This is a genomic window from Paenibacillus sp. FSL M8-0212 (genome assembly GCF_038004645.1).
Taxonomy (GTDB): Bacteria; Bacillota; Bacilli; order Paenibacillales; family Paenibacillaceae; genus Paenibacillus.
In genome coordinates this window covers 2,075,790-2,133,460 of record NZ_JBBORP010000001.1, presented here as the reverse complement: position 1 = coordinate 2,133,460, position 57,671 = coordinate 2,075,790, and the positions used below count along the sequence as shown (strand labels likewise).

The following is a 57,671-nucleotide window of genomic DNA, read 5'->3' as shown; positions in this document are numbered from 1 at the left end:
TTTTTTGTTGCAACAGCGTTTTTCTTGCTGCTTTTTACCAGCTGTTGTTTGGATTTGACTGAACATAGACGTGGTCCCTCGAAACACCCGTTCAAATAAACTTTGCCATCACGACATTGACTAAGCGTACCATACATATGCTTACCGTCTTTCATAACGAGACAAACGGAACGTCCAACGTGCGGAGAAACCGTTTCTTCACATACCCGATTAATTCTGTACATGCAAATCCTCCTCATTAGATGCGGTTGCCGCTTGAATTCAACGGTTTGTATATCATAGTAAAAAGAAGACCAATTGGTATGGACGAGTACCCGGAAAATCGAATAGGGAGGAGCCGTTTTTGAGTTAATTCCATACACTGGGAGGAGTGAGGAGGGGATGTCGCGTGGATTATCATGACATGCTGGCTCGGTTAGGGGAGGGGAGTGCCCATCCCGGAGGATTTTTGGCAACGCTGAAGTTGCTGGAGAGTTTATCTCTGCCTGTGGATAGTCATATCCTTGAGATAGGATGTGGGACTGGGAGGACTGCGTGTTACTTGGCTAAAAGGGGTTATCAAGTAACAGCCATTGATCTTAATCGTCAGATGCTGGATAAGGCCGTTCGGCGAGCAAGACGAGAACGGGTAGATGTTCGATTTGTTCAGGCTGATGTAGCATCGTTGCCTTTCCCGGAAAATCATTTTGATATGGTATTCGTGGAGTCGGTTACGATCTTTACTCCATGGCGGAGTGCACTAACTGAGTATAGAAAAGTGTTGAAGCCCGCTGGACTTTTGGTAGATCGGGAGATGGTTCTATCAGGCCAAAAGACCGAATTGATGTATCGCAGATTAAAGCAATTTTACGGTATACGAACCCTGGTAACGGCGACAGCATGGAGAAAACGCCTGAAACAGTGTGGTTTCACCAAGGTAGAGGTCAAGGAACATTCGCGATCTATGGGAAAATGGGGCGTTGATCATGATCCGCATCGTGAGATCGATATGAATTGGTTTGAGGATGAACGTATGCAGCGAATGAGTCAAACCAATGATCGGTTGCTCGCGAAATACGGCAAAAAGTTGGGGTATGCTGTTTTTGAAGCAAGGGCACCGTTGGAGGTCAAAAAGGAAAAATAGGAAAAAGGCAACTCACACAATCGTGTGGGTTGCCTTTGGTTTGTTTCGACAGAACGTACTACAGCATATCGTTGTCGATAATCCGCCAGTGGTGTTTGAGCAGGGCTTCCAGTTGGCTCTTATCCTTGGCTCGAAAAGCACTTAAAATTTGCCGGTGCTCTTCATTAACTTCGAGCAGTACCTCAGATAGCTTTGGTTTATTATCACTAACATACGACTGCCGGATGAAACTGTTCTTCAATGTGTTTAACATCTCAATGACTGTGGCGTTACCACATCGCTGAATGTACAGATTATGGAATTGATATTGGTTCTTGTTGTAGGCAGCAAGATCAAGTTGGCTGATATCTTCGTCCATTCGGACAACGAGAGTTTCCATCTCCAAAAGTTCAGAGGGTCTGAGTTGGTCTGCTGCAAGTGTGGCAGCGAGTGCCTCCAGCACACCAATCGCTTGGGAGAACTCCAGTTTTTTGCCTGCATCAAAAGGAGTGACAATAAATCCCCTGCGTGGGATGTATTGCAGCAGATTGTCTGAAGCCAGCTGGAAAAGGGCCTCCCGAGTAGGCGTGCGACTGATGTCCAGCTTTTTGCATATTTCGGCCTCGTTGATCTTCTGGTTGGGAAGTAACGTCCCGTCCTGAATCTTCTGGGCAATGTAATCGTATACGTGATCTTTCAAGGACCGGTATTTGGGTACCTCCATACCGAATCCTCCTTTCTATGTATAGTGAATAAATAGTTGGGTGTAAGGCCGTACTGTACGCGCCGTTCAGGCGTTTCAAGTTTTTATCATCTTAACACCGAGGGGGAAGTTGGGCAAGCAAACTTCATGTTTCAGCCGATGTAAATGCCGTGTTATATATAGCACATTTTATGGAATTAGAGCGTATAATTGTTTAAAAAATGATTGTGATAAATCAGAATGTTTGTTAGTATTACTTACATATAAGTCCATATATTGTCTTATGTATATTGTATACAAATCATTCTGTTACTCATTCAAAAAAAGAATAGGGGTATGATGTGTGAAAAAAGTGCTTTTGCCAATGATGCTGTTGTTAGTGGTTGTATTCATGTCCGCATGTGGGCAGGAAAAAACGACAGGATTCGGATCAGACGTTACTTCGTCTTCGGGCAGTAGCTCTGCGGAAAAGGAAGTCATTGTACTTGGAACCAGTGCGGACTATGCACCTTATGAATTTCATAAGAAAATTGATGGTAAAGATACCATTGTAGGTTTTGACATCGAGATTGCCAAAGCAATTGCGGCTGATCTGGGAGCCGAGCTGAAGATTGAGGACATGGACTTTGATGGCCTTCTTATGGCCCTTGGTACAGATAAGGTTGATTTTGTGATATCAGGCTTAACCCCTACCGAAGAACGAAAGAAGAATGTTGATTTTACGGATATCTACTATTATGCAGAGCAGGCTGTACTTGTTAGAGATGGGGAAGGTGCGGCATTAAAGTCCATGGATGATCTGTCAGGTAAACAGGTTGGTGTACAAAAGAGTTCCATTCAGGAAGGGATTGCTCGGGAAATAGAGGGAGCAAAGCTCACTTCTCTGGCCAAAATACCTGAACTGATTCTGGAGTTGCAGACGGGGCGTGTAGACGCACTCATCCTGGAGAAGCCGGTGGCTGAACAGTATGTGAAGAACCAAGAGGGGCTTGTTGTTGCAGGTGTGAAGATTGAACAGGCTGAAGACGAGGGTGGTTCGGCCATCGCGGTGAAGAAAGGTAATCAGAAGCTGCTGGATCAGATCAACACTACATTGGAAAAGCTCAAAACGAACGGAGATATTGAACGGTTCGTCGTTGAAGCGAATGAGATGCTCGGCGAATAAACCGGACGAGTGAGGGATATGCCGTGAATTTAGATTTTTCCTTTCTATTAGAACATTGGCAGGATTATGCACGAAGTGCGTGGGTCACGCTTGAACTTTCCTTCTTCGGTGTATTGTTTGGTACGTTGCTGGGTGTAATCATGGCGCTAATGCGAATATCCCGAATATGGCCAATTAAATTTGTGGCATCGGCGTATATTGAACTCATTCGAGGAACGCCAATGCTCGTACAGATTCTTATTATTCATTATGGTCTGACGGTTGTAGGTGTGAACTTGCCGGCATTTATGTCGGGGGTGGTCGCTCTGACGATGAATAGCTCGGCCTATATGGCGGAGGTGTTCAGGGCCGGGATTCAAGCGATTGATAAAGGACAGACCGAAGCTTCGCGCTCCCTTGGTATGACAAATGGTATGACACTTCGTTATATTATACTGCCGCAGGCTTTTCGTAACATGCTTCCAGCCATCGGTAATGAATTCATTATTATCATTAAAGATTCTTCGCTTGTCTCCATGATCGGCATAGCCGAGATTATATACACGGCCAGAACGATTCAGGGTGTTACGTTCCAGCCGCTTGCTCCGCTGCTTGTTGCCGCTGGCCTCTATTTTATAATTACATTTACACTGGCTAATTTACTCTCTTGGTTGGAACGTAGACTTTCTACTTCTCGCTAACTATGGATAAAGGATTGGATTCGAGAAAGGCTTGGATTAGGCTGGAGTGGAAAAAGAGGGATGTAGTCGTAAATGGCGATGGCATCGCATACATTGTTATTGTATTTTGTATACAATATTTTGGAAAGGTGTTGGGTGTGTATGTCAGATTCCAAAATGTTAATTGATTGGTCGGAGCGTTATGCTGCACCTAATTATCATCCGCTCCCTATTGTTATTGAACAGGCGGAAGGGGTATGGGTGGAAGACCCTGAAGGCCGCCGTTATATGGATATGTTAAGTGCATACTCTGCATTGAATCATGGTCATAGACATCCTGTGATCATACAGGCGCTCAAAAATCAGGCAGATCAGGTTACGCTGACATCACGGGCATTCCATAGCAGCTCCGCTTCTCTTTTTTATCAAAAACTCTCACAATTCACGGGGAAATCGAAGATTCTCGCCATGAATACAGGAGCAGAAGCGGTGGAGACTGCCGTGAAGGCGGTACGCAGGTGGGCTTATCGTCGAAAAGGTGTACCGGAAAATCAAGCCGAAATTATCGTATGCTCTGGTAACTTTCATGGAAGAACTCTGACGGTTACATCCTTTTCTTCCTCAGCGGAGTATAAAAAAGATTTTGGACCGTTCACACCTGGATTCCGGATTATTCCCTATGGAGACATTGAAGCGCTGAAGCAGGCCATTACGCCAAATACGGCTGGTTTTCTTGTAGAGCCTATTCAGGGCGAAGCTGGAATCGTTATCCCGCCTGATGGATATTTGGCTAAAGCCTTTGCTCTGTGTAAGAGCCAGCAGGTGTTGACTGTAGCTGATGAGATCCAGACCGGATTTGGAAGAACGGGTCGCCGTTTTGCCTCCGACTGGGAAGGGGTTGAACCAGATATCTGGATTATGGGCAAAGCGCTGGGGGGAGGAGTCATGCCCATCTCGGCTATCGCTGCTGATGCGGAGATACTTGATTTGTTTGAGCCGGGGTCTCATGGTTCTACGTTTGGGGGTAACCCACTCGCCTGCGCCGTGGCTATAGCAGCTCTGAAAGTTCTTGAAGATGAGAAGCTTGCCGAGCGATCGGAGCGTCTGGGGAACTATTTTATGAAAAGACTTCGAGATATTCGCAGTTCAGCCATACGGGAAGTTCGGGGCAGAGGGTTATTTATTGGTGTTGAGCTGCATGAATCAGCACGTCCCTATTGTGAGCGATTGATGTCTGCTGGTTTGCTATGTAAAGAAACCCATGAAACGATCATTCGGTTTGCTCCACCACTGACGATTAAAGAGTCCGAGATTGACTGGGCACTGGAGAGAATTGAGCAGGTGTTGATCAACAATGAGGGAGCTGACCTAGATGAAAAATGATGATGATGTACATGGTGGAATAAAAGATACTTCTATTGATACAAGTCAACCATCTGTGCGACGTAATATTGCTATCATTAAGGTTCCTTTTGGACTCGGTGGAGCAAGAGGTGGAGCAGAGTTGGGGCCTGATGAATTGATTACAGCTGGACTGAAGCGGGAGATTGCGAGTCTTGGGCTAGTACTTTCCAAAGAAGTGCGGGTAGATTGTCCTTCTGAACCGGCTGCCCCTATTGAGCGAAATCGTGTAAAACATTTAAATGAGGTACGTCAGGTCAGTCAGAAGGTGTGTAGTGAAGTATCAGGCGCAGTGGAGGAGGGTGCTTTCCCACTTGTGCTTGGGGGAGATCATAGTGTAGCGATTGGTACTTTTGCCGGGCTAACAGCGCATTATTCGAATTTGGGTGTGATCTGGTTTGATGCGCATGCAGACTTGAATACGGAAGAACGTAGCTTGTCCGGTAATATGCATGGGATGAGTGTGGCTGCATCCTTGGGGCATACTGCATTCAATCTGTCACACATTGCTGGAGCAGGCGCCTTTATTGATCCGTCCAACTTGGTCTATATTGGTCTGCGTGATTTGGATGAGTATGAGAAAGAGCAGATTAAGAGACTGGGAATCCGAGCATTTACGATGCATGATATTGACCGTATGGGAATACAGCAAGTTATTGAGCAAGCAGTAGCTACAGCGGGAAAAGGGACAGATGGTATTCATGTCAGTTTTGACATGGATTGTCTGGATCCGCGGGAAGCTCCGGGTGTAGGCACCCCAGTACCGGGTGGTTTGAATTACCGAGAGGCACATTACGCATTGGAGATACTTGCTTCCACAAATCAAGTTACGTCGATGGAACTGGTTGAGGTAAATCCGTTGTTTGATCATAATAGACATACGGCAAGGCTTGGCGTGGAACTGATCGCTTCTTTGCTTGGTAAGCGCATATTGTAAGCACTGAGAAGTGAAACGGGAAGTGTAAGCTGTGCCCAAGGAATATACTTTCTTATCTATTATAGAAGGAAAGAAAACTGAGATCCCGATAAACCCGGGGCTAGTCACAAGAAATTGTTCACTGCAATCGCAGTGGAAGTGACTTCCCTGGTTATGTTTAATGGATGTGTATATTTAGAAGCGATGTAATAAGGGTGCTGAGAGTAATTTGTATGTACAGGAGCGTCAGATTACATATGGTACCGATGTTGTGGGTGATTATCATTTTTCAAAAAAAGTCTTGCAAATGAAATCTGTACATGATATATTCTAATTCCGGCCAAGAAAACACGGTTTACACGGTGCGGCAAGCAAATCAAATAAGCTTCGAAAGAAACTTAAAAAAAGAGCTTGCAAAGTTGGTTCGGACATGATATTATATAAGAGTTGCTGAAGAGAACGACATTCGGTAACAAAAACAATTTTGATCTTTGAAAACTGAACAACGAGTGAGTAAACATTCTGCTTGCAGAATGAACGCGAAAGTTTGAGACAAGCCTTGGCTTGAATCGACTGGAGCACAAATGAGATTTTTAATCTCGTCAGATTCAAAATGAGCTTATCGCTCTTTTCAATACTTTATTGGAGAGTTTGATCCTGGCTCAGGACGAACGCTGGCGGCATGCCTAATACATGCAAGTCGAGCGGACTTGAAGAGAAGCTTGCTTCTCTGATGGTTAGCGGCGGACGGGTGAGTAACACGTAGGCAACCTGCCCTCAAGTTTGGGACAACTACCGGAAACGGTAGCTAATACCGAATAGTTGTTTTCTTCGCCTGAAGGAAACTGGAAAGACGGAGCAATCTGTCACTTGGGGATGGGCCTGCGGCGCATTAGCTAGTTGGTGGGGTAACGGCTCACCAAGGCGACGATGCGTAGCCGACCTGAGAGGGTGATCGGCCACACTGGGACTGAGACACGGCCCAGACTCCTACGGGAGGCAGCAGTAGGGAATCTTCCGCAATGGGCGAAAGCCTGACGGAGCAATGCCGCGTGAGTGATGAAGGTTTTCGGATCGTAAAGCTCTGTTGCCAGGGAAGAACGCTTGGGAGAGTAACTGCTCTCAAGGTGACGGTACCTGAGAAGAAAGCCCCGGCTAACTACGTGCCAGCAGCCGCGGTAATACGTAGGGGGCAAGCGTTGTCCGGAATTATTGGGCGTAAAGCGCGCGCAGGCGGTCATTTAAGTCTGGTGTTTAATCCCGGGGCTCAACCCCGGATCGCACTGGAAACTGGGTGACTTGAGTGCAGAAGAGGAGAGTGGAATTCCACGTGTAGCGGTGAAATGCGTAGATATGTGGAGGAACACCAGTGGCGAAGGCGACTCTCTGGGCTGTAACTGACGCTGAGGCGCGAAAGCGTGGGGAGCAAACAGGATTAGATACCCTGGTAGTCCACGCCGTAAACGATGAGTGCTAGGTGTTAGGGGTTTCGATACCCTTGGTGCCGAAGTTAACACATTAAGCACTCCGCCTGGGGAGTACGGTCGCAAGACTGAAACTCAAAGGAATTGACGGGGACCCGCACAAGCAGTGGAGTATGTGGTTTAATTCGAAGCAACGCGAAGAACCTTACCAGGTCTTGACATCTGAATGACCGGTGCAGAGATGTACCTTTTCTTCGGAACATTCAAGACAGGTGGTGCATGGTTGTCGTCAGCTCGTGTCGTGAGATGTTGGGTTAAGTCCCGCAACGAGCGCAACCCTTATATTTAGTTGCCAGCACTTCGGGTGGGCACTCTAGATAGACTGCCGGTGACAAACCGGAGGAAGGTGGGGATGACGTCAAATCATCATGCCCCTTATGACCTGGGCTACACACGTACTACAATGGCCGGTACAACGGGCTGCGAAATCGCGAGATGGAGCCAATCCCAACAAAGCCGGTCTCAGTTCGGATTGCAGGCTGCAACTCGCCTGCATGAAGTCGGAATTGCTAGTAATCGCGGATCAGCATGCCGCGGTGAATACGTTCCCGGGTCTTGTACACACCGCCCGTCACACCACGAGAGTTTATAACACCCGAAGTCGGTGGGGTAACCGCAAGGAGCCAGCCGCCGAAGGTGGGATAGATGATTGGGGTGAAGTCGTAACAAGGTAGCCGTATCGGAAGGTGCGGCTGGATCACCTCCTTTCTATGGAGAATCGTTTCCTGCAACGGAAACATTCAAATATGCAGCTTAGCTGCAAAACACTCACTCGTTGCTCAGTTTTGAGAGCTCAAACTCTCAAACAGCTTGCTTTTGCATGGAGCTTGTTCTTTGAAAACTAGATATCGAAACGAAACAAACGCGAATTAGAACATTCCTTTTTAGCTGAACTTGTGTTAAACAAGTTTCAATAAAAACGGTAGTCAAATTGCTTTTGTGATGGTATTGGATGGGAGCGACTTTTGGCTTTGCGCAAGCAAAACAAGGGAAGCGAGCAGTCAAAACCGGAACAAAATGGTTAAGCTACTAAGAGCACACGGAGGATGCCTAGGCGCTAGGAGCCGATGAAGGACGTGGCGAACAACGAAACTGCCTCGGGGAGCTGTAAGCAAGCTTTGATCCGGGGGTGTCCGAATGGGGAAACCCAGCTGGGGTAATTTCCAGTTACTCACAACTGAATACATAGGTTGTGTAGAGGCATACCAGGGGAACTGAAACATCTAAGTACCCTGAGGAAGAGAAAACAATAGTGATTCCGTCAGTAGCGGCGAGCGAACGCGGAGAAGCCCAAACCAGAGAGCTTGCTCTTTGGGGTTGTGGGACGTCTCACATGGAGTTACAAAGGAACCGGTTAAGTGAAGAGGTCTGGAAAGGCCCGCCAAAGAAGGTAAAAGCCCTGTAGTTGAAAGTTGGTTCCCTCCGAGACGGATCCCGAGTAGTGCGGGGCACGTGAAACCCCGTATGAATCCGGCAGGACCATCTGCCAAGGCTAAATACTTCCTAGCGACCGATAGTGAAGCAGTACCGTGAGGGAAAGGTGAAAAGCACCCCGGAAGGGGAGTGAAATAGAACCTGAAACCGTGTGCTTACAAAAAGTCAGAGCCCGTTTTAGGGGTGATGGCGTGCCTTTTGTAGAATGAACCGGCGAGTTACGTTCCCGTGCAAGGTTAAGGTGAAGAGCCGGAGCCGCAGCGAAAGCGAGTCTGAATAGGGCGACTTAGTACGTGGACGTAGACCCGAAACCGGGTGATCTACCCCTGTCCAGGGTGAAGGTGCGGTAACACGCACTGGAGGCCCGAACCCACGCATGTTGAAAAATGCGGGGATGAGGTGGGGGTAGCGGAGAAATTCCAATCGAACTCGGAGATAGCTGGTTCTCCCCGAAATAGCTTTAGGGCTAGCCTCGGAAAACAGAGTCGTGGAGGTAGAGCACTGATTGGGTGCGGGGCCCGCAAGGGTTACCAAGCTCAGTCAAACTCCGAATGCCATAGACTTACTTCCGGGAGTCAGACAGTGAGTGCTAAGATCCATTGTCAAAAGGGAAACAGCCCAGACCATCAGCTAAGGTCCCCAAGTGTGTGTTAAGTGGGAAAGGATGTGGAGTTGCACAGACAACCAGGATGTTGGCTTAGAAGCAGCCACCATTGAAAGAGTGCGTAATAGCTCACTGGTCGAGTGACTCTGCGCCGAAAATGTAACGGGGCTAAACACACCACCGAAGCTATGGCTTGATGCTTTGCATCAGGGGTAGGGGAGCGTTGTATAAGGGTTGAAGGTGTACCGTAAGGAGCGCTGGACATTATACAAGTGAGAATGCCGGTATGAGTAACGAAAAGATCAGTGAGAATCTGATCCGCCGAAAGCCTAAGGGTTCCTGAGGAAGGCTCGTCCGCTCAGGGTAAGTCGGGACCTAAGGCGAGGCCGAAAGGCGTAGTCGAAGGACAACAGGTCGAAATTCCTGTACCACCGTAAGCCGTTATGAGCAATGGGGGGACGCAGTAGGGTAGTGACGCGGACTGATGGATGTCCGTCTAAGCAGTAAGGCTGATGTGTAGGCAAATCCGCACATTGTAAGGCTGAGCTGTGATGGGGAGCGAAAATTATAGTAGCGAAGGTCATGATCTCACACTGCCAAGAAAAGCCTCTAGCCAGGTGATGGTGCCCGTACCGCAAACCGACACAGGTAGGCGAGAAGAGTATTCTAAGGCGCGCGGAAGAACTCTCGTTAAGGAACTCGGCAAAATGACCCCGTAACTTCGGGAGAAGGGGTGCCCCGGTAGTGTGAATAGCACGAGGGGGCCGCAGTGAAAAGGCCCAAGCGACTGTTTAGCAAAAACACAGGTCTGTGCGAAGCCGTAAGGCGAAGTATACGGGCTGACGCCTGCCCGGTGCTGGAAGGTTAAGGGGAGTGGTTAGGAGCAATCCGAAGCTGTGAACCGAAGCCCCAGTAAACGGCGGCCGTAACTATAACGGTCCTAAGGTAGCGAAATTCCTTGTCAGGTAAATTCTGACCCGCACGAATGGCGTAACGACTTGGGCGCTGTCTCAACGAGAGATCCGGTGAAATTTTAATACCTGTGAAGATGCAGGTTACCCGCGACAAGACGGAAAGACCCCATGGAGCTTTACTGCAGCTTGATATTGAATTTGGGTACGATCTGTACAGGATAGGTGGGAGCCTTTGAAACGTGAGCGCCAGCTTGCGTGGAGGCAACGTTGGGATACCACCCTGATCGTATCTAGGTTCTAACCTGGTACCGTAATCCGGTGCGGGGACAGTGTCAGGTGGGCAGTTTGACTGGGGCGGTCGCCTCCTAAAGAGTAACGGAGGCGCCCAAAGGTTCCCTCAGAATGGTTGGAAATCATTCGAAGAGTGCAAAGGCATAAGGGAGCTTGACTGCGAGACCTACAAGTCGAGCAGGGACGAAAGTCGGGCTTAGTGATCCGGTGGTACCGCATGGAAGGGCCATCGCTCAACGGATAAAAGCTACCCTGGGGATAACAGGCTTATCTCCCCCAAGAGTCCACATCGACGGGGAGGTTTGGCACCTCGATGTCGGCTCATCGCATCCTGGGGCTGAAGTAGGTCCCAAGGGTTGGGCTGTTCGCCCATTAAAGCGGTACGCGAGCTGGGTTCAGAACGTCGTGAGACAGTTCGGTCCCTATCTGTCGTGGGCGTAGGAAATTTGAGAGGAGCTGTCCTTAGTACGAGAGGACCGGGATGGACGTACCGCTGGTGTACCAGTTGTTCCGCCAGGAGCACCGCTGGGTAGCTATGTACGGACGGGATAAACGCTGAAAGCATCTAAGCGTGAAGCCCCCCTCAAGATGAGATTTCCCAGTATGTAAGACCCCTTGAAGACGACGAGGTAGATAGGCTGGGGGTGGAAGTGCAGCAATGCATGGAGCTGACCAGTACTAATCGGTCGAGGGCTTATCCAATAGCAGGTTGTAATTCGCATGTTTCGTTTCGAATCTAGTTTTCAGAGAACAACACTCTGAAATGTAAGCTACGCGTTTGGTGGCGATGGCGGAGGGGTTCCACACGTACCCATCCCGAACACGACCGTTAAGCCCTCTAGCGCCGATGGTACTTGGACCGCAGGGTCCTGGGAGAGTAGGACGCCGCCAAGCGATTTCCCTTTGGGGTATTTTTTTTGCCCCCCTTGCCAAGGAATAAGGGATATATAAGGGCCCTTAGCTCAGTTGGTTAGAGCGCACCTCTGATAAGGGTGAGGCCGGTGGTTCGAGTCCACCAGGGCCCATAGCAAGACCACAACAAAGAAATACACAGTGTATGGGGCCATAGCTCAGCTGGGAGAGCGCCTGCCTTGCAAGCAGGAGGTCAGCGGTTCGATCCCGCTTGGCTCCACCATTCCCTGATAGCTCAGTTGGTAGAGCACTCGACTGTTAATCGAGTTGTCACAGGTTCGAGCCCTGTTCGGGGAGCCATATGGAGAGGTGTCCGAGCTGGCCGAAGGAGCACGATTGGAAATCGTGTAGGCGTCACAAGCGTCTCGAGGGTTCGAATCCCTCTCTCTCCGCCAGATAATTTTTTTTAGCAAGGCCCGTTGGTCAAGGGGTTAAGACACCTCCCTTTCACGGAGGTAACAGGGGTTCGAATCCCCTACGGGTCATATTACGGAGGCTTAGCTCAGCTGGGAGAGCATCTGCCTTACAAGCAGAGGGTCGGGGGTTCGATCCCCTCAGCCTCCACCATATAACTTTATAACGACGCGGGGTGGAGCAGCCCGGTAGCTCGTCGGGCTCATAACCCGAAGGCCGCAGGTTCAAATCCTGCCCCCGCAATTAACTTTCCTTGAGAAAGTACTATGGAACCGTGGTGTAGTTGGCCTAACATGCCTGCCTGTCACGCAGGAGATCGCGGGTTCGAATCCCGTCGGTTCCGCCATTTTTAATTAAATATACACCGTGCCGGTGTAGCTCAACTGGTAGAGCAACTGACTTGTAATCAGTAGGTTGGGGGTTCAAGTCCTCTCGCCGGCACCATTTTTAGTATTTACATCTGAATTTGTGATAGAATGTATATTATAGATGCAGTTGCTAATACTAAGATACTCTTAGTGGATGAATGGCTTACTCTATGGCGATCGTGGCGAAGTGGTTAACGCACCGGTTTGTGGATCCGGCATTCGGGGGTTCAATTCCCCTCGATCGCCCCATGATTTTTTAATGGGGATTAGCCAAGCGGTAAGGCAACGGACTTTGACTCCGTCATGCATAGGTTCAAATCCTATATCCCCAGCCATTTCATTACGAGTCATTAGCTCAGTTGGTAGAGCACCTGACTTTTAATCAGGGTGTCGAAGGTTCGAGCCCTTCATGACTCACCATTATATTTTGCGGTCGTGGCGGAATTGGCAGACGCGCACGGTTCAGGTCCGTGTGGGCTAACCCCCCGTGGAGGTTCGAGTCCTCTCGACCGCACCATATGTTTTGCGGAAGTGGCTCAGCGGTAGAGCATCGCCTTGCCAAGGCGAGGGTCGCGGGTTCGATTCCCGTCTTCCGCTCCAATATTTGCGCCCTTAGCTCAGCTGGATAGAGCGTTTGACTACGAATCAAAAGGCCGGGAGTTCGAATCTCTCAGGGCGCGCCATTATTCTCATAAGTATCGGGATGTAGCTCAGCTTGGTAGAGCACCTGGTTTGGGACCAGGGGGTCGCATGTTCAAATCGTGTCATCCCGATTTTTTTTATTTTGCGGGTGTAGTTCAATGGTAGAACTTTAGCCTTCCAAGCTAATAGCGTGGGTTCGATTCCCATCACCCGCTTCCGAGTAACATACAGAAAAGCCTTTGCTTATAGCAAGGGCTTTTTTTTGCGTTAAAAAGAATAAGTGGATTCCTTTTAAAATAGAGTCAATTGTCATTTGATTAAGGATAGAATCTTTGTTTTAATAAATAGAACAATTCTTATCTGATTTACCGTGTTTATTTATAAAGGAGGACAAACAGTAATGAAAAGAGCTCTGGTCATTGGTGGAAACGGAACGCTAGGTAAAGCTGTTGTTGCGAAACTGAGAGATTATTCCGTTGAGGTTATTACAGCAGGTAGACAATCCGGGGATGTTCAGGTGGATATGACGTCGATAGAGAGTATTACTACCCTCTTTGAAACGGTGAGAAATATTGATTACGTCATTGTGGCGGCAGGTCAGACCCATTATGCGAAACTCGAAGAACTTACACCTGAGAACAATATGATTAGTGTGCAGGGTAAACTGCTTGGACAGGTTAATATCGTGTTGATTGGTCAGCACTATATTAATGACAAAGGGAGTTTCACGTTGGTCAGTGGCATAATACAAGACCACCCTATTGAGAAAGGCGCATCAAGTGCTATGGTCAATGGGGCTATTGATGCGTTTGCCAAAGCGGCAGCGTTTGAGTTACCAAGAGGCATCCGTTTGAACTCAGTTAGTCCTAACTTGTTTGTAGAGTCGGCGGAGAAATATAAGGATTTCTTTATTGGATTTAATCCTGTACCTGTAGAGAAAGTGGCTAATACGTTTATCCAGAGTGCACTTGGGATCGAAACAGCCCAAAACTTTAAAATATATTAAAAGCCTGATGTGAATGAAGAATTACTGGAATGAAGAACTGCTGAATGAGACCATTTGGAATATTAAATATAAAGGAGATCCACCGAAAATCCGGTGAATCTCCTTTTGTTTGTTGTGGATGAAACAGAGGTATGTTTACTATTGTGAAGCAGGTAGTCCAAGAACTTCGAGCATTTCATTACGTTTGAGCGATTCGGCAATGGGGCCGTCAATAAGCCATTTCTTAGCATTGAGGACATAGACATGACCATTTTGAACAGCGGGTAGGCTTTTCCATACTTGGAGTTGCTGGATTTCGTTGAGTTCATCTTTTGTTTTTTGCAAAGCTTCAGCTGATCCATCTGAGCTAATGGACACAATGAACAGATAGTCTGCTTTGATTTCAGGCAAAAGCTCAACCGAGATACTGGCATTCATCCGATCTGGATTCTCAGCCTCGAGTTTGGTAACGAGAGCATCGGGAGTGAATCCAATTTCATAGCCCGCTCCTACATAACTAGAAGCTGGGAATGGCGTAGATGGAATGGACGAGAAGAACAAACGCATATCTTTCTCTTCCAGGCGCAGGAATGCAGCTGTTGGTTTGGTCTTGGTGATATCGGCTGCAAGCTTCTGAGCTTCAGTTACTTGATCTTTATTTTTTTGTAAAAGCTGTTCAGCCCGCTCTTCAATATCCAGTGCAGTAGCTACCTGTACGATAGATTCCTGCCAATTACGGCGATCATAAGTGATCGTAGGCGCGATCTTCTCGAGTTGTTCGAGAATTTTGGCATCCAAACTGGCATTGGCAATAATGAGGTCCGGATTGGCGCTGACGACAGCTTCAAAATTGACACTTTCATTAATGGGTTCGACAGCCACGCCCTGGGCTTCAAGTTGCTCATTCAGGTAATCTTGCCGGCCAATAGGTGTAGCAAGTACCAGTGGTACCTCCAAGGAGAGTAGAATGTCCTCCATATTAATGGACACAATCCGTTCAGGGTGTGCCGGGATTTCTTTGCTGCCACTGGCGCTCTCCACGGTCTTAGTAGCTGATTCAGTGGATGAGTCCCCATCTGTCCCCGCAGCTGAGTTTACGCCATCTGCAGATGGCTGCGAAGTGCTTGCAGGTGTCTGTCCACACGCAACAAGTAACATGGCGAGTATGAACAGGATCCCCGTTATTTTGACATAATGCTGTTTGTACATCATAATCCCCCTGTGTTTCTATTGATATTGATTCTCAGTACACTATATATTGTAGCGGTCTAATGTTGGGGGAGACATAGCCTTCTGTGCTATCCGGTCATGGATTAATGTGCTGAGTACCACCAAAAAGTTTCAGGGTTTCATCGATGATCTGATCATGGGCATATGGTGAATAATCCAACCAAGGCATTTCATCTAGCAGATATACATGCTGGTTCTGCACGGGCATCAATTGTTGCCATAGCTGAGTATGTTGTAGTTTATGCCAACGTTGCTGGGATTCTGAGTCCTGGTCCACAATCAGTAACATGCGATCTCCAACCATTAGAGGCAACTCCTGTTCATCCAATGCACGATAGACTTGCCCTGGAAGCAGATCGTGTGAAGGGGACACGCCGAGGTCGTTATATAGAACAGCGCCTCCATTGCGTCGCCCGTAGATTAACAGATGACCCATCATGATATGAATGATGGAGACCGTATCCTTACCGATTATATGAGCAAGCTGCTTTTTGGCATGGATTACCTTGTCATCATACTGCTCCAACCACTGCTGAGCATCTTGTTGCTGTCCTACAATGGAGGCAACTTGTACGAAGTGTTCGCGCCAGCTCAATCCTTTCCAGGGGATAACGATGGTAGGAGCAATTCGCTGCAGCGTTCTTTTTAACGTATGGGCTTCGTACTCATTACAGAGTATGAGATCCGGGCTCGCTTGCATCAACAACTCAACGTTGGTTTGCCAGATATGAGGATTCATGCGTTTGCTACGTCCCAGATGATACGGGATATTGGAGAAAAACAGATTCCTGTGTTGATCCCGTCGATTATCGATCAATGCCGCATGCGGGATGATCTGTAATGCCAGCAGATGGCCAGTGGTTCCGAAGGAGAGAGCAGCAATTTTACTGCGTTTCTGCCGTTGATAGGTAGAGGGAGACACACCAACATATTTTTTGAATTTACGACTAAAGTAAAACTCGTCCTGAAAACCAACCTGTGAGGCGATATGTTTGATAGTTTGGCCGGGGACGAGCAGCATCTCTTTGGCCCTGTCCATGCGGATGTTATTCACGTACTCCATGGGACTGATGCCAGTGCGGTTTTTAAATACCCGTGAATAGTGCCATACACTCATGCCTGCCACACCGGCAAGAACTTCACGAGAAAGATGCTCAGCATATCCAAGCTCAATAAGTTCAAGCGTTTGATCCAAAGCAGAGGTGTGTTCGGAATCTCCTACTGTACTTTCTTTGGGAGGAGCATACACATGGGTCAACAATTCATGCATCAAAGTCTGAATACGAAATGGACGATTTTCTTGAGGTACAGAGATGCATTCATGGAGCTGTGAGGAAATTCTGGTACATTCCTGAAAAAGTTCATGCGGTAATTCATCGGCATAAGACGAACGAAGTAACCCTTTTTGGTATACCTCCATTACAGTAGAGCCGGAAGTAGCTTTATTGATTTCGGAGAGAGGCTTCAACATATCAAAATATATTGCGATGCCCTGTAAAGGATGAACCTCATCCGGTGTATATTCTATCGCTGTTCCTGGCAGGATCAGATACATTTTGCCGAGTGTGGCATGATTCAGCCTGTGCCCAATACGGATATCGGCCTCACCACCAGTACAGATGAGCAGAAGATGTGAGTCCGTTAATACGAATGGGGGAAGAAAAGACGCTTGATCGAGAACTTCGGATGTCTTGAATCTTGCATATAGGTCACGGGTATGTTCACCGTTAGATATCAGTGGAAAGACTTGCAAAGTCACCAGAATCCCTCCTTAACTTGCAATAGTAACATTACATATGATGTATTTGAGAATCATTATCAATTATCGCATATTGTCATACAAATAAGAAGTCCATATGATAATATGAAATGAAATAGCGAAGAGAATACAAAGGTGGTTTCAGGGCTTCAAGTTTGTTACAGAAGGTAGGCAGATAGATGTTTTGTTAAAGCATGGAATTACACGATATATATAATCCAGGGCATTCATTAATTCACTACGCAAAAAAAGACAAGCCCTCTCCTACGATGTCCGCAGGAAGAGGAACTTGTCTTTTGTGTTAGAGCTAGCGATTAGTATCTTTCCAGAATCGTTTGTGTTTTCAAGCCATCTGCAGGAATCAGCCAGTTGTTGTTCTCCAGCAATTGTAGCAGTTGGGTACGCAGCCCGGATACGGCTACAGCATCATCGGTTTTGAAAGAAACCTCTACGATATTCTCAATACCTGTACCTGCTGCGTCACGGATCGGCCATACTTCGAGTGTAAGCTCTTGACCATTCCATGTACCTTCATATCGTTGGAACGTTATCGGACCATATGCACGGGATTGAGTCAGTTGCTGTTTGCCCCAGTTGGAGGAAGTCCAGTTTTTCAATTTGCCCGGAAGCTTGTCCAGTAACATGTTCAAGGCTTCTTGCTGCGAAGGAAGTTGGACTCCTGTCGCTTTGGTATCGACTTTTTTGGTGTTGGAGAAGCTCAGCGTCTGTTTGCCGTATCCCCAATCAATTTCAGCCTCGTAGTTATCATCTGATTTATCAAAACCCTCTTGGTTAGCCAGAGTCAGCGCTGCGTTGATATCGCCATTGATCACAGGGTAGCGTTTTTTATAAGTCAATTCGTAGTTATTCTTGTCATCCTTTTTGCGAAAACGAACGTTCCATCCTTGTTGATCCAATCCGAGAGCATTGGTGTCGAAGTACTCTACGTTAATGTTTCTTGGCGTGGAACTCAGGCCGAGTGTCTGAATCACTTCACTGCGTGGTGTCCCATCTGTATTCAATACCAGTTCCGGCTTGGCCAGAAACTTCACTTCATAAGCAGGAACGGCATTGGCAGCAGCTGAAGCCTGGGGTGCTCCCAGAAATGTCATTCCACTTCCCAATGTTACGATGCTCAGCATCAATGAGGCGGTTACCTTTTTCCACTTTTTCAAAACCAATCACTCTCCTAATCTGGATTAACGTACAGATCCCACTTTATCGCCCGAGTATCTGAAAGCGATTAACGGGGAGCGCACATTGCGTTAACCCTGCATAGATTTGATGAATGGCAAACGATAGTTTATAGCGGATCAGGGCAATCAGCCATAGAAAGGGGCGAGCCGTGACTCACCTCTCGTAGCACTTCTTTGAAGCGGTTTACCTGAACTGAAGGGTGGCGGTCCTTGTTATGTACCGTATAGATATGGCGCGGCGCTTGCTCTCCCGGAATGGGAAGAACTTGAATGAGCCCGTGCTGTTCCTCCCACTGTACCGCCATCCGAGACATGAATGAGACATGCCCCCCGATTAACACGAGCTGTTTGATCGCTTCCAGGGAATCCATCTCCACGGTACTCCGCAAACGAATATCATGTTGCGCAAGCCATTGATTGGTTAATCGACGAGTACTGGATTCATTGCCGTGTAAGGCAAAAGGAATCTGCGCGATATGATCAGGGGTTAATGCATCCTTCTGGGCCAACCCATGTTGCGGAGAACAGATCAATACCAGGTCGTCTTCACACAACGTCTCAGCTTGCAGTGCGGGTCCAACAAATGGCTCGGAAGAGATCACCCCCAGATCAATCTGATGTCGAATCAACATCTCGCGAATAACAGGTGATGGTTTGACGGATAAGACGATACGAATGCCCGGGAATTCCTGAGAAAAGGTATTGAATATGGCAGGCAGCAGATATGTAGCCGGTACATAGCTTGCCCCAATGTGCAGGGTGCCCCGATAGAGGCTGTCATATTCCTTTACGACCCGTCGTGCCTCTTGGGTTAAAGCATTGATTTTGACGGAATAGTGGAGCAGGGCTTGTCCGGCCTCGGTTAAAAAAGTCTTCCCACTGCGTGATTCGAATAATCGCACGCCCATCTCTTCCTCCAATGACTTCATATGAAAGGTAACGGTCGGTTGTTTGATTCCCAGTAACTCGGCCACGCTTGTCATGTGATGATGCTTGTCGATCAGCTCAACAATTTGCAATTTGATCAGATTCAATGTCCCGACACTCCTCTCACTTCTACTATATAAATTGAACTAAAGATTTACACAGACACTACGATGACAGAACAACCTTCCAATCGCTGTTATCCCCAAATTTTTTTGATTCCCTTTCTCAAAGGGAAAATCCGGTGATAAAGGCGAACGCTCCGCTTTTTCAGGTTTTTTCTGTCCTCTCCGTTATCGTGCAAATGATTAGTTCACCTACTATAGATTTAATCTATGAACATCAACAGAATTCATCTAAAAAGTTAATTCCAATTTTACATACAAGACATACAACTCGCGAAAGCGGACGTTAGACTGAGAACAGTGCAAGAGATCAAGTAACAGAAGACAGGCAGGGATGCTTATGAAATTAGAGATGACAGGAATTCAAAAATCATTTAATCAAACACCCGCACTGCTGCCGACAGATCTAACGCTTGAACATGGAAAGTTCACGACCCTGCTCGGCCCATCGGGCTGTGGCAAAACAACACTGCTCCGCATGTTGGCCGGGCTGGAACAGCCGGACGCGGGGGAGATTCGTGCAGATGGTCAGTGTATCTACTCTGCGGCGAAGCGGATTGATATACCAACACACAAGCGTAATCTGGGCATGGTGTTTCAGGATTTTGCATTATGGCCGCATATGACCGTATACGAAAATGTAGCGTTTGGCCTGAAGGCCGGAAAACAGAAATCTGATCTGCGGCAAAAGGTGAACGAAGCACTTGGCATGGTTCGCCTGCAAGGCATGGAAGATCGTTATCCTCATCAGCTATCTGGTGGACAGCAGCAACGGGTTGCTTTTGCCAGAGCCGTAGCGGTCAGACCTGGTGTGATCCTGTTCGATGAGCCACTGAGTGCACTGGATGCTGTACTTCGGGAAGAGATGCGGATTGAGATGATGTCCTTGGTACGAGACATGGGACTGACTGCGCTGTACGTCACACATGATCAGATTGAGGCGATGTCGATGTCGGATGAGATTGTGGTGATGCAGAAGGGGCGGATATTGCAAAAAGGAAGCCCGGAAACGATCTACTCGGCACCAAGTGATCCGTATGTCGCTTCGTTTATCGGAAAGTCCAACTGGCTCACGCCTAATCAATCGATGGTGCGACCAGAGCATGTCACTTGGAACAAAACAGGTCATGATGATCTGTGTTATCCAGGGACGGTACTTAGTGTCAGCTATGTAGGTGAGCGTTATGAAGTACGGGTGCAGATGGAAGGGCTGGGCGTATGGACAGCCTATATGAACCAAAGAGTGCGCGTAGGGGAGCGGGTACAGCTCTATGTAACCCCTGAGCGGATATGCCGAATGGACGGTTATGACCACCCGAGTATGAAGCAGAACGAAGCGATCGCAGTGGCATATTAAATTGTTGAACAAGCACGCAGTTGGAAGCAGGAGTACACATTTTATAAGAAACCAGGGGAGATGGACGAATATGTTGAATATGAAAACACGGAAAAAGAGCGCAATGCTGTTATTAACTGCGGTCATGAGTATCAGTTTGTTCGGATGTAGTACGGGGAACACAACTACAGGCAACGCAGCACAACCCGCGGGTGAAGGAAACACAGCAGTAGCGGCAGAAACAACGAAACCGGCTGGCGGCAAGCTTGTCTTGTACAGTGCTGGCCCACAGAAGCTGGCAGATAACATCGTGAGCGGATTTACGGACAAAACGGGGATTGAAGTAGAGATGTTCCAGGGAACGACAGGCAAAATTCTGGCTCGTATGGAAGCAGAGAAGTCCAATCCGGTTGCAGACGTTGTAATCCTGGCCTCTTTACCTTCAGCACAGGCTCTGAAAGCAGATGGACTGACTATGCCGTACCCGGAAGCAGCGAATGCAGACAAGCTGAACAAGGATTGGTCGGATGCAGAGGGCAACTATTTTAGCAGCAGTGCTTCCGCACTGGGCATTGTGTATAACACCAAACTGGTATCTACACCACCAACAAGTTGGGCAGAGCTGGCTACGCCTGCGTGGAAAGATGCAGTGAACATTCCCGACCCTACATTATCAGGTTCAGCACTCGACTTCATCACAGGATACCTGAGTGCGAATGGTGAAAAAGGATGGGATCTGCTGAGTGCCTATAAAGCCAATGGTGTAGCGATGGCAGGCGCCAATCAGGAAGCACTTGATCCGGTTATTACGGGTGCCAAAAGCATCGTAGCGGCAGGTGTGGACTACATGGCATATTCCTCCAAGGCAAAAGGTGAACCACTGGATATCGTATATCCTGAGGAAGGAACAGTAATCAGCCCAAGACCAGCAGCGATTCTGAAATCCAGCCCAAATGTAGAGAATGCCAAAGCGTTCATTGACTACTTGTTGTCCGATGAAGCACAGAAGCTGGTTGCAGATGCCTATCTGATCCCGGGCCGCGAAGACATTGAAGCGACTAACCGTGCCAATGTGAAGGATATTCCACAGCTTAAAGTGGATTGGAACTGGATGAGCGAACATGGCGAAGAGACAGCGGCGCGTTTTTCCGAGACTTTTAAGTAAGTACTTTTGCATATGCAACATACCGAAAGAAGAACAAGTATAGAGACAATTAGGCAAAAGGAATACCTGCTGTCTGTGGAAAGTCATGTGAGGTGAACGTGGTGAAACCTGTTGTAATGGACAACAACCGAATTTTTCGGAGAGTGGGCGTGATTCTGGCCCTCTTTCTGCTGACCATAAGCATTGGCGTGCCGCTCTTGCTGATCTTCTGGCAAAGTGTGTATCCGGACGGACAATGGGACTGGATGGCTCCGATTCGCACGATTACAGGTCATCATCTATCGGGTGTATTGCTGAATTCCGTCTGGCTTGGTATCTGTGTTGTAGCGGTAACTACGCTGCTGGCGCTGCCGCTGGCCTGGATGATGGCGAAGACTCGGATGGGTGAGCATCGCTGGGTCGATGTAATCCTGATGATTCCGTTCATGACCCCGCCGTATATCGGATCGATGGGCTGGATTCTGTTTATGCAAAAAGGGGGATATCTCCAGCAGTGGGTGCCCTCATCTGCGGGCTGGAGTGAGCTGTTCTTCAGCTTCTGGGGCATGGTGCTCATCATGAGCTTGCACCTATTCCCATTCCTGTATCTGCTGCTTCGTGATGCATTAATCCGCATCGGTGGCAATCTGGAAGAAGCGGGAGCCGTGCACGGTGCACGGGCAGGATACCGTTTCAGACGCATTATTTTACCCTTATTGTTGTCATCCTACGGCATGGGGATCATGCTGGTCTTTGTCAAAACGATTGCGGAATTCGGAACACCGGCAACCTTCGGGCGCAAGATTGGCTATTATGTCATGACCTCCGAAATTCATAAGTACATCTCCAGTTGGCCGATTGACTTCGGCAAGGCGACTTCGCTGGCATCGGTGCTGCTGTCCGTCTGTCTGGTGATGTGGTATATGCAGTCTGCCATGAGCCGGAAGTTCACGTATCGTCTGGTTGGTGGCAAAGGGCAACGTTCGAAGCGATATTCTCTTCGTGGCGGAGCAGGATGGTTGTGTGGGGTGTATCTTGCAATCCTGTTGATCCTGTCGATAGGTATCCCATATTTCTCCATCATCGCCGCTTCGACCATGAAGTTACGGGGATCGGGAATTGCATTTGATAATCTGACCTTGGATCATTACAAAGAGCTGTTATCTTGGGGATCGGTGAGCATGAAGGCCATTGGGAACAGTCTGGGATTATCCCTCGCGGCTTCAACCGTTGCTGTTATTATCGGTACTGGGTTTGCACTCGCGATCGGCAGATCATCTTCATTCATGCAGCGTGTGATTGACTTGTTCAGTCTGTTGCCTAATACGGTGCCGGGCATCGTGATGGTCGTGGGTCTGATTCTCTTCTGGAACTCACCTTGGATGCCAGTCACGTTGTATAACACCTACGGCATGGTTGTGCTCACGTATGTTGTTCTCTTCTTGCCTTACACCGTGCAGTATGTAAAATCGAGCTTTACCCAGATTGACGGAACATTGTTCCAGGCTGGGCAAGTCTTTGGCGGGAAACCGCTGTATATTCTACGGCGAATCCTGATCCCGCTGATCCTACCCGGCATGCTGGCCGGATGGATGATGACCTTTACGATTGCTACCCGGGAGTTGGTAGGTTCGTTATTGATTCTTCCGCCGTCGATGCAGACGTCCGCTACGTATATTTTTGCCCAGTTTGAACAAGGTCAGGTATCCCTCGGCATGGCGATGGCCGTCGTGACAGTAGGTATGACGGTGTTCATGCTGCTTGGAATCGAAATGCTGAATTCAAAGAGAAAGTGGAATGCATCATGATCAAACTGAACGTATGGGGCGGCGCAGGGGAACATGGACGTTCCGCCTATCTCCTGAGCGGGAGCCGGTTTCGGCTTTTGCTGGATTGTGGTGTGAAAAAAGAAGGCAAAGGCCAGTATCCGCTGATCGATCCGGAGATTGTCCCACAACTGGACGCGGTCCTCTTGTCCCACGCCCATGAGGATCATTCGGTCGCCATCCCTTTGCTGTATAAGATGGGCTACCAGGGTGAAGTGTGGACGACGAGAGAGACGAGGGCGCAGCTGCGTACGTATTTTGCCAACTGGCGTAGGTTTGTAGAGCGTATAGGCGAAGAACTTCCTTATGATGAAGTAGATGAGCAGGCTATTCGTTATCGGTATCTGGAAGATGAGGTCGTATCCCAAACCTGGTTTGAACCTTTTCCAGAAGTAAAAGTGATGTGGGGCCGGAGTGGACATCTGGCTGGATCGGTGTGGTTTGGGGTTGAAATGGAAGGTAAGCGGATTTTCTATTCCGGGGACTACACGTCCGAATCGCTGCTTTTACAGGAGGATTGTCCAGCGGAGGCGTTCTGGCAGACAAACATGCTTCGTGAGAATCCTGTGTTCGATGCTCCGAGCAGCGAACGGTGGGGTACAGAGGAACTAATCGCCATAAACAGTGGGCAAAAGGCTGGAGAATTCATAACGTCACAAGATCATACATCTGTTGCATCAGAGGCATCGTCAAGAACACTTGTATCCATGGAGATACCCATGAAGCAGAGAAATTTCACATCCAACGGAGCAGATGGAGCAGACAGAGCAGACAGAGCAAACGTAGCAGACGCTGCGCCAATATCTTCCGTCGGGCTAGTGGATCTGGCGATCGTTGATGCGGCCTACGGTACGGACCAGGATACACAGGCCGACAAACTGGAACAGCTTGAACGAGCCATTCGCCAGACGATTGCTCAAGGCGGAAAGGTGCTCTTACCCATGCCTGTCGTAGGTCGTGGACAGGAGATCATACTGTGGGCACAGCAACAATTCCCGGCTATCCCAATCGTAGTAGAACACGGGCTGGTAGACGGCATGAAGCAGCTTATGCATGTTCCGTATTGGTTGAGGGAGAAGGGAGAGCATGTCATCGGAAGTTCGTTGAAAGACAAAATTGATGGCTTTCTGACTGGACGAGGATGGGATCTGCCTACGACCACCCAAGAGCGGGAACAGCTGTTGGAACATCATGCTGCTTCGCTATGGTTCATTCCCGACGGCATGATGCAGTCCTCGCTTGCCCGTTGGTATTATAGTCAATTATCGGACAGGGAGGAGAATCTGATTCTGCTCACCGGGCATGTTGCTCATGGTACATTTGGTGATAAGCTGCTACGGGTTCCTGACAAGTATGGAGTGTGTGTGGTGCGGAAAATACGTTATAAAGTGCATCAGGGCTGGAAGGATGTTGAACGGATGCTGCATCAGGTTCCAGCAAGGCATACGGTCCTTGTGCATACTGACCGGGCAGAGACGGACCGTTTAAAAGAAGGTTTGCTCAGAAATAGCCCGTCACCGGGAACAGTTATACATTCACTGTCTGCTGGTGACGAGCTATATGTGTGAATTGTGCATGAATCGAATTGATGCGTCAGATTGGAACGTCCCTGGGGACGTTCTTTTTCCATTGTTGTGTGATCTTTAGGGTTCGCGATGAATAGGGTGTTCCAGTTCGGCATGACCCATCAAACTATCCACGGCTTCACCATCCACCAGTATATCCAGGCTGTTCACTTCATCAAATTGAAACATCGTTGTAGTTAAAGCTTCCAATGCGAGCAATTCTCCACTGGTACCAAGATTGGCTTCAGCGGGGATATGAACATCCAAAGTCACTGTACCCTCAGCATATTGGATAGAGAGCAATTCAACCTGCTCCCAGAGGGAAACAAGCTCCGAATAGGTGTTCGTTTGCAACGCTGCAAATGTTTTTTCATATTTTTCGGAATCATCCTTGTATTCAATTTCCTGCTCTGTTTTCTCAAGCTCAAGTACCTGAGAATCTGCCAAATAAACATCGACGACTTGTGTATTCATTGTGCCCAGATCCACCTCCGTTTCGGATGGGTTTGGTGCCTGCACCTGTCCCCCCTGAACAGCAGGTTCATTTGAGCCGGATTGGCTCACTGGCTTCTGGGCACATCCAACTCCGATAAGGATCAAGCATGATAATATAAGTGCACAACCTAGCTTCTTATTCAAAGAATCACTTCCTTTATCTGATTTATTATATGATTTATAGGCCCAAATACTCCTTGATTCCATCGGCTATCGCTTGAGCGGCTTTCATCTGAACAACTTCGGACGACATCAGTTCTTCATCGAGCACATTACTCAAGAATCCCACTTCCAAAAGCACTGCAGGCATGGTCGTGTCTCGGATCACTTCCAAGTTGCCATTTTTCACACCACGATCTCTGAGACCCATGGCTTTCACCAAACGTTGATGAATGATAGTAGCTAATTCCTTGCTGTTACTGCGTTGATAATAATATGTCTCTGTACCTGTGGCTTGGGGGGCGGACTTCACACTATTGCCATGGATAGATACAAATACATCTGCATTTAATTGATTGGCGAGCTGAACACGCTCAGGACGGGTCGGATAGGTATCACCTTCACGAGTCATCACCAATTCGATATTAGGTTCATTAAGCAGGAGGGCTTGTACTTTGTGAGCTAATGCCAGATTGTATTCCTTCTCGGGTTTGTTCGTGATGCTGATCGTCCCTGGATCACTGCCACCGTGTCCTGGATCGATGACCACGACCTTGCGTCCTGAATCGCCTACTGGAGTGACTGGAGCAGGTGTGACATTGTCTCCCGCAACATTCAGATCAATAATCAGTTTATCGGCAATGACGTTCTGGCTGTACTGGACATTCTTCACATTATTCAATTCTACGACAATGCGAACTTGTGCCGGTTCTCGTTTGAACAGTGAATATCTCACTTCTGTCACATTGGGATAACCGCTCACATCCAACTTGCCATTGAGTCCTTGATCCAGCGGTTGGGAGATATCACCAAAGGTGGCTCCGGGCAAGTCCACAACCAAACGATCAGGGTACTTGAGGGTCGTTACTACCGGCTGAACGGCCCCATCCGTGGATAACACGAGCTGATTGTTGGCAAATTGGATATCGGTAACCTGGGCGGTAGAGCTTGAATCTCCTTTTCCAGAACTGTTGCCTGGTTCGGTAGCAGGTCCCTTACTGGTGTTTGTTAAGTATACGATCTTGTCTTGATTATTCCATCTTACCTTAAGCCCCATTTGTTCACTGACAAATCGAATGGGCACCACCAGCGTTTTATTCAAAATTTGCGGTGCTGTGTTCAAAGTGACTTGTTTGTCAGCAACCATGGCTTGCTTTTGGTCCACGGTTAGGGAAATCGTCTGTTGATCTTGCTGAATTTTTACAGTGCGTGCTTGTTGGTTCCAATCAACTTTGAATTTCAAATTTTCGGCAACGACACGAATCGGGATCATCACGTTTTTATTGATAATCGTCACCTGTACATCACTTGGGAGGACTAATTCCTCTCCATCCATAAAGATTTTCGACGAACTTGCAGCGGCATTTCCCTGATTAGGGAACAAAACGAGTAAGAACAGGCTCAGAAACAATAGTAAAATGGTTTTCTTCATTATGCACCTCGACTAGTATTAGATCTATATATGACTACCAAAATATACCTACATATTATAAACGGTAAAAATGTAAAAATGTTTCTCTTCTGATATCTAATTATCAATTGATGGAAGAAAACATGATGTGTGATCGCAAATGGGATGAATATCTCTCTTTTTATTTTCAATGATGTAATTAAATTTCATATAATGTTTGACTTGTGAAATTTAATATCATATACTGGGTGAAATTATGGCAGGATGACGTGTTTATCGGGTCTTGCAGGAGGTTGGAAGTGGATGGATACAGGCAGCTATCCGATGTGGGAGAAGTATCGTTTGAAGCAGGAGCATCTGGTCATCGGACTAATGTCAGGAACGTCACTTGATGGAACTGACGCGGCATTGGTGCGTATTCAAACCGATATGAGCGGGGCATTACAGCAGATAGAGCTGGTTGATTTCGTCTGTGTGCCGTATTCGAATGGATTGAGAGACGTGATGATCCGGTTATGTTCACCGGGGACGGCGCGTGTCGACGAGCTGACAGCCGCGCATTTTGGTGTATCGGAGTGGTATGCGCATAGCGTTACGGAACTGATGCGGTCTGCCGGTATCTCAACGCAGCAGGTGGATGTGATTAGCATGCATGGACAGACGGTATGGCATGCTCCTGTAGCCTCTGCATTTCCAGGGCCAACGGGAGCCAGTATTGATGTGGTATCGACATTGCAGATCGGTGAATGTGCTGTCGTTCGAGAACGGACAGGACTGCCAGTGATTGGTAACTTGCGTGCAAGGGATATGGCCGCTGGTGGGGAAGGTGCCCCGCTTACGCCTTATGCGGATGCTCTGATGTTCCGTAGCCCGACGGAAGGACGGCTGGTGCAGAATATCGGTGGCATTGGCAATGTGACGGTGCTTCCCTCTGAGTCATCTACCGAAGGTATTTCGGCATTTGATACGGGACCGGGCAATATGGTGATGGACGCCATTGTGCGGCAGGCAACGGATGGGCGGCAGCATTATGATCCGAGTGGAAGCATTGCCGCACAGGGAAAGGTCGATCAGCGTCTGGTAGAACTGTGTTTGGAGGAGGAGTATTTCAAAAGAATTCCGCCGAAAAGTACCGGGCGAGAAGTATATGGAGCCGCGTATGCAGTGAGACTGATGGAGATGGCCGCAGCGCGTTCCTTATCCCTTGAAGATACGCTGGCTACTGCCACCTGTCTGACCGCGGAGACCATCGTGCGTGCAGTGCAGGATTTTATCCTGCCCAAGGTGCAAATATCGGCCATGCTTGCGTGCGGTGGTGGTACTTCCAATGCCACGTTGATGGAGATGATCCGTCAGAGACTACCGAAAGATATCCGTTTGGAACGAACAGCAGATTATGGCGTACCTGATGATGCTCGGGAAGCCATTGGATTTGCTCTACTTGGCCATGAGGCACTTATGGGAAGAACCAATACACTCCCGGCAGTAACCGGAGCGAAACACGCCGTAATCTCAGGCAATCTCACACTCTAGTGAGGCCTGACTTTAATTGGAGTTCAGTTATGGAAGGGCGAGGGATTCGATTAGACGCGAGTGGAATTATAAGATAAAATGCTTGTACATGAATGCAGTACGGAAAGGAGGAGCGAATGGAAGGCATGAAAGGTGGACTTGTACGTTTACGCGCATTAATGGATGACTTGACCCCGTCCGAACGGAAGATCGGAGCTTATATTCTCGATCACCCGCAAGAAACTGTTCAATCCTCGGTGGCCCAGTTGTCTGAACGGAGTGGAGGCAGCCCAGCTGCCATTATCCGTCTCTGTAAATCACTGGGTGTAACGGGTTTTCAGGAGCTGAAGCTGAAGATTGCCGGAGATTTGCAGACGAGTGAGCCATATCAATATACGGAGATTCGTCCCCAGGACTCCATGGAGAGCATTATTCAGCATGTGTCCGCAAACAATATTCAGTCGGTGAAGGATACGGTTCATATTCTGGACCCACGTCTGGTGGAAAAAGCCGTGGACGTGCTTCATCAGGCAAACCGAATCTTTTTCTATGGAGTAGGGGCCTCCAACCTGATTGCGCTGGATGCACATTACAAGTTCATGCGAATCAATCGTACAAGCTTTTCGTTCGCCGATCCGCATATGCAGATTTCGTCCGCAACGACGCTTCGTGAGGATGATGCGGTGGTATGTATCTCGTATTCAGGGGAGACTTCAAACGTAATCTCCTGTCTCAAGCATGCTCATGATGGCGGTGCAGCGACAATCAGCATTACCAAGTGGGGCAGCAATACACTCAGCAGTATGGCGGATGTGCCTCTGATGATTACTTCCACCGAAAGTGACATTCGGAGCGGAGCCACATCGTCACGGATTGCTCAGTTGAACGTGATCGACATTTTGTATCTAGCGATTGCCAGTCGGGATTACAACCAGTCGGTGGAGTATTTGGAGAAGAGCCGACAGGCTATTCTGGAGCACAAGTGAAGTAGAACCATATGAATCCCTTTCTGTTTATACAGGAGGGGATTTTTTGACGGATTATATCCGCTTTTATAATAAAAAATTATAAAAAGAGCCCAGACTAATGTCGGGCTCCTCTCTTTCAACCTCTAATGATATCCCTGTACGGCTCAGGAAGGCCCCGCAATGGCGCTGCGGACAAATCCGTCAGCCAGATCAAGCCTGTGCTGGGCTTCTGTTGCATCCACGCCTGCCATCAGCATGACGATTGCCGTTTTTACATGACCGTCTGCACCGGTAAAAGCCTCTTCAATATCTGCTTCATTCGCTCCGGTTGCCAGATGGATCATGCGTTTGGCCCGATGGACAAGCTTCTCGTTCGAAGGGTTCAGATCAACCATGAAATTACGGTAAACCTTGCCCAGACGAATCATGGCGGTAGTTGTGAGCATGTTCAGAATCATTTTCTGGGCGCTGCCTGCCTTCATACGTGTTGAACCCATGACAACCTCTGGGCCGACAACAGCCTCAATGCTCACATCAGCCAACAGGGTCATCGGCGTGCCTGCATTATTACTCAGGCTGATCACCGTAGCCCCAATCTCCTTGGCGTGTCTCATCGCACCCAGCACATACGGCGTTCGTCCACTGGCTGCAATGCCAACCACGACATCGTTTTTGTCTAAGCCATGTTCATCAAGGTCCGCAGCTCCCAACTCCTCACTATCTTCAGCACCTTCAACCGGGTCCTTCACTGCCCGGAATCCCCCTGCAATAATACCCTGCACCATGGAGGGCGGGGTTCCGTAGGTAGGCGGGCATTCCGAAGCGTCAAGTATTCCTAATCGTCCACTGGTACCTGCGCCTACATAAAAAAGCCTGCCGCCAGACTGAAACGCCTTCAAGATCCGATCCGCAGCCTGAGCAATGACCGGAATTAGGGGCTGAATGAGCTCCGCAATCCGTTGATCTTCCTTATTAATTAGCTCCATAATTTCTGCCGAAGGCAATTCATCTATATGATCCGTTAGTGGATTGGGTTGTTCTGTTATTAGTGAATTCAGCATGTGATTCATCTGTATGGCCTCCTTCTCTCTTTTAAAATGATTCATTCAGGGAACAGCGTTTTTTTGCCAGTTGTGCTGCGCCAACCGCTGGAGCGGGGGCATCTTCACGATATACAAAGTCCAACTCTTCATAATATTCAGATAACTTGTGAATAAATGTATTTCGGAAAAGTGCAGCGTATCGAAACAGTGATCCGGACAGGACAACCGGAGTGGATGCAAATTCCGGATGACGGGCAATCAGCGCCTTGGCGGTATCCACCAATTGCGAGGCTTCGTCGATGATCAGTGCCCGGGCGGCCTCATCTCCGAGTTCAGCTGCTTCTATAGCTAGACGGGCAATGGATGCGGTCTGGGTTTTGCCCCAATCCGTCTGATACACCCGTGTCTTTAGCTCCGATATATCCTGAAGGTTCAGTTTCTTTAGAAGAAGCGGGGTTAAACGGGTTGGAGGAAGAACACCGTCATAACTCTGCATAACCACTTGGAGTGCACGCTGCCCAATACGATAACCGCTCCCCTCATCTCCGAGCAGATGACCCCAGCCACCTGCACGGTATCGCTCTCCTTCCAGCGTAAATCCGTACACGATGGACCCTGTTCCAGAGATGCATAATACACCGTGCGTATGTCCGAGAGAGGCCATCAGAGCAATCTCACCTTCGGATACAACCCAGACGGGACAAGCTTCTGATCTCTGTTGATTGCGGCTCTTCATATAGTTATTTACTGCTTTGGCTATAAGTTGCCGTTCTTGGATCGTATCTACACCTGACATCCCAAGGCATATACCCTCACAATTTGTCGATAAATCACTTATTAGATTAAATAGCTGTTCCAGCACTCGTTGCAGTTCGGAAAGGGCCTGTTCAGTTGATACGCTATGAGGATTCGTGGGACCTCCGCTGAGTCGGGCAAGAATTTCACCAGATTCGGAAATGATTGCTGCATCAGTATTGGTACCGCCTCCATCTACGCCTACATATACTCGCAAAGTGGCTCACCTCGCTTGCTTGGGTTTTCTTTTTACATAGTATAGTGGCATGAAAAGAAAAAGTAAAATTAAATTTTATAATAAAAAATAATGTTGAATTTTTATTTTACAACTCATATAATGAACTCAATCTACAATTTTGGAAGGAATTAATACTGTTAATGTCAATTAAGTTGACGTTAATATTGCATTTGAGAGATTTAGCCTGCGACTGGCAGGTCCAATCTCCAGGGGAGGTGCTTTTCCTTACTGCCGAGTTTATGGGTGGATGCCGTTTAAAAGGCTGAATGATCAAAAAAGGGGTAGCATGGTTAGGCAATGAAAGAATCGGATGATGACATGCAAAGGAGATGAAGGGATGAAAAAGAAGGGTCTGGTATGGACGATGTTGTTGATGATGGTCTTGGTTACTGCCTGTGGGAATAGCGGGGGTGCTGCTTCAGATGATCCGAATGCGGAAGATACAGTGACGGTATGGACCTATCCTGTACATGGCACATATGAAGATGAACTGAAGGATCTAATCGTTGATTTCAATAAAGAACACCCGAACATTACCGTGAAAACGGAAATGCTCTCCTGGGCGGAAGGGCCCAAAAAATTCGATGTCGCTCTGAACGCAGGTAACCCGCCGGATCTTTACTTTCATAGCGTAGATGGCACATATGTGAATACGGGATTGGCACTTGAGCTGGACAGCTACCTGACACCTGAGATCAAGGACGACTACCTGCCAGGTACGCTGGATTTAGGCCAGATTCAGGGGAAACAGTACGGACTGCCGTTGTATCAATTCCAATGGGCTTGGGGTGGTAACAAACGTATTCTGGAGGAAGCGGGCATTGATTGGAAGTCCATTCAGCAAAATGGCTGGACCTGGTCCGAATTCAACGATGCTGCTGCCAAGCTGACCAAAACGTTGGATGGCGGGGCCAAGCAATATGCACTGGTTACCGACGGAACCTCGCTTGACTTCATTGAAATGCTGTCTCGTAACAACGGGATGATCGATGTTCTTGATAAAGACGGCACGTTCCAATGGAATGATGGTCGCATTCTGGATACTCTCTCTTTTATCAAAAACCTGATGGATCAAGGGTATATGCCGAAGGAAACGGCGGCTCTCGCTCCAGCGAAACGGACGGATATGTTCTACGCGGGGGAAACGGCGATTATCTCCAAAGCGATTCCTTATTATGATGTGATGATTCAGAACCGCAACAAGGACATCGATGATGGCAAGGTGCAAGGAGAGAAGATTGATTTTGTCCTGTTGCCTGTACCACATAATGATGATCAACCTGCGGCCACAACGATGGGCGGCGAAGGGTATGTAGCCTTCAAACAGAAGAAGGACAAAGGCGAACAGCATGCCAAAAATACGTTCCTTGTGATGGAGGCGCTTAGTGGTGCCAAAGCAGGGAACTCGGCCAATGAACTGGCACTTCCATTCGTAAGACAGTCCCAAGTGGAACTGTTTAAAGGAAAAGAACTTGGTCAACCGGATAATCTGGCTGCTGCAAAAGTCATGGCAGAGAATATCGCGATGCCGGTTGTACTGGAACTGGATATCGACAAAGCATCCCAGCAAAAACAATTCAAGGAACAGGTTGTGAAGCCAAACATCCAGGCGCTGTTCTCGGGAGAAAAATCACCAGAGCAGATCGCAGAAGACTTCAAGAGCAAAGGCCAGCAGATGTTTGGACAATAACTCGGACAATCAAACATAACGTAAAACCACACTGATTAGGAGAGGAGGATTCGCCATGCAGACCGCCCTTGCGCCAAAACCGTCCGTGCCTCGGACTTCCCGGGTTGCCCGGTTTTGGCGAGACTACGGGTGGGCGTATTTGTTTATTTTGGCGCCTGTCCTGCTGTTTCTCATTTTCACACTGTATCCTGTTCTGACGGCTCTTGTGATGAGCTTCCAGAAATACAACATTATGAACTCAACGTGGGTTGGATTGGATAACTACGAGCGTTTAGTGAAGGATGAGACGTTCTGGAAGTCGATTAAAAATACAGTGATCTTCACCGTAGGCACAGTCCCGGTCAATATTCTCATTACATTTGTACTGTCTTATTTCATCTATCAAATGAAAACTAAATGGCAGACATTTTTCAAAGCTACCATGTATCTGCCTGCGGTAGCCTCCGGGGTAACCATCTCCATTGTATGGCTGGCAATCTTTGACCCGACGGATTCAGGACTGCTGAACCGCTTCCTCGGCCTGTTCGGTCTTGACCCGGTAATCTGGCTGGGCCAATCGGGAACGGCACTCTTTTCACTCATTCTGATGAACTGGCTTGGATCACACGGAGCGGGCATTATTCTGTATCTGGCAGCCATGGGTGGTATTCCGAAATCGCTGTATGAAGCGGCGGATATTGATCATGCCAGCGGCTGGACCCAGTTCAGCAAGATTACATGGCCGCTGCTCAAACCAACTACGCTGTATCTGCTCGTCACGGGTGTCATTACATCCTTCCAGGTGTTTATCTCGGTATATCTGATGACACAGGGTGGACCGAACTTTGCGACAACTACAATCGCTTATCTGATCTACGAGACGGCATTTAAGTTCTATGAGTTCGGATTGGCTTCGGCTCAGTCGTTTGTACTGGCGATTATCATCATAGTCATCTCTGTCATTCAGTTCAAATATTTCTCCAGCGATATTGAGTATTAGAGGTAGTTCAAAACACGTACTATTAGAGCACGTTGCATTAAGCATCCGGGGGTGAATGAAATCCATGAAATCAACACAGAAAAAGATACTGCTCGTTGTTGCATCCATTCTGCTGGTGGTCTGGGCGCTGGTGACGGTCATTCCGATGTATTGGATGCTCGTTGGTTCGGTGCAGGATAGTGCAATGTCGGCTTCGTTTAAACCACAGATGATTCCGGAGCAGCTGTCATTATCACCATATGAGCGCTTTTTTGCCAAAACTGATGCCTGGCGCTGGCTGTACAATTCGCTGCTCATCTCGATCATTCTGACCGTAACAAATGTATTCTTCGCTTCCCTGGCGGGATATGCGTTCGCCAAACTGAAGTTTCCGGGTAGTCAGGCGGTATTCTGGACGTTGCTTGGGACAATGATGATCCCGGCACAAGTGACGCTGATTCCTTTGTACATTCTGATGGTCAACGTGTTTGACTTGGGGGATACGTATACGGCCATTATTCTGCCTGCTGCCGTTAGCGTAGGGAACATATTCTTGATGAAACAGTTTATGTCCACGCTGCCCACATCACTAATCCATGCGGCGCGTATCGATGCATGCAGCGAGTTCGGTATCTTCTGGAAAGTCATTCTGCCGATGGCAAAGCCGGGAATCGCGGTGCTGGCGATATTCACGTTTGTGGCTTCGTGGAATGAATTCTTCTGGCCCTTCCTCATTACCAATTCCAACGAGATGCGTACCATTCAGGTGGGGTTGGCCTCGTTTGTATTTGCCGAATCAACGGACTTCGGCGCAATGATGGCAGGGGCAACAATAGGTGCGTTGCCAATGATTATTCTGTTTTTCTCACTGCAACGTTACTTCCTGCAGGGCATTACGATCGGTGCGGTTAAAGGTTAACTGTTAGTTCAGGACAAGCGACAATGTAAAGGGGGATCTACCTATGGCACGCGTGGAGTTTCGCCAAGTGCGCAAAGAATTCAAAGACGATCATAAAGGAACGTTCACGGCTGTGGCCGGCTCGGACTTTGTTATAGAAGATAAGGAATTCGTAGTGTTTGTGGGTCCTTCGGGCTGTGGCAAGACAACGTCACTGCGGATGATTGCCGGACTTGAAAAACAAACGAGCGGTGATATTGTGATCGGTGACCGGCTTGTTAACGATCTGCATCCGAAGGATCGGGATATCGCGATGGTGTTTCAGGATTATGCACTTTATCCGCATATGACCATCCGTGAGAATCTTTCCTTTGGCCTGAAAAATCTGAAAAAGCCAAAGTCCTATATTGATGAACAGGTGCAGAATGCGGCCTCCATTCTTGGACTAGAAGCGATGCTGGAGCGCAAACCACGGGAGTTGTCTGGTGGTCAGCGCCAGCGTGTTGCGGTGGGAAGGGCGATCGTCCGTGATCCGCAGGTGTTTTTATTCGACGAACCACTGTCCAATCTGGATGCCAAGTTGCGAGTGCAGATGCGGGTGGAGTTGGGAGAGCTGCATAAACGTCTCGGTGCCACGATTGTTTACGTGACGCATGATCAGGTGGAGGCCATGACACTTGGGGAACGCATAGTTGTCATGAATCATGGAGACATTCAGCAGGTGGCTTCACCAAAAGAGCTGTATGCGAGTCCGCGAAATATGTTTGTTGCCGGATTTATTGGTTCCCCGGCGATGAACTTCATTGATGCACGGATTGAAGGCACGCAGGTTGTCATCGAGGGAGCATCATTCACCTTGCCAGCAGATGTACTTGCTCGTCTTCAGAGTCATCAAGGCAAGCCGGTGATTATGGGTCTGCGTCCAGAGCATATTTTTGGTGACGATGTCGCTCCGAATATCCCGACAGACCATATGCTGCAGGCACGAGTTCAGGTTGTAGAACATCTGGGCTCCGAGAATTTGGTGTATTTCCATTCCGGTGCCCGTACCGTTACGGCCAAGGTTCACCCCGAAACACATGCTTATGTAGGTATGGACAAAAAGTTTGTGCTGGACCTGCGTAAGGCACACTTTTTCGATCCAGAGACGGAACTTGCGATTGGACGGGAGTAAGTGGGGCTGTCCTAAACGTAATGAGCGTGAATGTGTACTATTTTTTCTCGTTATAATTTTGTTTTAAGGAACCTTACACACGTTATTCGCTCCCATTTGCACCGGTTTGAAATGTAACGAATCACAGAGACGTTATTTACTCGAAGATGTTGTTTTTCAGGCTCTGACGCCTTGGTTGTACCGATATAACGGCACTGAAGTTCGTTAAAATTGGCATGCCTCGAAAATCTGTCGTTTAAGGTGCGGGAGATTCGTTAGCACGTTGCAAGTTTGGTACAACATACTGACCGGCGGTGCGGCCAAGCCAACCCAAATGGGGAGCCCTTTTAAGATAGCCCTTGTGGGCGAACGCTTCGCTTCTCCAGATTTGTTCTGTTTTCTCCGTTATCGTGTAAATGTTTAGTCCAACTTATATAGAAGGGAGAATAAAAATGCGTAAGCTGAGTGAAGTATTGATCAAGTCGGGTGCGGAAATCTATCGGGATATTATTCCGGTGGCCTTGTACAGTGTCGTTAGCTCTATCGTATTGGTTCCCATTCTGATGTTTGCTCCGCTGCCGATCGCTATACTGCTTCTGGCTTTGATGTATATGCCCATCCTGTTCGGTGTTTGTTATGCCATGCATCACAGATTGGAACGTAAGGAACGGCGCAATGGGCTTAAGGATATTTGGATCGGAATGTTGAAGGGAATAATCCCCGGAGGCTCGGTGGGTGTGCTTTTCGCGGTGCTTGGCTTCATTCTATGGTCAACCTGGTGGTATTACGGCGGACAGGGTGGAATTACAGGTACAGCAGTGGGTGTATTCCAGACGTTCTTTGTTCTCATGGCGCTGATGTCACAGTTCTATACCTGGCAGCTTGTTTTACAAAAAAACATGGGCATCGTTCAGGCGATGGGGGAAAGTGTAAAGCTGTTCTTCCGTCACCCGGGGTACACGATGGGCGCTTGTTTTCAGGCCATGTGCCTGACTGCGCTGCTGATGCTGACTGTCGTTGGTTTCGGAGCGCTGTTTGGAGGTATGTTTGCCATCTATCAGCATAAGGTTGCTCTTAATGTGCTGGAGCCTGAAGAAGAGCCTGTCGTAACAGGTGGTAATGATCACCAGCATACAGGCTGGATAAGCCAGGGGAATGTGTGATGGGCCAGTTGAAGGGGACCGAGCAGATCCCGGCTGTAAAAACGGGAGTTGATCTTCTGGCCAGAGGGTTATCGCATCCGTGGTTAATAGGTGCTCGAATCGGTCTAATTACGAACCCGACTGGTATTACAGCGGATTTTGTATCGACAATAGATGTGTGCGCCGGAATGGCTAATACCGAGCTTACAGCGCTCTATGCCTGTGAGCACGGACTGGATGGAGAGCTTCAGGCGGGTGTCAGATTCGGAGACATGCTTCATCCACGTCTGGACATTCCGGTGTTCAGCCTGTATGGAGATTACAAGAGACCTACGCCTGCAATGCTGGCTGGAGTGGATACGGTCCTGTTTGACATTCAGGACGTGGGCGTTCGTTATTACACGTATGCCTCAACCCTCTTCCATATGATGGAGGTCTGTGCTGTAGCAGGCAAACGTATGCTGATTCTGGACCGCCCCAATCCGTTGGGGGGAAACGTTGTTGAAGGCGGTGTGCTGAACGCGGGGTATGAATCACTTGTTGGCGCTTGGCGTGTACCCGTACGTACCGGATTGACGGTAGGTGAACTCGCCCTGATGGTCAACAGCGAGATGGATGTACCTTGCGAGTTGGACGTGGTTGCCATGGAAGGATGGCAGCGCTCCATGGAGTATGCGGATTGTGGTCTTCCCTGGATGCTACCCTCTCCCAATATGCCCACGCTGGACAGTGTGCGGGTATATGCGGGGACGTGCCTGTTCGAAGGCACTAATGTATCGGAGGGCAGGGGCACGACCCGCCCATTCGAGTGGATTGGGGCCCCCTGGGTTGAGGGTGAACGTTTGGCGGAACGATTTCGGGAATACAAGCTGGAAGGTGTGCATGTGCATCCAGTGTACATGTCCCCAACATTCTCCAAACATGCAGGTGAGCTGTGTTGTGGTGTAAGGATTTTTGTAACGGACAGCAGGAAATTCCGGGCGGTAGAGACAGGGTTGGTGCTTTTGCATGAACTGGTATCACTCTATCCGGAGCAATTCTGCTGGCTGGAGCCACCAGAGCCGGGTTCAAGGTACTTTATCGACCTGCTGGCAGGGGGTAAGGAAGTCAGGGAAACGATTCATGACTGGGCGGGCTTCGTTCGTTTAATGGAAGCGTGGAATGTACAGGCAGCGGAATGGAAGGAGCGGCGAAAGCCGTTTTTGTTATATCAATGAATGGATGTTTGTTATCGGAGGGAGGCATGAAATGAGTGGGCTAAACGAGTTATACCAGTCGAGGCTGAAACAGATGACTTTGCGTGAGAAAGTTGGGCAAATGCTGCTTTGTGGCTTTCATGGCACCGAAGCTGTTGGCGATGTGGAATCCTTTTTCCGAAAGTATCCAATTGGTGGCGTAATCTACTTTGCTCGCAACGTTGAGTCGCCAGAGCAGGTAGAGCGGTTATCGTTAGGGTTACAGCAGATTGCCAAAAGCAGTGGTAATGTGCCGCTCTGGATCTCCATTGATCAGGAGGGCGGCATGGTTGCTCGAATCACCGAAGGGATCGCCTTGATGCCTGGACCAATGGCCATTGCCGCTGCCGGTTCCATTGACGATGCGTATCAGGCGGCATATATCAGTGGGTTGGAGCTGAAGTCCATGGGCATTAACATGAACTTTGCTCCGGTATTGGATGTGAACAATAACGCGGTTAATCCGGTCATCGGTGTGCGATCATTCGGCGAATCTCCACAATCCGTTGCAGAATATGGGGCCAGAACCATCGCGGGAATACAGGACGCTGGGATTGCAGCGACAGCCAAGCACTTCCCGGGGCATGGGGATACGGATACCGATTCCCATCTGGACCTCCCAATCATCACTCATGATCGTGAACGGGTAGAGCGTCTGGAGTTGATTCCATTCCGAGCCGCTATCGCGGAAGGTGTCGATGCCATGATGTCGGCGCATATTTATTTCCCTGCACTGGAGCCAGAGCGTCTGCCCGTAACGCTATCGCAAACCGTATTAAGCGGTCTGCTTCGCCAGGAACTGGGTTATGAGGGCATGATCGTGACAGATTGCATGGAGATGGATGCCATTGCCGTGAACTATGGCACTGTCGATGCAGCCGTAATGGCGGTAGAGGCCGGGGCAGATCTGGTGTTAATTAGCCATACGGCTAAGCTTCAGGCAGAAGCATTTGAAGCGTTGATAGCAGCTGTGAGAAGCGGGCGGATTAGCGAGAGACGTATTGATGGGTCGGTGAATCGCTTGCTGATGTACAAGGCGAAGCGTGGTTTACTGGAGAGTGAAACGGGTGGTGCAGGTGATGAGGAAGTGAATATTGTAGTATCGAATGCATCATTGCCAAAGGCATCAAACGCTCCTGCTCTATCCAGTTGGTCGGAGCGCAACAGTTCATTACACCAAGAGGTTGCCCGCCGTATTAGCGAGAATAGTATCACACTGGTGCGCGATCAGCTGAATATGCTGCCTTTGAAGCCGGAACGCACGCTGGTCATAACGGTTGCCACGTCCGTGACGACAATTGCCGACGAACAGCTGACTCAGACGTTCACCTTGGGCTCAGCCTTATCCATGTATGGTCTGGATGTTGTCGATCTGACGGTCACGCCCGAGGAAGTCGCCATTCGTTCCGCACGTCTGCTTCAGGCAGCGGAAGCAGATGACATTCGGCAGATTGTAGTGGGAACCTACAATGCGGGAAGCCCCTCCGGCGATCCACAGTGCAGGCTGATTGGTTGGATACAGCAATTGGGTAAACCACTGGCTGTTGTGGCACTGCGAAGCCCCTATGATCTGCTGGCGCTTCCGGATGCCCAGGTCTATGTAGCGGCTTACGAGAGCCGGCCACTTGCCATGGATAGCGTCGCTCAGGCGCTGATGGGGCGCATTCCTTTTGCGGGGAAACTTCCTGTAATATTAAAGCAGACAGATGATGAAAGAGCGGATGTCTCCTAGGCAGTGATAAGAATATGAGTTAATCTGCCTTTTGCAGGGTGAAGAAGAGCGGGATTGTGGGCTGAGCTTATACGGAAGTGTGAGTCGTTAAAATGAAAACATATACAGAACGAGCAAAGAGACGATCCTCCATAGGAACGTCTCTTTGCTCGTTCTGTATAAATGAATCATTATAAATTATTGCAATTGCAGTGCTTTGGCTGTTTTGGCCTCAACTTCATCCAAAAGTGAAGTCATGTCCATGCCTGCGTGGTTGCCGAGCAGGATAATCGTGATATCATCGGACAGATTACGTGAAAAGGCTGTAGCAAACCCGCCACCACTACCGTTATGGAAGACGGTACGGTTGGTGCCGTTCTCTTTGAGAATCCAGGCGTAGCCATAGTTTTTATCGGAGTAGGGCTCATACATCTGTTCAATCGTATCTTGGCTTAGAATCTTGTCCGTATACAACGCACGATCCCATTTCAGCATATCATCCACCGTGGAATATATGGTTCCTGATCCGGATTGGGAAACATAATATGGGGCAGTTACCCATGCGTTATCTTGTTGAACAAAACCACTAATCGTGTGCACTTTACGGGAAGCCTCTCCCGAATTTTTCATACCAAGTGGTTTCAATATCGTCTGTTGCACGTAGTCGGCATAACTCATGCCAGATACCTGTTCAACGACGTATGCAAGTAAAACATACCCGCTGTTGCTGTACAGATAGGCACTTCCTGGTTCAAACTTCAGCGTTTTGTGGCGAATCTCCTCAACAGTCTCTTCCATAGAAGTTCCTTCACCCCGACCGAATGCCGATGGCAGACCTGAAGTCTGGGATAACAGCATATGCAGCGTGATCTGATCTCCCTTCGGTATACCGGAGATGTACTTAGAGATTGGATCTTGCACATTAATCTTACCATCCTCCACGAGACTCAGAATGGACGCGGCTGTGAAGGATTTGCTCAGCGATGCGATTCGAGTCTTCTGATCCGGACGGTTCAGCGTCTGTTCGTCGGCAAGTCCGTAGCCTTGTCTTAGCAGAACTTCGCCATCACGGGCAATCAGCGCCATACCTGGATAGTTGATCTCGCGCAGATACGCATCTACACTGGCAACTTCGCTGTTCAGCAGGCTAACTTGATCGGTTACCATATTCACACTCATCTGACCTGTAGCTGTACGTTGGACTTTGATATCGGCCTTGATTGCATTAGCCATAGCCCGGACAGGTATCATCAACGTACCGTTAACGGTACGTGAATTCACACCTGTGGCCAGATCGACCTTGTTTACCTTAATGGAATTGCTGCCAGCCTGATGGATCAGCTTGTCTCTGCCAACGGTAATGGTAGCCGTCTTGGTGCGATTATCCCATTTCAACGTGCCTTTAACCGATGTGACCACATCCCGTAGTGGAACAAACGTTGAGCCTTTGATTATAAGTGGTGCGTTCTTCCAAGATTGTTGCTCACCATTCACTTCAATGTGAACTGCTTGCGTCGTCTGCGCTGCGGATGCCGTAATACCAGCTTGTCCCATAATCGGGCCTGCGCACAGGATGAGCGCTAACAGAATGCGGAACATGGATGAATATAACGTGGAAATACGTTGTCTTTCATTTGACTTGCGTAAGATGTGAATCCTCCCCTTCCAATCGTTTCATGAATAGTCAACTTATGAGCATTGTAAACGATCTCGCGTAGAGGGTCAAAACGATTAAGCGGATATAATCCATATCATCTGATCAGATCATTTAAATTAAATTTGTACTAATTTAGTATCGATACATAATATTTTTACAGCGATTGTCCGATAAAAGGATGGGTGAAGATTATGATGGGGGATAGTTAAATGAAGAAAAGGATTCGAAATTGGTTTACTTTAACCGTAAAAAAACGCCTGATCGCTGCATTGCTCCTGTTCCTGATTGTACCGAGCATTACCGTGGGATGGTTATCTTATCAAAAAGCTGCTGACCAGGTTAAAATGGAAATTATTCGTTCCGCACAGGCCAAAACAGAAATGCTTAGTCTGCAGATAAATCAAATGCTGGATATGGAGAAGGATAACGCAGCGCAGATGGCTGCGGGTATTACTTCAAACGATATTATTAATAAATCTCCTGCACTGCAAAGGCAGATGGATCGGATGTCTCAGAATCATAAGGAACTGGGTGTACTCACCGCAGGTGCGGAAGATGGCAGCTGGATGAAATCTCCTGATCCTGGGGAACAGATCTATGATCCGCGTGAACGTTCATGGTATACGATGGGCATGTCTCAGGACGAACCTGTAATCTCGGATACATTCCAGTCGGCCACGACAGGTGAATGGGTCGTAACGGCGGCTGCCAAGCTGGCTGATGGCAAAGGGGTATTCGGGGCCAATGTCAGTCTCAATCATCTGAAAGAATCCGTTGATCAGATACGTATTGGTAAAGAAGGCAAACTGTACATGCTGGATAACGGGGGTAAATTCCTGTTCCACTACAATATTGAATCCGGTACACAGTCGGATCAACCTTACATCAATGAGATGTATACGAAGGAAAGTGGAACGGTGAAGTATACATATGATGGTCACGAAGTGGAAGCTGTGTATTTCACCAATCCGGTGACAGGTTGGAAAATTGTTGGCGAGATGGTTCCTTCCGAAGCAAGTGAAGCCGTAATGCCTATTTTGATCCGTGCAATTACAATTGTTGCATCTGCATTGGTTATCGGGTTGATTCTGCTTATATTCATTATCCGCAGCATTCACCGGCCATTGCTGCAATTAACGCAGGCAGCATCCAAAGTAAGCGCCGGGGATCTCACCGTTCGGGTTGGTTTGCAGCGCAAGGATGAGTTCGGACAGCTTGGAGATAGCTTCGATACGATGACGACTTCACTTCGTAATGTGCTTGGAGAAGTGCATGATACGTCCAGCCAGCTGGCGGCATCTTCTGAAGAACTGATGGCAAGTTCCGAACAGACATCCAAAGCCACAGAACAGGTGGCCGAACTGATGCAGGATGCAGCTGCGGGAACGACTTTGCAGAACAATAGTCTTGCTGCTACAGGTCAACTCGTGGGCGAAATGTCCATTGGAGTCAAAGAGATCTCATCCAGTGCTGAAGACACCGCTCGTATCGCTCTGGATGCATCCACCAAGTCGGAAGCGGGTATGGTTACAGTAGAAGAAGCGGTTACCCATATTCAGCAGGTGAATGATGAGAGCAAAGCCATGTCTGTGGTCATTGAGGATTTGCGCGCGAAAAATGAAGAGATTCTTGTGATCGTGGCCGAGATTACGGCCATTGCCAAGCAGACCAACATTCTTGCTTTGAATGCGTCCATTGAAGCTTCAAGAGCTGGCGAACAAGGGCGTGGATTCGCGGTTGTAGCCAACGAAGTGAAGACACTGGCTCACAGTTCAGGCGCTTCAGCCGAGCGGATTAATGAGCTTATGCATGAGATGCAGGAGAAAACCAATGCAGTGCAATCCACTTTTGCCCGTACGGGAGAAGGGATGGTTAAGAGTTCGCAGATGGTTACAGAAGCGGGCGAAGCATTCCAGAACATTCGCACTGCGGTACAGTTGGTGGCTGCACAAGCTGGAGAAGTATCCGCAGCTTCCCGTCAGATTGATGGCGGCATGGGTCATATCAACAAGGCAGTAAGTGATACGATGGTTCTGTCGGACAGAATTGCCTCTGGAACGGAAGATGGATCGGCTGCGGCTCAAGAGCAGTTGGCCACAATGGAAGAGGTTGCAGCTTCTTCGGCAGCCTTGTCACGTATGGCTGAAGATCTGCAAAGCATGATTGAACGGTTTAAATTGTAACAGAGATTGAAATGAAAATGATTGAGGATAAATACTTATGGAAGGTGCTGAAATGCCCTTTCTGCGATGATAGAAGACTGCAGGGTTGCGACTCTGCAGTCTTTTTTCTGTTGAACAAGGGGCATCCGTTATGTCTTTAAACACAGCATTCTTTTCCGTTATATTGACATATAACAAACAAAATCATATTATATCTATAAATAAACAAACAAAAACATAAATATTGATTATTATACGGTTGAAATGACCATAACAATGATAAAAGGAGCTTTTACATGAAATCATCGGAATCATGGTTGCAAACAGCTTCATTGGAAGAGATCAAGCGTGGTTATATAGAGGAGGGTCCCGCTTATATATGTGTCTGCTGCGGATACAGGACGGAAGCGGGGATTGTCTACCCTGAAGAAGGAGTGCTCTATGAGGCAGCCCGTTATATGCGAGTGCATATTGAGAAGGTTCATGGATCGGTATTTGAATATTTGCTGGAGCTGGATAAAAGCGTAACCGGATTGTCTGATGTCCAGCGTGGATTACTGGCCCAGTTTCATGAAGGAAAGAAGGATGCTGAAGTACAGAAGGCCCTTGGTATCGGGAGTGCTTCCACGATCCGGAATCATCGATTTGTATTAAAGGAGAAGGAACGGCAGGCCAAGATATTCCTGGCATTAATGGAACTGCTCAAAAGTAAGGATACCCAGGCTCCAGCCGAATGGGTGTCACCGGTGACAAGGCATGGACATACGATCCGTCGTGATTCATTTGATATTACAGAACAGGATCGGGAGAAGGTGCTGAATAAGTATTTTCCAGAGGGTACCGGCGGTCCACTGACGACGTTTCATATGCAGCAAAAGCATAAATATATTGTGCTCACCGAGATTGCCAAACGATTCGAGACGGAGCGCAAATATACAGAAAAACAGGTCAATGAGCTGCTGAATGAAGTTCATGATGATTACGTGGAAATACGGAGGTATCTCATCGACTATGGTTTGCTGGAACGTGAGCCAGACGGCAGTCAGTATTGGCTGGCAAGCCACACAGATCAACAGAGCGCCAAAGTTGGAAAACAGGAGCGCAAAGAAAAGGGGGAGCAGGAGAAGATGAATCGTCGCAAAGAATTGCAGGAACAGGCCAAAGAAGTTAAAACGGAAGCGGGCGTCTACCAGATTCGGAATGAACGTAACGGTAAAGTTTATATCGACAGCACACTGAACCTGAAAACCATTAACGGACAACGTTTTATGTTACAGATGGGTAGCCATCTGAATCGAAGATTGCAGGCTGAATGGAATGAATATGGAGAGACTGCGTTTGTGATCGAGGTGCTGGAGACATTGAAACAAGACGATAACCCGTATTACGATTCCAAAGATGCACTCGCCAAATGTCTGAATCGCTGGTTTGAACAGTTAGAGCCCTATGGAGATCAAGGGTACCACGGAGATAAAAAGCAATCGGTTTAACTCCGTTATTCCGTACCAAACCCCTCTTATTCAAGCGAATGCATAGAATTGCTTAATTTTCTCAGGCTTCAGGGATCATCATGAGTTCGAATAATTCTATTGTGCAGTTGGGCAGCTGTAGAGGCTGTAATCGGAGGTATTGTTGTAGAAAGCATCTCGCTAGCATCCGTTGGTTTGCTTGGTGGAGCTTTGGTTGCCATTGGACTGATCCCGGCTATTATTTCATTGTCCCTGCGTCGCCGATCTGCAGCTGCGGAACGAAATGAAGCGTAAAGTACCTTCTTTCTCAGAAATGAAAATACCGCCTGAGCGTTGTTGAATAACGCTCAGGCGGTATTTACATACTCATGGAGAACATTGCATTGCGTTTTTTTAAGTGCAGCATACCGTGATAGTTCATTCAGACGCCCCAAATACAACTTTATCCTATGGGAAGTCAGTTGTGCACCTCGAACGAATGACTACACGGTAATGTCTCCGCACCAGCGAGTGATTCCTTCATTTATGGTTTGCATTGGATTTGGATCGGATAGAGAAATCGCCCAGGCAATATGCCCATCCGGCCGAATAAGCGCCGTGTGGACGTCGTTCCAATCCGCGTCAGCCTCAGCCAAAGAGGCATGTACAACTTGAAGGTTGTTATACGATTCCCATTGACCGCTATTCTGTTCATTAGAATGGAAATGCAGCAGAAGAAAAGTACCTTTGTGTAGTAACGGATAGGCGTTGATCAATTGCCCGTCTTTCAGCTTTAAGCTTAGATCCTTAAAACGTTTCCCATTTAAAGGATGGGGAGGCGCTTCGGCGTCTGGAGCATAATGTGCATCCATTGCGGAAACTTGTGCGGCGATTTGATAATTTGCCTCCGGTATTTGAAACAGTTTAGCTAACATGCTTCGAAGTTCCGTGATAGGGGGAGTCACGTCCAGAAGCAAGGTTTGGACCTCGGTATTCCGGAGCAAGGCCGTATTCCATGGAAAGCGTTCGGCATGATAACTGTTCAATAGCCAGTCCGGAGCCCAGCCTTTGATTGCTCCTGCAAGCTTCCAGCCTAAGTTCATCGCTTCTTGTAAGCCAACGTTCATTCCCTGTCCACCAGCGGGAAAATGAATGTGCGCCGAATCTCCCGCCAAGAACAATCGACCATTCCGATATCGTCCCGCTTGCCGCGTCGCATTTCCGAAACGGGACATCCATTTCACATCGTTCAATCCCAGGTCGCTTCCGGTCGTACGGATGAGCGATGAACGAAACTCTTCCAATGTAACGGGCTCATCCTTAGAGATGTTACTTCTCTCCATATCGATCATCAAGACCCGATACATATGATCATTGATCGGCATGATGCTGACCAATCCTTTTTCTGTAATCCGGGATATGACACTCATAGGAGCCAAATCAGATAGAATGGCATCCCCCAGAATTGCCGTGAAGGTCGCATCTGTACCTTCAAATGATATATTTGCATGCTTGCGAACCAAACTTCTGGCTCCGTCTGTACCTACCACATAAGCTGATCTTAACGTTGTTTCTCCATGAGGTCCTGCGATCTTAACGTCAACCCCATCCTCATCCTGGTGTACAGATAGAGCCTCAACCTCTCTCCAGACCTCTGCGCCAAGGCTAAGCGCCCATTCCTCCAATACCTTCTCCGTCTCACTCTGCGGTAAAAATAGAGTGTGATTGGAAGAAGAATCCAAAACGGTGAAATCCAAAGGAGTTTCTAATCCGGCGAAATGTCCTCTCGAAAGTAAGCGGCCTTGACTGATTAATTGTGATTTCACTCCACGCATATCTAATATTTCAAGAGTTCGAGGATGTACGGTAAGCGCGCGTGAATAAGGGGTTGTCTCTTTTAATCGCTCAATGACGCAGACCTTTACACCGGCTAATGCCAATTCCCCAGCCAGCATCATGCCGACAGGTCCGCCACCAATCAGGATGACTTCATATTTCATATCAAAACCCTCTTTTCTTATACATTATGGGAAAATCACGATAGCGTCTATTTCGATAAGCCATTCAGGATCGGCTAGTGCTTGAACGCCTATATACGTACTTGCTGTCTTCGGCCAGTTAGGGCCAAACACATGAAATCCTGCCTCAAAAATAATCGAAATCAATTCCGGGTTGTGGTTTACAACAAAAATATTCATTTTTACAATGTACAAGGGATCCGCTCGCACGGCTTCCAATGCATACTTAAGGTTGGTGAACACTTGAATCGCTTGCGCGTAATAGTCCCCTGAACCGACCAATAATCCTGTTTCATCTACAGAAACCTGACCTGAGATGAAAGCCAATTTGGAGGCAGTAGTCACCACGACATGAGAAATTACAGATGTAACCTTATCCGTCAAGGTCTTCGGATTTACGACTTCCATAGGCAGGTATGCTCCATTTCCATATTTTATAAATTTCCTCTTGAAAAGTGGACAAGTATTTCCGTCAAACCTCCTTCATCAATTATTGTTTCGTTAGAACCCTTTTTATTGCCTGTTAAAACAAGTGTGATGAAAATTATATATAATTTTAGTTTCATACGAAACAATATAATATTATTTGGTTTCTATATACCATGTCAACCCCAATCCTAATATGGGTATGCCCATATGTTTCTCAGAGAACAATCTATGATATAATAAAACAAATAAGTCGAGGAGCCAGCATAATGATGGATACTGCCAGTAAAAACAAAACGGCCATTCATGAATTTTTCGTTCAGTTTCTTGAGCAAAAAGAGCAATATGAAACCCGAATAACTGCCTCATACCTGGAGGATATCCGGAAGCATATTGAATCAGAATTCAGCTTGAATATGACGGAACTGCACACCATTGCATGCATCGGAGAGCAGGAGCCGATCAATCTCACTTCCATCGCGGAGAGAATCAATTTAAGTAAAGGAAATACCTCCAAGATCGCAAATAAATTACTAAAGGCAGGTTGGGTGCGAAAATCCCAGTTCAACGACAACAAAAAGGAAGTGTATTTTCGGCTAACGCCTATCGGCAAAAAGCTATTTGCTGCTCATGATGAGCTTCATACGAAGGAAAAGCAAAGAATGTACGAATTTTTGGAAAGATATAACGAAAGCGAGCTCGAATTTATTAAACGGCTGTATGGAGATATGGTGGACTTCTATCGGTAACGTACCCAATAAATTGTTGTACATAGGTTAGACATCAATAACAATTGGGGATACAGTTCAAGTGGGAGGCTGCTTATTACACGCTTAACCTCGTCCGCAAAATGCAATATTTTAGCGAAGTATTGATCTTAAGTTGAAACACGTTGGTGAACACATCGATGATGCTTATCAGGAAGAAGAAGCGTCCTTCGCCTTCGATGCCATATTTCACGTCCTATCATTACAAAAATCCCCTCTGCCAACGTGATGGCAAAGGGGATTTTGATGTAACAGACTATTTATTAAATAAGTTGGACTAATCTTCTGTACGAAAGCAGCGATTGGCAGATTATTCTGTCACCGTAGTGTTAGTGTAAACAATCTTTCGTTCAACGATTACAGCTTGAATTGTTCCACCAGCTTCTGCAGCTTGTGAGCCAGATGTGCGAGTGAGTCAGCAGAGGATGATATCTCCTGCATGGAAGCCACTTGCTCCTCCGTAGCAGCAGAGATGTTCTCCGTTCCATCGGCATTGGTTTCCGATATCGCGTGGATCTGATCAATGGATTGCACCACTTCGGCTGTACTTGCAGACATCTGTTGTGAGGCAGCTGCAATGTTCTCAAGCTGATGATTGACGACCCCAACAGCCTCACTAATCTGGGCAAAAGCTTCATCTGCAAACTGAACGGCACGAATGCCGTTACTTACATCCTGTTGCCCGATCTGTACATTGTGATTGGCCATGGAAATCTCCTGTTGAATCGCTCCGACCATCTCTACAATCTTCTGGCCTGAAAGGCTGGATTGTTCCGCCAGCTTGCGGACTTCGCTGGCAACAACGGAGAAGCCACGCCCATGCTCACCTGCACGAGCTGCTTCAATGGAAGCATTGAGAGCAAGCAAATTGGTCTGTGCAGCGATATCTGTAATGACAGATACCATCTCACCAATCGATGTGGAATGCTGTTCAAGTCGTCCAGCAGTATCTGCCATACCTTGCACAAAGCGACTCACGGAACTCATCTCGGATACGGCCGTCTGCATGGTGGCATTCCCTTTATCCGCGAGCTCACTTGCTTGCATGGCAGCTTCGGATACTTGCTGTGTGCTGTTCGTTACCTGTCCTACACCTCCAGCAAGCTCATTCATTTGTAGTGCCGTATGTTTCAGGCTGCTTGTTTGTTTCTCAAGTCCAGCTGCGGATTCTTCCGTGATTAAGGCGACTTGCTCTGTTGCTTTGGTTGTCTCCGATGAGTTGACTGCCAATTGTGTAGATGAGGCGGTTAACTCGTCAGCCGTGTGTCGCACGTCCTGAATAACGGTTCGCAGGGATTCGCTCATTTTATTGAAGCTGGTGCTCAGCTTGCCAAATTCATCCTGTCCCAATACAGCAACCTCGATGGTCAGATTACCATTACTAATTTCGTCAGATGCCTTCACCAAGCGGTTCAGTGGTTTGGTGATGGATTGCACAATCCAGAAAATAATGATGGAGCTTACCGCAATTGCAATCGCTACAACAATAAGTGTGGTGTATAGGATTGGACGGACAGAAGCCGTCACTTCCCCACTGTCAATGACACCAACCACGGTCCAACCCGTCGTTTCATTGGTGGAGAAAAAGGCGTGTTCCTGGTTTCCATTTAGCGTATAAGTCAGACTTCCGTTTTTCTGTGCAAAAATATCTTTATAGGGTGCCATGGTTCCTTCGGTCCCCGGTTTTTCGGTAGGATGTACAATGATTTTATTCGCATTATCAATGATATAGATATAACCCTTCTCGCCAATCTTTGTGGAATTAACCGTCTTCGAGAGAGCTTCAAGCGATAGGCTGACAGAGACGACACCATGGCCATCCGCTGAGGTCTGAGCTACCGAAGCAACAACATTGCCGGTATTGCTTGATATGTAGGGGGTGATTACGGTAGGGACATCTTTGTTCTGTGTAGCAGCCTGATACCACGGGCGTTCGCGCGGGTCATAACCTTCTTTGTTCACCGCAGTTACAGGGGAGTTAATATACACGCCCTGATCAGTGCCGATGGAGGCAAGTTCCACGTCATCATGGGTTTCCTTATACGCGTCGAGCAAGGTACGGATGGTCTCCGTTTCGTCACCCTGATTAGGTCCGACATTGCCTGCGTCCAGCTGACTTGCCAGGAAATCAACATTTTTGCGTGTTGCACCAATGATCTGGTCAATGGTCTGGTTGAGCACCGTAACACTGCTGATCGCGTTCTCATACATTTTCTCTTCAACCTTGGCTTCGGCTGTTTGGAAAGAGATAATGCCCAGACTGATTGTTGGAATGAGTAGCACGATGGCAAATGACAAAATCAGTTTCTCTCTCATCTGCATCGTTCTCTTGGCCCCTTGTTTACGAATCTTTTTCATACACATTCCCCCTCTGTGTAACTCATCCCCATGTCTAGTGGACAAGTCCAACTGTTAAAAGATATTTCATTCCATTCTTTCCAGAAGTTTCTGGTGCTATCGTATGACAAAATTCGAGTTTATTCAACATTTTTTATGAGTTTCACGAAAATTTTTTTGATTTTATAGGTATTTAGGATCACATCTGTTCTATAAAAATTAAACTGTCTCTCCCTTAGTGCACATCTTGTGGTATATTTCTAGATTAATGTGAAGTGAATACTGCAGATTGCGAAATCCATAACGCATGTACCTGGTCATGTTGAATACATAAAAAAGTTGTTTTCATGGAGAATGTACCTGGATGAATCTACATCCATATATATCGGTTTATGGAGACAGAAATTGGAGAGGGGTTGTACCGCAGTTGGACCAAAGTACACTACAGATATCTGGACAGGAGAACATGGAAGAGGTCCAGGATCAGGCTACATTCATGCAGGGGGTCAAAGATTGTATCCCAACCCTGCTTGGTTATTTGAGTATTGGTTTTGCAGCGGGTGTCATTGAAATGACCGCAGGTCTGAGTCTGGCGGAAACAGCTCTGCTCAGCCTGATTTTATATGCAGGATCGGCTCAGTTCATTGCAGCAGGCATGCTCGCATCGAATGGGTCAGCAGTAGCCATCATGTTCACCATATTTTTTGTGAATCTTCGCCATTTGCTGCTCAGCGCAGCTGTATCGCCGTATTTTCGGCATCTGACCCCGCTTAAAAATATGTGGATTGGTTCATTGCTTACGGATGAGTCTTTTGGCGTAGCGATGACACGTGCGATTGGCAGAGGAAGGCTCAGTGAACGCTGGATGCATGGTCTGAATATTACTGCGTACCTGAACTGGTTCGTGGCTAATATGGCGGGAGCATACTTTGGACGCTGGATTACCAACCCGGAACGGCTGGGTCTGGATTATGCCCTGCCAGCGATGTTTATCGGACTGGTTGTACTGCAGTTGGTGCATCGTAAAAACAAAAAAATACACATTAATGTGGCTATTATCGCCGTGGTCTGTGTAATCTTCGCCAGCATGGCTTCACTTGGCAGCATGAGTGTCATTGTGGCTGCGGTCATTGCGGCAACGATGGGAGTGTTCATGGAACGATGGAAGTAAGATGGGATGTATTCTGGATTATTATGGGCTCGGCGCTATTAACATTTATCCCGCGTGTACTGCCACTGATGCTGTTCAGCAAGATACAGATTCCAATGTGGTTGTTACGCTGGCTGGAGTATGTACCCGTAGCGGTCATGGCAGCACTGATTGGTCAGGAACTCTTCATGTCAGACAACCAGTTAGTGCCGATTACGCAAAATGCAGCTCTGTGGGCTTCCCTGCCTACGATTGCAGTAGCGATCTGGACACGCAGTCTGCTTGGAACCGTATTGGTCGGTATTGTGGCTATGATGATACTGCGATATTGGATCGGATAGTTGAGCTAAGGAATATTTACACTAACCACTTCGATGACAGCGATTGGAAGGTTGTTCTGTCATCGTAGTGTCAGTGTAAATATAGTAGTTCAACTTATATAGTGATGAAAACGCTATTTTCTATTGTGACCGAAAGGGATAAAATGGAGACTGAGGTGTTCAGTATTTCCATTTTGCACAAGAGGAAGGAACGATTTCAATCATGAGTACTAGTCCATCCGTTATATTGTTTCAGGGAGACTCGATTACAGATGGGGGAAGATCACGCAATGATGATCCGAATCATTTTCTCGGACACGGATATGCGTATCTGATCTCCAGCAAACTGGGTATGGAACTCGCGGGCAAGGATAAGACATTTTATAACAGAGGTATCAGCGGAGATCGGGCATCCGATCTGTACGCACGCTGGAATGAGGATACAATTAGTCTGAAACCGGACCTGATCAGCATCCTGATTGGGGTTAATGATGCATGGCGCACGATGAATGGTGAACCTAGCGGGGTAACGGATCGTTTCGGACGGGCGTATCGCCATTTGCTCGAAGAAACTCGGGAAGTGATGCCGGATACGGGGCTGATTTTGATGGAGCCGTTTATTCTGAGAACAGGAGCGACCGCGGAGAAATGGGAAGCCTGGGAAGAGTATATCGGTCAATATCAGAAACTGGCCCAAGGTCTTGCTGAAGAATTCGGCGCTGTGTGGGTGCCATTACAGCAGACGTTTAATGACGCTCTGAAACAGGCGGATGCAGCGTACTGGTTATGGGATGGCGTACATCCAACCGCAGCAGGTCATGAGCTGATTGCACGCCAATGGTTGTCTGTTGTACAGAATTCTTCGCTTGCGATTGTGTAATAACAACAGCGGACAGTTACAATATGGGCAACAGCATTATAGGTATACAGGATTAGTTGAGGATATAAGATAGTTAAGAATATGAGATAGCCATAAAAAGCCTGTAGTGACAGGCAGAATGCAACGGAGGACCTGACGAAGGTTCTTCGTTTTTTGGTGTTGGGAAGGAGAAGGGTGTAACGTCGTGGAAAGGGTTCTAATGGATAATTCTTCAAAAGTGCTATCATATCCGGTAAAATGAAATCGATTACATTATAATATTGATATGACAATCCATTAACAAAGAGTGGTGAATCCAGTGGAAGATTCCATTCACGAAGTCGAAAATGAAAATATAAACCAACGTGGGAATGAGAGCAAAGTATTGAGCTATCTAAGTGCAGACAGACTCTTAGAGAAGTTATCCCGGCCTGAATTGGCTACGTTATACACAGACTTGAAGGCTTACGCTGAACGTGCCTTGAAAGAACCGATGCCTTCCTTGTCGTTCCGTCTATATCGACAGTTCAGCGATACGGGTGAGCGCAAAGCCTATGAAGAGGCTTATTTCGATCGAAGAGGCAGACTTGCTGCTGTGGCGATGCTCGCCTTGGACACGGCTAGGCCGGATTCACTGCAAGCGCTGGAAGAAATGTTGTGGGACGTGTGTGGTGAGTATACGTGGTGTTTGCCCGCGCATCTGGGTACGGGCGAGGTCAACCAGGTGAATGGGAACATCGATCTGTTCGCCGCAGAGACAGTGCATATGCTGGCCGAGATTGTGACCATTCATGCCGAGCTGCTGGATCGCCTTGTCATAGAGCGGATCAGGTCTGAAGCAGAGCGGCGAATCTTCACTCCGCTTTACCGGGAGCAACGGAAGTTCCACTGGCAGACAGCGGATCACAACTGGTCGGCGGTCTGTGGTGGGTGCTGTGGCATGGCCGCGTTGTTGCTGCTCGAGGATGAGTTCACACTACGGAAATCTGTCTCCCATACGGTCAGCTGTATGAACGCATTCTTGAGCGGATATGGCGAGGATGGCGGCTGTGCCGAAGGCATTGGATATTGGGTATATGGCTTTGGTTATTTCACCTATTATGCCGAGATGCTTCGTGAGTACAGTGAGGGCGAACTAGATCTGCTGGCGGGTCCCAAAATCGCAGACATCGCGGCTTTTCCGCTGCGAGTTCATCTGTCGGGCGGCACATATGTGAATTATTCGGACAGTGCCGAGCAGGAAGAGATCCCTTCTGGATTACTCTCCCTACTCGCGTCCCGGGTTGGGTTGCAGATAGATCTTCCGTTTCATATTCCACTGCTTACTGATGATCCCTGTCATCGCTGGGCCCATCTATTGAGGAACGTGATGTGGAGCGATCCGGCAGTATACGGTGATGAAGGTGCCTCTGCGCAGGCTGAACGGGGATTTATTTTTCAAAATCTGGGCTGGATGATTGCAAAAGGATCACTCGATACTCCAGATACAAAACGTACAAATGGCGGACCTCTTCAGGTGGCTATTTCCGTTAAAGGCGGACATAACGATGAACCTCACAACCATAATGATCTGGGACAGTTCATTATCCATTGCGGTGGTGAGAATATTCTGTGTGATTCAGGAGCAGGGTTGTATACCCAAGCGTATTTTGCGCCAGGCAGAGAGCAGTTGTTACACATCTCATCATCCGGGCATAACGTTCCGCTCATTGAAGGCCAGGAGCAAAGCTCGGGCCGGCAAGCGCAAGCCCATGTGTTAGAGGGGAAGCTGGCAGAGGGTGGCGGTGAGCTGAATACAACATTGGATCTGACATCCGCTTACTCTGGAGCTGCTTCACTGGCTCGTTATACGCGCCAATTTTATTGGAAGATGGCTTCTGACGGTAGCGGGAATGGAGCGGAATTGCGTCTGATTGACCGTTTTCAATGGAAGAACAGGATGGTGTCTTTGGCTGATCGATCATCTTCGGTGGATAATTCAGATTCACATGCAGAGTTTTCAAGTGTTGTTGAACGATGGATGAGTAGAGTACAGCCTGAAGTGGTGAAGAGCGGTAATCTTCGCTGGCAAGGCGTACATGGAACGGTCCATATGACGTATGATGCGAACCAGTGGCAAGTCCTTACGGAGGCAATAGACACAGTTGATCATGATAATGTACCAGTCAAATTCTATCGAACGTCACTATCATGGACAGGTGTGATCGATGAGACGGATGTTTGCATAGAAAGTTCTGATCTGATTGAAACAGTATGCGAGGTACGCTTCATCATTGAACCGAAAATGGTAGAAACCGAGGTGAGCATGCATGAGTAAATATACATCCGCGTCCACGTATCCATGGAAAGATGAACTCGAACATTACCGCACATTGGCAGAACAAGCGGGCCCCCCTCCGGCAGACGGCTGGAATAGGGAGCGCAAGTTGGCACTTGTTGAGAGTGTTGTTCGCGCTTACACACCTTATCAGGACAGCCAGGGTGCAATTATCGACCCGTTCTCGGGTGTGGAGAGATATTATTCTACACCAGCCTATGCGATGGCTGCGGCGGTTCTGGTTGACGCAGGGCGTACAGATCTGCTCCAATCCGCAGCGGCAGCCCTGTCACAGAGCATTGATGCCGTGGTCAAACGTAGTGCACCCGACAATCACCCTGATTTTTTTCCTGTACTCATGATGAGAGCTTATATGTTGTTGAAGTCACACCTGCCTGAACAAGCAAAGATCTGGGCTGAGGCACTCAAGACGATTGATCCAGAACAAGATTATGTATTTACGATGAGCAAGATGAACAATCCCAATCGCATGATTAACTGGAACGCCATTATGATCTCTGGCGAGTATCTGCGGTGGCATGAACAGCTGGCGAATGAGGGTACAACGTGGATGGATCGTTATCTGGAAGCCTATCATGTGCCCCGATTTACAGCACTCGGATTGTATCAGGATGGACCGCTGGATCGTCCGAATTGTCCATTTTCCTATGATATTGCTACCCGTTATCACCTTGGGGTGATGCTTGAAGCTGGTTACGAAGGTGCCACTGCCGATAGGTTGCGTGAGCAGCTGCGCCATGGTGCCTTCAGCTTGCTACTGACGCTCTCGCCGCTAGGTGAGATTCCGCCGCGTGGTCGCAGCTCCCAGCACCAGTGGAATGAAGCGGCCGCAGCTTATGTATGTTCCACACATGCAACGCAGGCTCTGGAGGTGGGAGATCCGGTGATGGCGGGTGCTTTTGCACGTGCGGCTAATCGGTGTTTTGCTGCAGTGGAGCGCTGGAAGATGGATGATGGGCGTCTGAAAATTGTACGCAATGAATACGCGCCAGAAGATCGGCACGGGTATGAAATCTATACCAACCACACCTGTTACAACCTGTGGACGGCAGCAGCGCTGGCTCACGCTTGTCTCAGTGATCCGGGAGACGATGTGGGCGAAGTGTACCTTCCTTCCGAGGTGGGCAGCCGGGTTTTGCAGACCGATGGGTGGTTTGAAACTGTGATTGCTTCCATACCTGGTCAGCAACTGGTATTACACACGGCGATGAATGATCCGTATACGATCCCTGGTTTGGTACGGATTCAGCAGATGGGGTTACCTAGTCTAATTGGTCCGTCCGCTGCCAGCCATGTGCAGGCCGGGTTTACGGAATTTGCTGAAGGGGAGGTCCGTCCGCTCAGCTACTGTCCTGCCTGGAAGACACCAGATGGGGTATGGCACAGTCTTGCAGAGGGGATTCCATTCGGTGGTGCATATGATCGTGACGTTGGATTAGACCCGGCTCAGGGAGGAGGGTCTATAGTGTATGAGAAGGTGGACCATGATACGCGGAATCAAGTGGAGCAGCATTTGGCGGAAAGAGCGGCGGAAGATGTGGTAAACGCCTCGGAAAATTCTTTTGCCGTGACATGGGTCGGTCCATTACCCGGAATTGAAACATTGCGTACTCATTATGTGCAACAGGCAGACTTGCTGACCATAACGTATGAATTCGAAGGTGAGATCGCGGCGGCAGGTG

At 48.0% G+C, this 57,671-nt stretch carries 42 protein-coding genes, 17 tRNA genes and 3 rRNA genes (2 of these 62 cut by a window edge); 48 read left to right on the top strand and 14 right to left on the bottom strand.

All coding sequences use genetic code 11. From position 1 onward, the window contains the following. Positions 1-224 carry the 5' portion of a hypothetical protein gene (locus tag MKX68_RS09460; protein WP_340911061.1) on the bottom strand. Its footprint begins 121 nt before the window's first position, so the window shows 224 of its 345 coding nt (coding positions 1-224); the start codon lies at positions 222-224; its stop codon lies off the left edge, out of view. A 164-nt stretch (positions 225-388) separates the two neighbouring features. Between MKX68_RS09460 and MKX68_RS09455 the strand changes: the two genes are divergently transcribed. Then, positions 389-1,123, top strand: coding sequence for a class I SAM-dependent methyltransferase (locus tag MKX68_RS09455; RefSeq protein WP_340911059.1), 735 nt, complete (start codon positions 389-391; stop codon positions 1,121-1,123). 58 nt (positions 1,124-1,181) lie between these two features. Here MKX68_RS09455 and MKX68_RS09450 read toward each other — a convergent pair whose 3' ends face one another. Further along, positions 1,182-1,826, bottom strand: coding sequence for a GntR family transcriptional regulator (locus MKX68_RS09450; RefSeq protein WP_340911057.1), 645 nt, complete (start codon positions 1,824-1,826; stop codon positions 1,182-1,184). A gap of 322 nt (positions 1,827-2,148) precedes the next feature. On the opposite strand from MKX68_RS09450, the gene MKX68_RS09445 reads away from it, so the two are divergent. The 25 genes from MKX68_RS09445 (at position 2,149) to MKX68_RS09325 (ending at position 14,015) form a co-directional block, all read left to right on the top strand. Then, a complete protein-coding gene (locus MKX68_RS09445) occupies positions 2,149-2,970 on the top strand; it encodes a transporter substrate-binding domain-containing protein (protein WP_340911054.1) in 822 nt (273 codons plus the stop codon). 23 nt (positions 2,971-2,993) lie between these two features. Beyond that, positions 2,994-3,650: an amino acid ABC transporter permease gene (locus tag MKX68_RS09440; RefSeq protein WP_036671925.1), complete on the top strand. Its 657-nt coding sequence runs from the start codon at positions 2,994-2,996 to the stop codon at positions 3,648-3,650. A 141-nt stretch (positions 3,651-3,791) separates the two neighbouring features. Next, positions 3,792-5,012, top strand: a complete 1,221-nt coding sequence (locus tag MKX68_RS09435) for an ornithine--oxo-acid transaminase (RefSeq protein ID WP_340911052.1) — start codon at positions 3,792-3,794, stop codon at positions 5,010-5,012. Beyond that, the gene (gene rocF / locus MKX68_RS09430; RefSeq protein ID WP_340911047.1) at positions 5,002-5,967 is read left to right on the top strand and encodes an arginase; all 966 of its coding nucleotides are present in this window, start codon (positions 5,002-5,004) and stop codon (positions 5,965-5,967) included. The genes MKX68_RS09435 and rocF overlap by 11 nt, the downstream gene beginning before the upstream one ends. Positions 5,968-6,585: 618 nt before the next feature. Then, positions 6,586-8,138: ribosomal RNA gene (locus tag MKX68_RS09425) — 16S ribosomal RNA — on the top strand. 311 nt (positions 8,139-8,449) lie between these two features. Continuing rightward, a 23S ribosomal RNA gene (locus tag MKX68_RS09420) occupies positions 8,450-11,375 on the top strand. Positions 11,376-11,450: 75 nt separating this feature from the next. Continuing rightward, positions 11,451-11,567, top strand: a 5S ribosomal RNA gene (rrf, locus tag MKX68_RS09415). Together the 16S, 23S and 5S rRNA genes with 17 tRNA genes alongside form the textbook arrangement of a ribosomal RNA operon. A gap of 57 nt (positions 11,568-11,624) precedes the next feature. Next, a tRNA-Ile gene (locus MKX68_RS09410) sits at positions 11,625-11,698 on the top strand. Positions 11,699-11,732: 34 nt separating this feature from the next. Next, positions 11,733-11,808: transfer RNA gene (locus MKX68_RS09405), tRNA-Ala, on the top strand. A gap of 1 nt (position 11,809) precedes the next feature. Further along, positions 11,810-11,885 (top strand) — tRNA-Asn (locus MKX68_RS09400). 3 nt (positions 11,886-11,888) lie between these two features. Next, positions 11,889-11,980: transfer RNA gene (locus tag MKX68_RS09395), tRNA-Ser, on the top strand. 18 nt (positions 11,981-11,998) lie between these two features. Then, a tRNA-Glu gene (locus MKX68_RS09390) sits at positions 11,999-12,070 on the top strand. A 6-nt stretch (positions 12,071-12,076) separates the two neighbouring features. Beyond that, positions 12,077-12,152, top strand: a tRNA-Val gene (locus MKX68_RS09385). A 16-nt stretch (positions 12,153-12,168) separates the two neighbouring features. Continuing rightward, positions 12,169-12,242 (top strand) — tRNA-Met (locus tag MKX68_RS09380). Positions 12,243-12,267: 25 nt separating this feature from the next. Continuing rightward, positions 12,268-12,345: transfer RNA gene (locus MKX68_RS09375), tRNA-Asp, on the top strand. 22 nt (positions 12,346-12,367) lie between these two features. Next, a tRNA-Thr gene (locus MKX68_RS09370) sits at positions 12,368-12,443 on the top strand. 97 nt (positions 12,444-12,540) lie between these two features. Next, positions 12,541-12,616, top strand: a tRNA-His gene (locus MKX68_RS09365). Between the two features lie 11 nt (positions 12,617-12,627). Next, positions 12,628-12,702 (top strand) — tRNA-Gln (locus tag MKX68_RS09360). 9 nt (positions 12,703-12,711) lie between these two features. After that, positions 12,712-12,787, top strand: a tRNA-Lys gene (locus MKX68_RS09355). A gap of 9 nt (positions 12,788-12,796) precedes the next feature. Next, positions 12,797-12,884, top strand: a tRNA-Leu gene (locus tag MKX68_RS09350). An 8-nt stretch (positions 12,885-12,892) separates the two neighbouring features. Then, positions 12,893-12,967 (top strand) — tRNA-Gly (locus tag MKX68_RS09345). 6 nt (positions 12,968-12,973) lie between these two features. Beyond that, a tRNA-Arg gene (locus MKX68_RS09340) sits at positions 12,974-13,050 on the top strand. A gap of 16 nt (positions 13,051-13,066) precedes the next feature. Further along, positions 13,067-13,140: transfer RNA gene (locus tag MKX68_RS09335), tRNA-Pro, on the top strand. A 13-nt stretch (positions 13,141-13,153) separates the two neighbouring features. Next, positions 13,154-13,224: transfer RNA gene (locus MKX68_RS09330), tRNA-Gly, on the top strand. A gap of 185 nt (positions 13,225-13,409) precedes the next feature. Next, the gene (locus tag MKX68_RS09325) at positions 13,410-14,015 is read left to right on the top strand and encodes a short chain dehydrogenase (RefSeq protein WP_340911045.1); all 606 of its coding nucleotides are present in this window, start codon (positions 13,410-13,412) and stop codon (positions 14,013-14,015) included. A 138-nt stretch (positions 14,016-14,153) separates the two neighbouring features. Here MKX68_RS09325 and MKX68_RS09320 read toward each other — a convergent pair whose 3' ends face one another. The 4 genes from MKX68_RS09320 to MKX68_RS09305 all read right to left on the bottom strand — a co-directional run bounded on the left by MKX68_RS09320 (position 14,154) and on the right by MKX68_RS09305 (position 19,213). Then, the gene (locus MKX68_RS09320; RefSeq protein ID WP_340911042.1) at positions 14,154-15,203 is read right to left on the bottom strand and encodes an ABC transporter substrate-binding protein; all 1,050 of its coding nucleotides are present in this window, start codon (positions 15,201-15,203) and stop codon (positions 14,154-14,156) included. A gap of 97 nt (positions 15,204-15,300) precedes the next feature. After that, the gene (locus MKX68_RS09315; protein WP_340911039.1) at positions 15,301-16,983 is read right to left on the bottom strand and encodes an AraC family transcriptional regulator; all 1,683 of its coding nucleotides are present in this window, start codon (positions 16,981-16,983) and stop codon (positions 15,301-15,303) included. A gap of 314 nt (positions 16,984-17,297) precedes the next feature. Continuing rightward, entirely contained in the window at positions 17,298-18,158 is an 861-nt protein-coding gene (locus MKX68_RS09310) for a hypothetical protein (protein ID WP_091038015.1), read from the bottom strand. A 128-nt stretch (positions 18,159-18,286) separates the two neighbouring features. Further along, on the bottom strand, positions 18,287-19,213 hold the full coding sequence (locus MKX68_RS09305) for a LysR family transcriptional regulator (protein ID WP_340911036.1): 927 nt from the start codon (positions 19,211-19,213) through the stop codon (positions 18,287-18,289). Positions 19,214-19,568: 355 nt separating this feature from the next. On the opposite strand from MKX68_RS09305, the gene MKX68_RS09300 reads away from it, so the two are divergent. The 4 genes from MKX68_RS09300 (at position 19,569) to MKX68_RS09285 (ending at position 25,102) form a co-directional block, all read left to right on the top strand. Continuing rightward, positions 19,569-20,585, top strand: coding sequence for an ABC transporter ATP-binding protein (locus MKX68_RS09300; protein WP_047840482.1), 1,017 nt, complete (start codon positions 19,569-19,571; stop codon positions 20,583-20,585). Positions 20,586-20,655: 70 nt separating this feature from the next. Then, positions 20,656-21,729 (top strand): ABC transporter substrate-binding protein, encoded by a 1,074-nt coding sequence (locus MKX68_RS09295; protein ID WP_340911033.1) that lies wholly within the window; start codon positions 20,656-20,658, stop codon positions 21,727-21,729. 116 nt (positions 21,730-21,845) lie between these two features. Next, positions 21,846-23,516, top strand: coding sequence for an ABC transporter permease (locus MKX68_RS09290; RefSeq protein WP_340915349.1), 1,671 nt, complete (start codon positions 21,846-21,848; stop codon positions 23,514-23,516). Next, complete coding sequence (locus MKX68_RS09285; protein WP_338590145.1) at positions 23,513-25,102, top strand: MBL fold metallo-hydrolase; 1,590 nt, start codon at positions 23,513-23,515, stop codon at positions 25,100-25,102. Before MKX68_RS09290 ends, MKX68_RS09285 begins: the two co-directional genes overlap by 4 nt. A gap of 75 nt (positions 25,103-25,177) precedes the next feature. Here the strand turns inward: MKX68_RS09285 and MKX68_RS09280 are convergent, their stop codons facing one another. Beyond that, positions 25,178-25,699 carry a GerMN domain-containing protein gene (locus MKX68_RS09280; protein WP_340911031.1) on the bottom strand — a complete coding sequence of 174 codons (522 nt, stop codon included), beginning with the start codon at positions 25,697-25,699 and terminating at the stop codon, positions 25,178-25,180. A gap of 73 nt (positions 25,700-25,772) precedes the next feature. After that, positions 25,773-27,185 (bottom strand): N-acetylmuramoyl-L-alanine amidase family protein, encoded by a 1,413-nt coding sequence (locus MKX68_RS09275; RefSeq protein ID WP_340911029.1) that lies wholly within the window; start codon positions 27,183-27,185, stop codon positions 25,773-25,775. A 282-nt stretch (positions 27,186-27,467) separates the two neighbouring features. On the opposite strand from MKX68_RS09275, the gene MKX68_RS09270 reads away from it, so the two are divergent. Both MKX68_RS09270 and MKX68_RS09265 read left to right on the top strand, forming a co-directional pair. Further along, positions 27,468-28,697, top strand: a complete 1,230-nt coding sequence (locus tag MKX68_RS09270; protein WP_340911027.1) for an anhydro-N-acetylmuramic acid kinase — start codon at positions 27,468-27,470, stop codon at positions 28,695-28,697. 125 nt (positions 28,698-28,822) lie between these two features. Next, positions 28,823-29,662, top strand: coding sequence for a MurR/RpiR family transcriptional regulator (locus tag MKX68_RS09265; protein WP_036616797.1), 840 nt, complete (start codon positions 28,823-28,825; stop codon positions 29,660-29,662). A 146-nt stretch (positions 29,663-29,808) separates the two neighbouring features. Here MKX68_RS09265 and murQ read toward each other — a convergent pair whose 3' ends face one another. Together murQ and MKX68_RS09255 are read right to left on the bottom strand one after the other, a co-directional pair. Next, positions 29,809-30,714, bottom strand: a complete 906-nt coding sequence (murQ, locus tag MKX68_RS09260) for an N-acetylmuramic acid 6-phosphate etherase (protein ID WP_339787009.1) — start codon at positions 30,712-30,714, stop codon at positions 29,809-29,811. A 22-nt stretch (positions 30,715-30,736) separates the two neighbouring features. Then, a complete protein-coding gene (locus tag MKX68_RS09255; RefSeq protein WP_340911023.1) occupies positions 30,737-31,699 on the bottom strand; it encodes an N-acetylglucosamine kinase in 963 nt (320 codons plus the stop codon). Positions 31,700-32,057: 358 nt separating this feature from the next. Here MKX68_RS09255 and MKX68_RS09250 point away from each other — a divergent pair, with 358 nt between their 5' ends. The 7 genes from MKX68_RS09250 to nagZ all read left to right on the top strand — a co-directional run bounded on the left by MKX68_RS09250 (position 32,058) and on the right by nagZ (position 40,528). After that, positions 32,058-33,410: an ABC transporter substrate-binding protein gene (locus MKX68_RS09250; protein WP_340911020.1), complete on the top strand. Its 1,353-nt coding sequence runs from the start codon at positions 32,058-32,060 to the stop codon at positions 33,408-33,410. Between the two features lie 55 nt (positions 33,411-33,465). Next, on the top strand, positions 33,466-34,389 hold the full coding sequence (locus MKX68_RS09245) for a carbohydrate ABC transporter permease (protein WP_289390902.1): 924 nt from the start codon (positions 33,466-33,468) through the stop codon (positions 34,387-34,389). A 64-nt stretch (positions 34,390-34,453) separates the two neighbouring features. Continuing rightward, positions 34,454-35,287, top strand: coding sequence for a carbohydrate ABC transporter permease (locus MKX68_RS09240; protein ID WP_017691096.1), 834 nt, complete (start codon positions 34,454-34,456; stop codon positions 35,285-35,287). A 43-nt stretch (positions 35,288-35,330) separates the two neighbouring features. Beyond that, positions 35,331-36,440: an ABC transporter ATP-binding protein gene (locus MKX68_RS09235; RefSeq protein ID WP_091038031.1), complete on the top strand. Its 1,110-nt coding sequence runs from the start codon at positions 35,331-35,333 to the stop codon at positions 36,438-36,440. Positions 36,441-36,871: 431 nt separating this feature from the next. After that, a complete protein-coding gene (locus tag MKX68_RS09230; RefSeq protein WP_340911017.1) occupies positions 36,872-37,582 on the top strand; it encodes a hypothetical protein in 711 nt (236 codons plus the stop codon). After that, the gene (locus MKX68_RS09225) at positions 37,582-38,778 is read left to right on the top strand and encodes an exo-beta-N-acetylmuramidase NamZ family protein (RefSeq protein ID WP_340911014.1); all 1,197 of its coding nucleotides are present in this window, start codon (positions 37,582-37,584) and stop codon (positions 38,776-38,778) included. The genes MKX68_RS09230 and MKX68_RS09225 overlap by 1 nt, the downstream gene beginning before the upstream one ends. A gap of 31 nt (positions 38,779-38,809) precedes the next feature. After that, on the top strand, positions 38,810-40,528 hold the full coding sequence (nagZ, locus tag MKX68_RS09220; protein WP_340911012.1) for a beta-N-acetylhexosaminidase: 1,719 nt from the start codon (positions 38,810-38,812) through the stop codon (positions 40,526-40,528). 177 nt (positions 40,529-40,705) lie between these two features. On the opposite strand, the gene MKX68_RS09215 is transcribed toward nagZ, so the two are convergent. Beyond that, positions 40,706-42,106: a serine hydrolase gene (locus MKX68_RS09215; protein ID WP_340911011.1), complete on the bottom strand. Its 1,401-nt coding sequence runs from the start codon at positions 42,104-42,106 to the stop codon at positions 40,706-40,708. A 267-nt stretch (positions 42,107-42,373) separates the two neighbouring features. Here MKX68_RS09215 and MKX68_RS09210 point away from each other — a divergent pair, with 267 nt between their 5' ends. The 3 genes from MKX68_RS09210 to MKX68_RS09200 all read left to right on the top strand — a co-directional run bounded on the left by MKX68_RS09210 (position 42,374) and on the right by MKX68_RS09200 (position 46,089). Next, positions 42,374-44,347 (top strand): methyl-accepting chemotaxis protein, encoded by a 1,974-nt coding sequence (locus MKX68_RS09210; RefSeq protein WP_340911009.1) that lies wholly within the window; start codon positions 42,374-42,376, stop codon positions 44,345-44,347. A 275-nt stretch (positions 44,348-44,622) separates the two neighbouring features. Further along, positions 44,623-45,816 (top strand): DUF2087 domain-containing protein, encoded by a 1,194-nt coding sequence (locus tag MKX68_RS09205; RefSeq protein WP_340911006.1) that lies wholly within the window; start codon positions 44,623-44,625, stop codon positions 45,814-45,816. A gap of 99 nt (positions 45,817-45,915) precedes the next feature. After that, positions 45,916-46,089, top strand: a complete 174-nt coding sequence (locus MKX68_RS09200; protein ID WP_340911003.1) for a hypothetical protein — start codon at positions 45,916-45,918, stop codon at positions 46,087-46,089. Between the two features lie 188 nt (positions 46,090-46,277). On the opposite strand, the gene MKX68_RS09195 is transcribed toward MKX68_RS09200, so the two are convergent. Together MKX68_RS09195 and MKX68_RS09190 are read right to left on the bottom strand one after the other, a co-directional pair. Continuing rightward, entirely contained in the window at positions 46,278-47,774 is a 1,497-nt protein-coding gene (locus MKX68_RS09195; RefSeq protein ID WP_340911000.1) for a monooxygenase, read from the bottom strand. 24 nt (positions 47,775-47,798) lie between these two features. Beyond that, positions 47,799-48,200, bottom strand: coding sequence for a RidA family protein (locus MKX68_RS09190; protein ID WP_091038044.1), 402 nt, complete (start codon positions 48,198-48,200; stop codon positions 47,799-47,801). A gap of 287 nt (positions 48,201-48,487) precedes the next feature. Here MKX68_RS09190 and MKX68_RS09185 point away from each other — a divergent pair, with 287 nt between their 5' ends. Further along, positions 48,488-48,967 carry a MarR family transcriptional regulator gene (locus MKX68_RS09185; protein WP_340910998.1) on the top strand — a complete coding sequence of 160 codons (480 nt, stop codon included), beginning with the start codon at positions 48,488-48,490 and terminating at the stop codon, positions 48,965-48,967. 375 nt (positions 48,968-49,342) lie between these two features. On the opposite strand, the gene MKX68_RS09180 is transcribed toward MKX68_RS09185, so the two are convergent. Further along, entirely contained in the window at positions 49,343-51,343 is a 2,001-nt protein-coding gene (locus tag MKX68_RS09180) for a methyl-accepting chemotaxis protein (RefSeq protein WP_339786977.1), read from the bottom strand. Between the two features lie 445 nt (positions 51,344-51,788). Between MKX68_RS09180 and MKX68_RS09175 the strand changes: the two genes are divergently transcribed. The 5 genes from MKX68_RS09175 to MKX68_RS09155 form a co-directional block, all read left to right on the top strand. Then, positions 51,789-52,493 (top strand): AzlC family ABC transporter permease, encoded by a 705-nt coding sequence (locus MKX68_RS09175; protein WP_340915347.1) that lies wholly within the window; start codon positions 51,789-51,791, stop codon positions 52,491-52,493. Next, the gene (locus tag MKX68_RS09170) at positions 52,484-52,813 is read left to right on the top strand and encodes an AzlD domain-containing protein (RefSeq protein WP_076319591.1); all 330 of its coding nucleotides are present in this window, start codon (positions 52,484-52,486) and stop codon (positions 52,811-52,813) included. The genes MKX68_RS09175 and MKX68_RS09170 overlap by 10 nt, the downstream gene beginning before the upstream one ends. Before the next feature lie 202 nt (positions 52,814-53,015). Beyond that, positions 53,016-53,672, top strand: coding sequence for an SGNH/GDSL hydrolase family protein (locus MKX68_RS09165; protein WP_340910994.1), 657 nt, complete (start codon positions 53,016-53,018; stop codon positions 53,670-53,672). 298 nt (positions 53,673-53,970) lie between these two features. After that, positions 53,971-55,968 carry a heparinase II/III domain-containing protein gene (locus MKX68_RS09160; protein WP_340910991.1) on the top strand — a complete coding sequence of 666 codons (1,998 nt, stop codon included), beginning with the start codon at positions 53,971-53,973 and terminating at the stop codon, positions 55,966-55,968. After that, positions 55,961-57,671, top strand: the 5' portion of a protein-coding gene (locus MKX68_RS09155) for a glycosyl hydrolase (RefSeq protein ID WP_340910990.1). 284 nt of this gene lie beyond the right edge of the window; 1,711 of the gene's 1,995 nt are visible here — the first part of the coding sequence; the start codon lies at positions 55,961-55,963; the stop codon falls past the right edge of the window. The genes MKX68_RS09160 and MKX68_RS09155 overlap by 8 nt, the downstream gene beginning before the upstream one ends.

What these genes read in the sequence shown, in the direction of transcription:
- MKX68_RS09450 (WP_340911057.1), bottom strand. Translation starts at nt 1,826, where the DNA reads ATGGAGGTACCCAAATACCGGTCCTTGAAAGATCACGTATACGATTAC.
- MKX68_RS09435 (WP_340911052.1), top strand. Translation starts at nt 3,792, where the DNA reads ATGTCAGATTCCAAAATGTTAATTGATTGGTCGGAGCGTTATGCTGCA.
- rocF (WP_340911047.1), top strand. Translation starts at nt 5,002, where the DNA reads ATGAAAAATGATGATGATGTACATGGTGGAATAAAAGATACTTCTATT.
- MKX68_RS09325 (WP_340911045.1), top strand. Translation starts at nt 13,410, where the DNA reads ATGAAAAGAGCTCTGGTCATTGGTGGAAACGGAACGCTAGGTAAAGCT.
- MKX68_RS09320 (WP_340911042.1), bottom strand. Translation starts at nt 15,203, where the DNA reads ATGTACAAACAGCATTATGTCAAAATAACGGGGATCCTGTTCATACTC.
- MKX68_RS09300 (WP_047840482.1), top strand. Translation starts at nt 19,569, where the DNA reads ATGAAATTAGAGATGACAGGAATTCAAAAATCATTTAATCAAACACCC.
- MKX68_RS09295 (WP_340911033.1), top strand. Translation starts at nt 20,656, where the DNA reads ATGTTGAATATGAAAACACGGAAAAAGAGCGCAATGCTGTTATTAACT.
- MKX68_RS09290 (WP_340915349.1), top strand. Translation starts at nt 21,846, where the DNA reads ATGGACAACAACCGAATTTTTCGGAGAGTGGGCGTGATTCTGGCCCTC.
- MKX68_RS09285 (WP_338590145.1), top strand. Translation starts at nt 23,513, where the DNA reads ATGATCAAACTGAACGTATGGGGCGGCGCAGGGGAACATGGACGTTCC.
- MKX68_RS09275 (WP_340911029.1), bottom strand. Translation starts at nt 27,185, where the DNA reads ATGAAGAAAACCATTTTACTATTGTTTCTGAGCCTGTTCTTACTCGTT.
- MKX68_RS09270 (WP_340911027.1), top strand. Translation starts at nt 27,468, where the DNA reads ATGGATACAGGCAGCTATCCGATGTGGGAGAAGTATCGTTTGAAGCAG.
- MKX68_RS09265 (WP_036616797.1), top strand. Translation starts at nt 28,823, where the DNA reads ATGAAAGGTGGACTTGTACGTTTACGCGCATTAATGGATGACTTGACC.
- murQ (WP_339787009.1), bottom strand. Translation starts at nt 30,714, where the DNA reads ATGAATCACATGCTGAATTCACTAATAACAGAACAACCCAATCCACTA.
- MKX68_RS09250 (WP_340911020.1), top strand. Translation starts at nt 32,058, where the DNA reads ATGAAAAAGAAGGGTCTGGTATGGACGATGTTGTTGATGATGGTCTTG.
- MKX68_RS09245 (WP_289390902.1), top strand. Translation starts at nt 33,466, where the DNA reads ATGCAGACCGCCCTTGCGCCAAAACCGTCCGTGCCTCGGACTTCCCGG.
- MKX68_RS09240 (WP_017691096.1), top strand. Translation starts at nt 34,454, where the DNA reads ATGAAATCAACACAGAAAAAGATACTGCTCGTTGTTGCATCCATTCTG.
- MKX68_RS09235 (WP_091038031.1), top strand. Translation starts at nt 35,331, where the DNA reads ATGGCACGCGTGGAGTTTCGCCAAGTGCGCAAAGAATTCAAAGACGAT.
- MKX68_RS09230 (WP_340911017.1), top strand. Translation starts at nt 36,872, where the DNA reads ATGCGTAAGCTGAGTGAAGTATTGATCAAGTCGGGTGCGGAAATCTAT.
- MKX68_RS09225 (WP_340911014.1), top strand. Translation starts at nt 37,582, where the DNA reads ATGGGCCAGTTGAAGGGGACCGAGCAGATCCCGGCTGTAAAAACGGGA.
- nagZ (WP_340911012.1), top strand. Translation starts at nt 38,810, where the DNA reads ATGAGTGGGCTAAACGAGTTATACCAGTCGAGGCTGAAACAGATGACT.
- MKX68_RS09215 (WP_340911011.1), bottom strand. Translation starts at nt 42,106, where the DNA reads ATGTTCCGCATTCTGTTAGCGCTCATCCTGTGCGCAGGCCCGATTATG.
- MKX68_RS09210 (WP_340911009.1), top strand. Translation starts at nt 42,374, where the DNA reads ATGAAGAAAAGGATTCGAAATTGGTTTACTTTAACCGTAAAAAAACGC.
- MKX68_RS09205 (WP_340911006.1), top strand. Translation starts at nt 44,623, where the DNA reads ATGAAATCATCGGAATCATGGTTGCAAACAGCTTCATTGGAAGAGATC.
- MKX68_RS09195 (WP_340911000.1), bottom strand. Translation starts at nt 47,774, where the DNA reads ATGAAATATGAAGTCATCCTGATTGGTGGCGGACCTGTCGGCATGATG.
- MKX68_RS09190 (WP_091038044.1), bottom strand. Translation starts at nt 48,200, where the DNA reads ATGGAAGTCGTAAATCCGAAGACCTTGACGGATAAGGTTACATCTGTA.
- MKX68_RS09185 (WP_340910998.1), top strand. Translation starts at nt 48,488, where the DNA reads ATGATGGATACTGCCAGTAAAAACAAAACGGCCATTCATGAATTTTTC.
- MKX68_RS09180 (WP_339786977.1), bottom strand. Translation starts at nt 51,343, where the DNA reads ATGAAAAAGATTCGTAAACAAGGGGCCAAGAGAACGATGCAGATGAGA.
- MKX68_RS09175 (WP_340915347.1), top strand. Translation starts at nt 51,789, where the DNA reads ATGGAAGAGGTCCAGGATCAGGCTACATTCATGCAGGGGGTCAAAGAT.
- MKX68_RS09170 (WP_076319591.1), top strand. Translation starts at nt 52,484, where the DNA reads ATGGAAGTAAGATGGGATGTATTCTGGATTATTATGGGCTCGGCGCTA.
- MKX68_RS09165 (WP_340910994.1), top strand. Translation starts at nt 53,016, where the DNA reads ATGAGTACTAGTCCATCCGTTATATTGTTTCAGGGAGACTCGATTACA.